Below are 55,577 nucleotides of genomic sequence, written 5' to 3'. Positions count from 1 at the left end.
CACCTCCATGCGCTCATGGCGGCAGCTGGAACCGGCACGTGCCGAACTTGCCCGCACCGCGCTCGTCCGGGTCGAGCGCGAAGTGCTCTCGAACGACGTGCGCGACATCGTCGACCGCACGCTGAAGGGCTGAGCGAAAGGGTGGCGTGTGCGCCACCCCGAGCCATGCCGAAGCGCGTGGCTTTCTATTCTTCGTCGGGATTGTCGATGTACCACTGCGCGTCGAGATCGGCGCTGTTCTGCAGGTCCTCATAGCAGAGCGTCATCTCGCGCGCTTCGGGATCCCAGAAGGCATTGGCCTCGCCGCATTCGCTCGCCGTCAGCCTTATGCCGTCCTTCAGCTTGTAGGTGCCGGAGAAGACCTCGGCCACCATCTCCATCAGACCGGCGCTGCGGATCATCTCGCGGAAATAGGCGAGCTTCGGGTCCTTCGTCTCGTCGTAGGTGATCGTGAATTTCGTCTGGTCGCCCTCGCCGGCCTCGTGCGGCTTCAGCACCGCACCCCAGCTCGCCGCCAGCGTCTGGTATTCGCCGGGGCATTCCTCGGCGCGATAGTCGGGATACTCCACCGAATCGGCAAATTCCCTGAAGCGCTTCTCGTTCTTGCCGAGCATCCAGCAGATCGTCGCGTAGGCGCGCTGCTCGTCGAGCCCGTGGGAATCCCAGGATGGCATGTCCTCGGGCTTGGCGTCGGGATCGGCCGAGAGGAACCAGATGTTCGCCCAGTCCTCCACCGCGACGTTCAGGTCCTCGTCGTCGGCCTCGAGCAACAGCAGCATGGCGAGCCCGTCGACGGCGTCCTCCTCACGGCCGAGCACCGGCAGCGAAAGTTCCGACACCAGCATGTGGCCGGCCTCGTGGAAGACCGTACCGATCGCGACGTTGAGGGTGAACTGGTCGGCCTCCTGCCGCTGCTCGTCGGTCAATTCGCCGTAGAGTTCCGGCGGCGTCGCCTCGACGGCCGCCGCAGGCGCGGCGAGCAGCAGCGCCGAGAGAAGTGTTCCGGAACAGGCGGCTGAAAGACCGCGCGGCCGTGAAAATGATGCCATTTGGAAAAGCCCCCGAGCCCCGCCGCCAGCCGGCGGCCGACATCCGTGCTACGGCAGCGGGCGACCTCTTTTCAATCGGAATCAAGCGTTTGGCGGACATGATCCAAAAAAAGCCGATTCCGATTAAGGGCTTAACATTTTGTTCACCATCCCCGTCTGGACAAGGCGAATCGCCAGTGATTCATTGAGTCAGATTCGGGCGGGCGGCGCTTCGAATCATACGAGGGATCAAGGTGGGACGATGGCGGACGTGCGGCGGGCTTCCGCGGCCGATGGGCGGCTGCGACTCAAATTTTCGGGATTTGGGGGTCGGATCGACGGGCTCGGACGGCGGCTGGCGATTGTCCTGACGGGGAGCGACGGCAATTCGCGGCAGGCGGAAACGCTGCTCAGGCGGGCCATTCCGGTTCTCATCATCGCCTTCCTCGCGGTCGTCGCGACGGCGCGCCTCAACGGCATTCTCGCCGAATATTCCCGGATGGAGGGCGCCTTCCGGCAGTCGGCGACGCTTTCGGCGGCAACCGCCGCCGCGGCCCTCGGACCCGACGGCACCGTCCTTGCGACCTCCGACCGGCTTGCCGCCGAGGCAGTCCTTGCCCGCTACCTGCCGCAGGACCGGCTGGCTTCCGGCTCCTTCCTGCTGTTGATCGACGGCGAAGGTCGCATCTTCGCGTCTTCGTCGGACGGGGCACGCTATGTCGGCATGGATATGGCCGGACTGCTGCCGCAGGCGGGCAGCATACGCTACGTCGCCGATCGCAGCGGCGCGCTCGAAGCCTTCATCGACGGCATCCGCCACTACGTGGTGCTGGTACCGGTCGGCGCCAAGGGCGCCTTCGTGCTGGCGGCACAGTCGCTGCAGCCGCTCGACACCTACTGGCGCAGCGAAGTCTCGCTCAGCGTCACGCTCTTCTCCGGCATCTCGCTGATCCTGCTCGTCATCCTCTATGCCTATTTCCAGCAGGTCAAACGGGCGCGCGAGGCCGACGACACCTTTCTCGAAACCAACCTGCGCGTCGAGGCGGCGCTGTCGCGCGGCCGCTGCGGCCTCTGGGATTTCGACCTTCAGAGCCGCAAGCTCTTCTGGTCGCGCTCGATGTACGAGATGCTCGGCCTGCCGCCGTCCGGCGCCGTGCTTGGCTTTGCCGATGCCGCCCGGCTGATGCATCCGGACGACGGCAATCTCTATGCGCTCGCCCGCGCGGTCGCCAAGGGCGACCCCCGGCAGATCGACCAGGTCTTCCGCATGCGCCATTCGAGCGGCCACTACGTCTGGATGCGGGCCCGCGCCCAGGTCATCCGCTCCTCGACCGGCTGCATGCACGTCATCGGCATCGCCATGGACGTCACCGAGCAGCACCGGCTCGCCCAGCGCTATGCCGAGGCCGACCAGCGGCTCGCCGACGCCATCGAATGTACCTCGGAGGCCTTTGTGCTCTGGGACAAGAACGACCGTCTCGTGATGTGCAACGCGCATTTCCAGCAGGTCTACGGCCTGCCGGACAGCGTGCTTGTTCCGGGCACCGAACGCGCCGTCGTGCAGGCGGCGGCCGCGCGGCCGATCATCCAGCGGCGCGTCGCCGATCCCGACCAGACCGGCACCTCGCGCACCACCGAGGTGCAGCTCGCCGACGAGCGCTGGCTGCAGATCAACGAACGGCGCACCCGCGACGGCGGCCTCGTCTCGGTCGGCACCGACATCACGCTTTTGAAGCGTCACCAGGAGCGCCTGCGCGAGCAGGAACGCCGGCTGATGGCGACCATCGGCGACCTCTCCTCCTCGCAACGCAAGCTCGAGCGGCAGAAGGCCGAGCTTTCGGTCGCCAACGCCAACTACCAGGCCGAGAAGGACCGCGCCGAGGCGGCCAACAAGGCGAAATCGGAGTTCCTCGCCAACATGAGCCACGAGCTCCGCACGCCGCTCAACGCCATCCTCGGCTTCTCCGAAATCCTGCTCACCGGCATGTTCGGGCCGATCGGCTCGCCGAAATACTCCGAATACGCCAAGGACATCCACGAGAGCGGCAAGCATCTCCTCAACGTCATCAACGACATCCTCGACATGTCGAAGATCGAGGCGGGCCAGATGCGCATCCGCTGCGAGACCATCGACCTCGCCCCCCTCATCGAGGAGAGCCTCCGCCTGACGGCAATCCCCGCCCAGCAGCGCAACATCCATGTCGAGCAGCGCGTCTCGACCGGCCTCACCGTGGAAGCGGACCGCCGCGCCATGAAGCAGATCCTGCTCAACATCCTGTCGAACGCGGTGAAGTTCACCAACAACGGCGGCAAGATTGCGCTCCGCGCCCGCAAGATCGACGGCGCCGTGATGCTCACCATCGCCGATACCGGCATCGGCATCCCGAAGACGGCGCTTTCCAAGATCGGCCAGCCCTTCGAGCAGGTGCAGAGCCAATATGCCAAGAGCAAGGGCGGCTCCGGCCTCGGGCTCGCGATCTCCCGCTCGCTCGTTTCGCTGCACGGCGGCCGGCTCGGCATCCGCTCCCGCGAAGGCTGCGGCACCGTCGTCTCGGTGAAGATCCCCGACTGCATCATGCGGCAGGCGACGCGCACGGCCTGACGATCGCGGCGATCAGCGCATCGGCGGCCCTCCCCGTCACGCCGTTGAAGACGCCGTGCGAGAACTCCGAAATCTGGCAGCAAATGCTGGCAAGCAATACCGGCGCGACGTTGGCGGCTTTGCGCCCGTGTCGGTCATCTGGAGCCAACCTTCAAACGCCCAAAAGCAGACGTCAAAGGGAATAGGCTCCCAGGATGAACTCGTTCTTCGTGGCTGCGGACACTCGTGGATTGCGCGAAGACACGTAGACGTTTCCTCGGCAATGCGAATGCGACGCGGCAAAACCAAATGCTCGACTAGACGTTCTACCCTACACCGGGCATTGTGCAATTGCGGTTATGTATTGATATGCGCTAAGGTTGTAGGCACTATTATTCGCAAGCGGGTGATTTTATGCAGTTTGAAGTGATCGGAATCGATTACGACAGCCGTATTCAGAACTTTATGGTAAGCGCTCGCGCAGACTATGAATGGTATCTCGAAAAGACCCAGGGCTCCGAAGAGAACCTCGCGATCCAGCGCGATATCATTCGTGGATCAAAACCCTACAAGAATCTTCGCGCGGACCTAAAGCTCGGGTGCATCCTACCCACGATTGTGCTCGCGGTCCGGGATATCGACCAGACCGTTTTGGAGAATTACAGCAAGGATGAGGGCTTCATTCAGGCGTCGCGAGCAGACCTCGACGTGTTACAGGGGGCAATCACCGAGAGCGTGCCAACTGACTTTGACATCATCGATGGCCTTCAGCGCACGAATGCGCTCCGCCAGACGCTCGACGATCTTGAGCAGGACGAGCGCGAGCCGTTCCTCCGGCGGTCCCTCAGACTCGAAATCTGGGTCAACATCGCCTTCTTTCCGCTAGCCTACCGCATGCTGTTGCTCAACGCGGGCCAGCGCCCGATGTCGATGAAGCATCAGATCGACATCCTGTCGGGGGGGCTTGCTAACGATATTAAGGATATCAACGGTATCGAGATCTTTCGCGTTAAAGACCACAAGCGTCGGGTCCGTCCGGGGCAGTTCCACCTCTCGACACTTGCGCAGGCTTTCCAGGCGTGGATGCAGCGGAGTCCGAACGTCGATCGAACCAACCTCGTGGTGGAGACGATGGTCGTCGATGAAGCTCTGGAATCGCTCGGTATCGATCTGACTTCTGAGGACGGCAATCAACGAGACGGTTTTCGGCAGTTCGTGGAATGGGTGATCACGCTCGACCAAGCCCTCGGAGAGGAACAGAACCGCTTCTTCGGCAATGACACCGTCGTGCTTGGCTTCGCTGCAGCGACCGGCTTCGCCCACAAGAATGACACACTGCAGGACCGTCTGCCGACGGCAATGGCCAAGCTGATCGAGGCAGCCCATGAAGATGCCGCCGAGGCTCTCGGCGTTGAAATCTTCGAACGGATACGTACGACGGTGGACACGAAGCGCAGCAACGTTGGCGAGTGGACCCGTGGACTCGTGTTCCGGGCCGTCCGTGAGTACATTATGCAGGAAGGAACCAGCAGCATGAGGGACTGCTGGACCCAGGCAGCAAGCATGGGTTAAGATATGCACCTTCGCGAAGCCTTGGGTAGCGCCCATGACATTGATCCGACACGCCCTATCGTCATCGGTTCCATGAAGCTTGGGGAAGAGGCTGCAGCCTTGGCGGCCGAGATCCTCTCCGGGACCGTAGACCTGCCTGTTGCCACCCTAGTGGACCGGGAGTTTCGGCGGCCGGTATACTGGTCTGTCGATCACGCCACCGAAGGTCATGCGGAGATCTTCGGCTTCCCGGTCGATTGGAAGGATGAGCTACCTACTGCCCTAGAGATGGCACTGGTAAGGGCAGTTGCCGTTCTCCCGCCAGACCAGCACCCTGCGATTCTCGCTGGAGGTGTCGAGATAATACTTGGTTCCGAAAACGCATGCGTAGATTTCCGAAAAGTCGCGTGCGCCGCGGAAAACCCGATGGTCGGTGAAACGACCGAATTCGATAGAGCCACCAGCGCTGCCATAGTAGCAGCAGGAGTTGGGCGAGGCCTGAAAGTCGCCATGGACTGCCTGCTGAACTCATACGCTACCTCTCCTCTGAAGTTCCGCTTCCTCGAACTCTACCGCGTGATGGAGGCCCTCTTCCTCGCGGATGTGAAAAGCAGGTTGATGGCGGGTTTCGACGCAGAGCCAACGTTGGCATTGAACGATGCGCTAGACGCGCTGCAGTCAGAGCTTAAGCAAATAACTACGCTTGCCGAACCGTACCAGGACCTGTTCGAAGAGTGCTGGGCCGTACTCGACGGCCTCAGGAACACTAATCGCTTTGTGGCAGCCCTCTTCAAGCGCCTTGAGAAGAAGAAGGTGAATGGCCATGGTAAGTGGCAGACTGGCGCCGCACTCATCTATCAGATCCGCTGTGCCGTTGTGCATGCAGGCGAAAAGGATATGATCTTCGAAAACTTTGCCGACGGCGATGCAGCGCTCAAAGCCGTCCTGCCCACCGTCGAGCGCACGGCGCTACGGATGCTAGGCATCACACTCGGCTGAGCGAAGAGCGCGTTTTCACAACATTTAACCCGCCCAAGAGCCGTAGGGTGAACGTGCGCCGCACCCGGCTAACGCCGTCAAACCGTCTCATATCCTGCAGGTGGTGCCTTCAGGTAGACTGTGTCGGCTTTTGTTGGCGGCTCTCCGGAGAGAAGCCAGTTCCCTCCCTACCCCATTCCGACCCTTCGTCGAACTGCAAAAAGACTGGCGTAAGCGTTCCTTGGTGGGCATTTGCTATAATTCCGGATAACGCTAACCTCCCCGAAATCCGAAGCAGCAAGGCGAGGTTCCGCGTGCGCTCCATCTTCCCGGCCGTCATCGCCCTCCTCTTCTCCGCCGGCCTGGCGAGCGCCGAAGGCCAGGTGATCGAGAAGGTCGAGACCTATGCCGTCAGCGGCCGCACAGGTCCGGAACTCTACGCCTCGATCGGCGCGCGCGGGCCGTTGCTCGCCGGCAAGGTCCGCTCGATCGCCCATACCAGCTTCCGGCTCACCTGGCAGCGCGACTACCAGCAGCGCGGCACGGCCTGCGTGCTCGCCTCGGCAAAACCGAAGCTCGTCATCACCACCGTGCTGCCGAAGGCGGTCCAGCCGCTCGACGAGCCGGTCCGCGGCAACTGGCAGCGCTTCGTCGAAGGCGTGACGGCGCACGAGAAGGTGCACGGCACCTTCATCCGGGAGCTGGTGAAGGAGATCGAGAAGGCGACCATCGGCCTTGCGGTCGAGAACGATCCCGGCTGCCGCAAAATTCGCGAGAAGATGCAGCCGATCCTCGGCGAGATCTCGCAGACCGAGCGCCGGAAAAGCCGCGATTTCGACGAGGTCGAGATGAATGACGGCGGCGCGGTGCACCAGCTTGTCCTGCAACTCGTCAACGGCGGATGACGGGGAACGTCCGTCTTTTTCGGACACGCCTAAAACAGCTTTGCATTTCTCCCGAATAACCGCCTAATATCAATGCGAAGTCCTGTCGTGGGTGCTGTTCCGGCACCCTTCCCGGAGCATGTCCGCTCATGACCGCCACGACCCTTGCCGCCGACCAGTTGCGCGCTGCCTGTGACCCGGCATCGCTGCCTTTCGAGACCACCGCCACGCTCGAGCCGCTCGACGCGCTGATCGGGCAGGACCGCGCCGTCGAGGCGATCCGGCTCGCCGCGCAGATGGAGCACCACCGCTTCAACCTCTATGTCCACGGGCCGGAGGGGAGCGGCAGGCACTCCACCGTGCTGAAGATCCTCGCCGAGGAAGCGGCCGGCCGGCCGGTGCCGGCCGACTGGGTCTATGTCCAGAATTTCGACGATCCCGACCGCCCGCTCGCCATCGAGCTGCCCCGCGGCGAAGGCCCGCGGCTGCGGGCGGCGATGACCGCATTGGTCGAGGACCTCGCCACCCAGATCCCCTCGCTCCTCGTCTCCGAAGAATACCAGAACCGCCGCATGGCGCTGGAACAGGAGTTCGGCGCGCGCCACGAGACCGCCTTCGAGGAATTGCGCAAGGCCGCCGAGAGCCGCAACGTCGCGATCCTGCGCACGCCGATGGGCTTCTCGCTCGCCGCCATGCATGGTGGCGAAATCCAGAAGGCCGAAGTGCTGGCTCGCCTGCCCGAGGAAGAGCGCAAGAAGCTGCAGGAGGATGTCGCCGCCACGGAAAAGGAACTCGAGGACTTCCTGATGTCGCTGCCCGAGCTCGAGCGGGAACAGCGCAGCGCCATCAGTCGTCTCAACGAGGAGATGGCGAAGGTGGCGGTCGACGCCGCGCTGACGCTGGCGATGCGCGGCTTCGAGACCATGCCGGCGCTGGCCGCGCATTTCAAGGCGCTGAGAGCCGACCTGATCGCGCATGCCGACCTCTTCCTGTCGCTCGAGCGCGGCAAGGCCAACGATCCCTTCCCGGCGGAGCTTGCGGCCCTTCGCGAAGACCCCCGCTTTCACCGCTATGCGGTCAACGTCATGGTCACGCAGGCCGGGGACGTCACCGCGGCGCCGGTGGTGGTGGAGACGCTGCCGACGCTCGCCAATCTCACCGGGCAGATCGACTACATTCCGATGCAGGGCGCCCTCGTCACCGATTTCACCCAGATCAAGCCGGGGGCGCTGCACCGGGCGAACGGCGGCTTTCTGGTGCTCGACGCGCGGCGCGTGCTCACCGAGCCCTTCGCCTGGGACGCGCTCAAGCGCTGCCTGGAGACGAAGGCCGTCCACGTCATCACCGCGGCGGAGCGGCTCGGCCTGATCGCCACGACGACGCTGGAGCCGGAACCCATTCCGCTCAAGGTGCGCGTCGTCCTGGTCGGCGACCGCCTGCTCCACCTGATCCTCTCCGAGTTCGACCCGGATTTCGGGCAGTATTTCCGCGTCGCCGCCGAGTTCGGCGACGACATGAACCGCAGTGCCGATTCCGTCGGCCTGTTTGCGCGGCTCGTCGCCACCGTCGTGGCGCGCGAGCGGTTGCGCCCGGTCTCGCGCGACGGGGTGGCGAGCCTCGTCGACGCCGCAACCCGTGCCGCCGCGGACCAGCAGAAGCTGTCGCTCCGGATGGGCGAGATCTGGGACATCCTGCGGGAGGCCGACCACAGGGCCGGAAAGGCCGGCTCCGCCGCCGTCACCGCCGAGCATGTCAGGGCGGCGATCGAGGCCGCCGAACGCCGCCGCAGCCTGACGCGGGACCGGCTGCGGGAAGCGACCGTGCGCGGCATCGTCCAGATCTCCACCCAGGGCAGTGTCATCGGCCAGGTGAACGGGCTCACCGTCAGCGAACTCGGCGAGGAACGCTTCGGCGCGCCGGTGCGCATCACCGCCCGCGTGCGCATGGGCACGGGCCGCGTCGTCGACATCGAGCGCGAGGCGCGGCTCGGCGGGCCGATCCACTCCAAGGCGGTCCTCATCCTTTCGAGCTTCCTTGCCACGCGCTACGTGCCGAACACGCCGCTCTCGCTCTGGGCGAGCCTCGTCTTCGAGCAGAGCTACGGCGGGGTCGAGGGCGACAGCGCTTCGCTCGCCGAACTCTGCGCGCTCTTGTCCGCGCTGGCCGACGTGCCGGTCTCGCAATCCTTCGCCGTCACCGGTTCGGTGAACCAGATGGGCGAGGTGCAGGCGATCGGCGGCATCAACGAGAAGATCGAAGGCTTCTTCAACCTCTGCCGCGAGGTCGGCCTCACCGGGCGACAGGGGGTAATCATCCCGCAATCGAATGTCACCCACCTGATGTTGCACACCGACGTCGTCGAGGCGGTGGCGGCCGGGCGCTTCCATATCCACGCGGTCGCCAGTGTCGACGAGGCGATCGAGCAGTTGACCGGCCTGCCGGCCGGCAAGCGGATGCTGAACGGAGAATTCGAGGACGGCTCGGTCAACGCCAATATCGAGGTACGGCTGCTCGACTTCGCCGACGCCCGCGCCTCGATGCTGCAGCTGCGCCTGCCCGAGCAGACGGAAGACCAGAACGAAGGGTGAGCGGCCTCACGCCCCCGTCGCGGGCACGGTCTCCGCGGCTTTCGGACGGCGCCTGAAGACGATGTCCTTCGCCGCGATCAGCGCGCCCGCGACGATCAGCGCGCAGGCGAGCGCCACCGACCAGTGGAACTCGCCGTAGCCGAAGGCGAGGAGCGCCAGCACCGAGAGCAGCGGCGCGGCATAGGAAAGCGCACCGAGCACCATGATGTCGCCGTGCTTGCAGCCCCAGTCCCAGACGTAGAAGCCGAGGCCGAGCGGCACCAGGCCGAGGATGGCGATCGCCGTCCAGGCGGAGGTGGTCTGCGGCCACACGGTCTCCTCGAGGCCGAGATGCAGGAGAAAGGTGACGACTGCCGTGATCAGGCAGTAGCCCGCCACCATGTCGACGGGGACGGCGCCGAAGCGGCGCGACAGCACCGAATAGCCCGACCAGACGAAGGCGCAGAAGAGCGCGATCAGGTGCCCCGGCATGAGGCCGCCGGCAAGGCCGACCTCGCCGCCCTTGGTGATGATGGCGACGGCGCCGGCAAGGCCGAGCAGCACGCCGATGATGTGATGGCGCCGCAGCCGCTCGCCCGGCAGGAAGGAGGCGAAGACGACGATCAGCAGCGGCCAGAGATAGGCGATCAGGCTGACCTCGATCGCCGGTGCCGACTGGATCGCGAAGAAATAGGCGCAGTGATAGATGCAGATGCCGGCGACCCCGACCGCCCAGACCTGCCACGGCTGCGCGAGCGCGCGGATCGCCTGCGGCCGGAACGGCCAGCTCACGACACCCACCATGCCGCCGAGGAAGAAGGCCATCGCCGCCAGCTGGAATGGCGGAACAGGCCCGGCCGCCTTCGAAAGCAGCGCCAGAAATGCCCAGGTCAGAATGGCGATGAAGCCGATGAAAGTCGCAACCGTCTTGTTCATGATGCACCGGTGGTTGAGGTCAACGCGTTTCTGCCACGGCGCGGCGGAAAATGATACCCGGGATGCAGCATTCGCCGTCGCAGACCGGCGAGTGCACCGGCCCTCCGGCCGAGCGCTCGGCCTATGTCCTTGTATTGCTTGCCACGGGCAAGCAGCTCGGCGACCGAGAGCGGGCGGGCCTCAGGCGTCCCGCAGATTTTCGCGCATCGCGGGCACCATTGCCACGGCTTTCGTACTGCGCTTGAGACATGCCGCAACGATCGCTACGATCGATGGCGCCGGAACTGCCGCGGCAACGTCGCGTCGGCTGCGTCACGACAAGGAGGCGCCAGTCATGTCCCCGCTTGACATCGACACCGACCGGACCATCGAGGAGATCACCCGATACCTTCAGGAGATCGTCCGGCGCGACCATTCGCGCGGCGTGATCCTCGGACTGAGCGGCGGACTGGACTCCTGCGTGCTCGCCGCGCTTGCGGTGCACGCCCTTGGCCCACAGGCCGTCTGCGTGATCTATATCGGCGACCGCGACAGCGATCCACGCATCGCAGATCACGCAAGGGAGGTGGCGCGGCGGCTCGGCCTGACCCTCGAGACCCTCGACATCAGCGGCGAAATGGCGAAGCGCGGCGTCTACGCGCCGGTCTTCATCAGGCTGCTCAGGCTCTCGCCGGTCGTCGCAGAGCTCAGTTCGGCCGCCTACAGGCTGGTCCACGGCGAACCGCCGTTCGTCTCCGCGCTCCGGGTCGGCGGCGGGGAAAAACTGACGCCGTGGCACAAGCAGCTCATGTACGGTCGGACCATGCGGCATGTCGACGAGGGATTCTCGCAGCGCCACATCTGCCGGCGCGCGATCGCCGAACGGCTCGCGCGGGAACGGAACCTGTCCCTCATCGGCGCGGCGAACCTCTCCGAATGCGAGACCGGCTGGTTCGTCAAGGGCGGCATCGACGATCTGCCGGTACAGCCGCTCTCCGGCCTCTACAAGACGCAGGTGCGCCAGCTCGCCGAGGCTCTCGATCTTCCCGAGGCCGTGCGCGCGCAGCTGCCCTCGCCCGACATGGCGAGAGGCGTGACCGACGAATTCGGCATCGGCCACCTCTACCGCGACGTCGACCTCGTCTTCGACGGCCACGACCGCGGACTGCCGGAAAGCGAGATCGCCAGAATGGGAGTGCCGGCGGACGAGATAGCCGCAATCCTCGAACTGCGCCGGCTTTCTGCCTGGAAGAGAACCTCGCCGCATGACGCTCCGCCCGTCAGCGGGAAGTTCGGATCGCCGATCCGGCGCTGAAGCAGCGCACTGCTTTCCGACGGCGAGCCTCTACCGAAAGACGCCCGGCAATTTCGCCGGTGCCTTGATCCTGAGCTGCTTGTTGACGTTGAAGCACCCGAAGACGACGGTGATCGCGTGCGGCGCAACGCCGAATTCGCCGGCAAGGAACCGCACCATGTGGTCCGTCGCCCGCCCGAACCGCGGCGCTTCCGTCACCGAGACCTGCAACTGCCGCCCCTTGGGCTTGCCGATCGCGTCGCGGCTGGCGGCCGGCTTGCCGAGAATGTTGACGACCAGCACGTCCTCCTCCCACCAGAAGAAGGAATCCCGGCCTTCAGCGCCGTCTTCGGCCGGTCGCTTCTTCGTCCTCTGCCGTTTCATGGTGGTTTCCATCTCCCCGGCGTCCGCGCACCGTCCCACCTGCCATAGGCCAGCGCGAGACGGTTGCGCAAGGAGAGACATCAAGGGACCGGCCAAGGAGCCAGCACCTCACCCCTTCACGACCGTCTGGAACACCTTCCGCACCGCCTTCGAGAGTCGCTTGATCTCGGCCTCCAGCGTCTTGATGTCCGGGCAGTCGCCGGCGCGGCAGACGAGGTCGATCAGTCCCGCCGGCACGGCATCGGGCTTGAACGGCCCGTCGATGCAGAGCCGCGTCACCTGCGAGATCTCGCTGTAGAGCCTGATCGCCTCGAGGCAGAGGTCGAGGTCGTTGACGTCCATCAGCGCGCCGCCGGCCGCCTTCAGCGCCTCCTCCGTGGTGAGGCCGTTCACCTTCACCGCGATGCCGCGCGCGGGCGCGACGAGCGTCAGGTATTGCGCGATGAACTCGATATCGATCAGCCCGCCGGGAATGAGCTTCAGGTCCCAGATGTCGCGCGGCGGCTTCTCCTCGTCAATCAGCTTGCGCATCTCGGCGACGTCGCGGGCGGTCTTCGCCTCCTCGCGCGGCCGCTCCAGCACCTCGGCGATGATCCGCTCGGCATCGGCGATCAGGTCCGCGTCGCCGCAGATCGGCCGTGCGCGGGTGAGCGCCATGTGCTCCCAGGTCCAGGCCTCCTCTTTCTGGTACTTCTCGAAGGCGCGCAGTCGCGTCGCCACCGGCCCCTTGTTGCCGGAAGGGCGAAGCCGCATGTCGACCTCGTAGAGCACGCCTTCCGCCGTCGGGGCCGAGAGCGCCGAGATCAGCCGCTGCGTGAGCCGGGTGAAATAGCGCACCGGGTCGAGCGGCTTCGGCCCGTCGGATTCGCCCGCTTCGTCGTCGTAGTCATAGAGCAGGATCAGGTCGATGTCGGAGCCCGCCGTCAGCTCGAAGCTGCCGAGCTTGCCCATGCCGGCTATCGCCACCCTGCCGCCTGGGAAGCGGCCGTGATGGGCCTCGATCTCGCGCAGCACCGCGGCGAGCGCGGCTTCCAGGATGAGCGCCGCGAGATCGGTGAAGGCGCGTCCCGCCTGCATGCCGCCGATCGTGCCGGTCAGAAGCCTAATGCCGATCAGGAAGCGGTGCTCGGCGGCGAAGATGCGCAGCCGGTCGAGCAGATCCTCGTAATGGCGGGCGCCGGCGAGAAAGCTTTCGAGACGGCCGGAGAGATAGTCGCGGGTCGGCAGTTGCACCATCAGCGACGGGTCGAGCATGCCGTCGAAGACATGCGGCCTGGAGGCGATGATGTCGGCGAGCCGCGGCGCCGAGGACATGATGTTGACGATGAGTTCGAGGAGCGCCGGGTTCTTGCCGAGCAGCGAGAAGAGCTGGATGCCCGCCGGAAGCCCGGAGAGGAAGTTGTCGAAACGCAGCAGCGCCTCGTCGGCGCGGCGGCTCTCGCCGAAGGTCTTCAGGAGCTGCGGCATCAGTTCCGTCAGCCGCTCGCGCGCCTCGACCGACTGCGTGGCGCGGTAGCGGCCGTAATGCCAGGTGCGGATGACGCGCGAAATGTCCTCCGGCCGCTCGAAGCCGAGCGCAACAAGCGTCTTCAGCGTGTCGGGGTCGTCGCGCTGGCCGGTGAAGACGAGGTTGCCGTGGGCGCCCGAGAGCTCTCCTTCGTGCTCGAAGAGCTTCGCATAGCGCCGCTCGACCGTCTTCAGCACGCTTTCGAGCCGCGCGGAGAAGCTCGCCGTATCGGCAAAGCCGGCCATCAGGGCGATGCGCCTCAGCTCCGCCTCCGTCTGCGGCAGCACGTGCGTCTGCTCGTCGTAGACCATCTGGATCCGGTGTTCGATATCGCGCAGGAACCAGTAGCACTCGGTGAGCTCTGTCCGGGTCGTGTCGTCGATCCAGCTGGCGTCGGTCAGCGCCTGCAGCGCCTCCTCGGTCGCCCGCACGCGCAGCTGCGGCATGCGGCCACCGGCGATCAGCTGCTGGGTTTGGGCGAAGAATTCGATTTCGCGGATGCCGCCGCGGCCGAGCTTGACGTTGTGGCCCTTGACGGCGATCGCGCCGAACCCCTTGTGGGCGTGGATCTGCCGCTTGATCGAGTGGATGTCGGCGATCGCCGCATAGTCGAGGTATTTCCGGTAGACGAAGGGCACCAGCTCGCGCAGGAACCCCTCGCCGGCCGCAAGATCGCCGCCGACCGGCCGCGCCTTGATGAAGGCGGCGCGCTCCCAGTTCTGGCCGCGCCCCTCGTAATAGAGGATCGCCGCCTCGACCGGCACGGCAAGCGGCGTCGAGCCGGGGTCGGGGCGCAGCCGGAGGTCGGTGCGGAAGACATAGCCGTCGGCGCTACGCTCCTGCATGATCCGCACCAGCCGGCGCATCATCCGCCCGAAGGTCTCGGTCGCGTCCTCGGGCGAGACGAGAATGCCGGCGAACGGCTCGAAGAAGACCACGAGGTCGATGTCGGAGGAATAGTTGAGCTCGCGGGCGCCGAGCTTGCCCATGCCGAGCACGATGAGGCCGCTGCCGACGGACGGCGCGTAACGGTCGGCGAGCTTCAGCTTGCCGGCATCCTCGCCGGCGAGGAGCAGGTGGTCGACGGCGGCGGCAACCGCCGCCTCCGCCATGGCGGTCAGCCAGCCCGTCGTCTGCCGTCCGTCGAAGAGGCGCGAAAGGTCCGCGAGCGCCACCAGGAAGGAGAGCTTGCGCTTGGCGATCCGGAGCCTGGACATCACCTCCGCCTCGGAGGGCGTCGCTCCGTCGCCATTGCCCCTCCAGGCGTTGCGGGCGTCCGCCACCAGCCCTTCGAGCAGCGGCTCCAACGGCTCGGAAACGGCGCTTGCGAGCAGCGCCGGCTTGAGCGTCGCGGTCTCGCGCAGATAGGGCGAGAGGCTGATCGCCGCCGTCACGAACGACTTGAGCGGCGTCTCCTCGGCCATCAGCGCGGCAATCGCCGGCTCCTGCCGGCCGATCTCCTTCAGCGCCGCAACGGCCGCCTTGAGTTCCGTCTGGTTGAGCGGGCGGATGACGTCCGGCGCGACCGCGCGGAGCCAGGTGTTCGTCTGATCAGCCATGGGGCCTCCTCCCTCGACCGCGGCGGTATCCGCGATTCTCGCCTTTGCCGGCGCAGATTAGAGGAGCGGAAGTGTAAAGGGAATCATATCCCTCGGGTCAGGCCTTCTGTCCGGGAAAGACCATGGTCGCGGTCAGGCCCGGCTGTTCCTTGCCCGGTTCGGTGTCTGAAAGCTCGAGCCGCCCGCCGTGAAGCGCCATGATCGCCTCGACCAGCGAGAGGCCGAGCCCGGTGCCGGGCTTCGAACGGCTTTCGTCGAGCCGCATGAAGCGTTTGACGACATCGGCGCGCTTTTCCGCGGGAACGCCCGGCCCGTGGTCGGAGACCGAGAGGCGCAGTTCGCCGCCGGTTTTCGCCACCGTGAGCGTGATCGTACCGTCGCCGTCGCTTTCCGCACCGTACTTGATCGCGTTGTCGACGAGGTTCGAGATCGCCTGGCCGATGAGCTCGCGGTTGCCGCGCACCGAAAGCCCCGGCGCGATCTCGGCCGCGAGCTTCTGCCCCGCCTCCTCTGCCACCGGCTCGTAGAGCTCGGCGGCATCGGCGGCGATCGCCGACAGGTCGACGTCGGAAAGCTCGGCAGCGATCGAACCCGCCTCGACACGGCTGATCATGAGAAGCGCATTGAACGTTCGGATCAGTTGGTCGGACTCGGCGATGATGCCCTCGAGCGCCGCCCGTCTTGCGCCGTCATTGTCCTCGGCCAGCGCATCCGTCGCCTTGTTGCGCAGGCGGGTCAGCGGCGTCTTCAGGTCATGGGCGATGTTGTCGGAAACCTGCCGCAGCCCCTCGTTCAGCCGCTCGATCCGCCCCAGCATGTCGTTCAGCGATTGCGACAGGCGGTCGAACTCGTCGCCCGAGCCGACGACCGGCAGGCGCTGGGAAAGGTCGCCCGCCATGATCTTGGTGCTCGCCGCCGACATCCGGTCGATCCGCTTCAGCGCATTGCGGCCGATCGCGAACCAGATGATCAGCGCGCCGAAGCCCATGATCGCCAGCGCCACCATCAGCGCCTTGCGGACGAGAAGGCGGAATTTCGCCGGCTCGCCGAGGTCGCGGCCAACGAGCACCCGCAGCCCGTTGTCGAGAATGAAGACATGGGCGGTGGCGATGTGCTTTTTGGCGTCGCCGGTCTCGGAATAGCGCTCGTAGAGGAAGGGGAAGTCAGTCCAGCCCTCCTTGTCGAAGATGCCCGGCTGCAGCGAGCCGACATTGCCGGCGAGGATTTCGCCGTTCGGCCCGGCGATGACGTAGAGGTTGGCGCCCGGCTGGCGGGCACGCCGCTCCATGATCTTCAGCATCTGGTTCATGCCGCCATTGCCGTAGGCACGCTCGATGTCGGCCACTTCCTGCTGCAGGCTGTCGCGGGTCTGCTGGTTGAGCAGCCGTTCGGAAAGCGCCGTCACGTAGAAGACGAGGAAGGCCGCGCAGAGCGCGAAGAGCACGATATAGAGCGCGGAAAGCCGGACTGCCGTCGACTTGAAGAGCACACCGATGCGCGACATGGACGGCGTTACCCTTCGTCCTTGATCATGTAGCCGGCGCCGCGCACCGTCTTCAGCAGCGGCTTGTCGAAGTCCTTCTCGATCTTCGAGCGCAGCCGCGACACATGCACGTCGATGACGTTGGTCTGCGGGTCGAAGTGATAGTCCCAGACGTTCTCGAGCAGCATGGTGCGCGTCACCACCTGCCCGGCGTTCTTCATCAGGTATTCGAGCAGGCGGAACTCGCGCGGCTGCAGCAGGAGTTCCTTGCCGCTGCGCCTCACCTCGTGGGAGAGCCGGTCGAGCTCCAGGTCGCCGACCCGGTAGACCATGTCCTGTTCCGGCTTGCCCTTGCGGCGGCCGAGCACCTCGACGCGGGCGAGAAGCTCGCTGAAGGCGTAGGGTTTCGGCAGATAGTCGTCGCCGCCGGCGCGAAGCCCCGTCACGCGGTCGTCCACCTGCCCGAGCGCGGAGAGGATCAGCACCGGCGTCTCGACGCCGCGCTTCCTCAGCTCGCTGATGACGGACAATCCGTCGCGGCGCGGCAGCATCCGGTCGACGACGAGCACATCGTAGCCGTTTTCGCTCGCCATGAAGAGGCCGCTCTCGCCGTCGCTCGCGTGGTCGGCCACGATGCCGGCCTCGCGAAAACCCTTGACCATGTAGGCCGCGGCCTCGAGGTCGTCTTCGATCACCAGTATTTTCATGCGCGGGACATTAGCGCCGGCCACGGCCTCCGCACAACCGGTTTCGCCGGTGCCCGGCGCTGTCTGCTGTGGGGAATTCATGCTGGTCTCCCTTCCCTGAATGGAAAGGGCGCCGCGCGGCCCGAAGCCGGTCCCGCGCGGCGCCCTGATGTCGGTCGTCTGCCGGATCAGCCCTGGTCGATCGGCAAAGCGACGAAGCGGCTGCCGTTCTGCGATTCGACCTGGAAGAGCGCCTTGGTGCGGCCGTCCTTCTTCGCCTGGTCGATCACCTTCATGACCTCGTCGGCGGTGGAGACGGCCTGGTTGTTGACCGAGACGATCTTTTCGCCGGCCTGCAGGCCCTTGTCGGCGGCATCCGAATCCGGATCGACGTCGACGATCGTCAGGCCCTTGCCGTCTTCGGCCGGTGCGACGCTGATGCCCATGTTGGCGAGCGCCTGTTCGGTCGAGGGCGTGGTCTTGTCCGGCGTCGCGTCGCCGGACGAGGCCTGCTGGTCCTTCGGCAGTTCGCCGAGTTCGACCTTCAGCGACATCGACTTGCCTTCGCGCCAGATCGAGACGTCGACGGTGGTTCCGGGGGCGAAGGCGGCGATGCGCTTGGCGAGGTCGCGCGGGTCCTTGACGGTTTCGCCGTTGACGGCCGTCACCACGTCACCCTGCTTGATGCCCGCCTTCTCACCCGGAGAACCGGCCTGCGGGGCGACGACGAGGGCGCCGCTCGCTTCCGAAAGGCCGAGCGAATCGGCGATATCCTTCGTCACCGGCTGGATCTGCACGCCGAGCCAGCCGCGCTCGACGGTGCCCGACTTGATGAGCTCGTCGACGACGCCCTTGGCGACGGAGGCCGGAATGGCGAAGGCGATGCCGACATTGCCGCCCGACGGCGAGAAGATCGCGGTGTTGATACCGACCACTTCGCCGCTCAGGTTGAAGTCCGGGCCGCCGGAATTGCCGCGGTTCACCGCCGCATCGATCTGGATGTAGTCGTCATAGGGACCGGAACCGATATCGCGGCCGCGGGCCGAGATGATGCCGGCCGTCACCGTGCCGCCGAGGCCGAAGGGGTTGCCGACGGCGACGACCCAGTCGCCGACGCGCATGTTCTCGTCAGCGGCGAACTGCACGTAGGTGAACTTCTGCTTGGGGTTCTCGACCTTCAGCACCGCGAGGTCGGTGCGGGCGTCGGTACCGACAAGCTTGGCGTCGAGTTCCGTGCCGTCGTTCATGACGACCGTGTAGGCGGCGCCGTCCTCGACGACATGGTTGTTGGTGACGATATAGCCGTCCTCGGAGATGAAGAAGCCGGAGCCCTGCGAGGTCGGACGAAGGCGGCCTTCACCGCGCGGGCGGTTCGGCTTCTGGCCGGGATGGCCATCCGGGCCGGGCATGCCGAATTCCTTGAAGAAGCGCTTGAGCGGGTGGTCGTCCGGGAGATCTTCGAAGCCGCGGCCGCCGAAGCCGAACTGGAAGTTGCTTTCGTCCTGCGCCGTCTGGACATTCGACTGTACGCGGACGGAGACGACGGCCGGGGAAACCGCCGAAACGACGTCGGCGAAACTCGGCACCTGCGGGGCTTCGACGCGGACGGCCTCGGCATAGGCCGGAACGATCATCGCCGGCACGGAGCCCGCAACGATCACTGCGGCAAGACCTGCCGCCGTCGAATTGCGGAGCATCGTCTTGAGCTTGGAGCGTCCATTGCTGTTGAACATGTGACCTACCTTTTCTCTTTTCATCTGACTGTCGGCCGGAAGTCCGGCGTGAAGCGGTGGATGAGGAGAGATATAGGTCGGCGCACGTTACTGCGAACTGTACGGCCGATGAAATCTTCGTAATCTTCGGGAAGGATCGGGACGATCCGTCGCCACGTCGCGCAACGGCGGCAAGTCGCCACCCGCGCGGCGACACTCCGAAATCGGAAAACTCTGGCGGAACAGGCACATGTGCGCTTCGCTCCGGCCGCGGCGGGCTGCCGAGGCTCAGTCCTCGATCAGCGCCTTCAGCCGCGCCTCTTCCTCGGGCGACAGCCTTTCCGGCGCCGGACGATGGCGGCCGCGCGAATAGACGAGCGCTGCGAACGCGCCGATCACCAGCAGCACGGCAGGCGCGCCCCAGAGAACATAGGTCTTGGCCGAGACGCGCGGCTTCAGGAGCACGAACTCGCCGTAGCGCGACACCACGTAGTCGATGACCTGTTCGTCCGTGTCGCCGCCGACGATGCGCTGGCGCACGATGAGCCGGAGGTCGCGGGCGAGATCGGCGTTCGAATCGTCGATCGACTGGTTCTGGCAGACGAGGCAACGCAATTGCGCCGAAAGATTGCGGGCGCGCTCTTCCAGCGCCGGATCGGCCAGCACCTCGTCCGGATTGACGGCGAAGGCGGGCAGCGGCGCGAAGAGAAGGAGAAGCAGAAGAAATAAACCAAAACCCCCTCTGGCCTGCCGGCCATCTCCCCCACAAGGGGGGAGAAGACGCGCGGCAATGCTCTGCGCCCACGTCAACAGCCAGCGGAGGCGGCAAAGCCCCTCCCCCCTGTGGGGAGGGGTTGGGGAGGGGTTTGTCAGCGTATGAACCGTTCCCGTCATTCCGCAGCCTCCAGCGCCACCTTGACCGGCTTCGTCCGGCGGGTCGGTGCGCCGACGCGCAGCCGCCGGTCGGAGAGCGAAACGAAGCCGCCCACCATCATGATGAGGGCACCGATCCAGATGCAGAGAATGAAGGGTTTCCACCAGACGCGCACGACGATGCCGCCCTCGGCCATCGGATCGCCGAGCGAGACGTAGAGCTGGCTGGTACCGAAGCTGCGGATGCCGGCCTCGGTGGTGGGCATCCGCCGCGCCGTGTAGAGCCGCTTCGAGGACCAAACCTCGCCCATCGCGACGCCGCCCTTGCCGAGCGTGAAATGTGCCCGGTCTTCGGTGAAGTTCGGGCCCTTCGCCGCCATCATCCGGTCGAAGGTGACGGTGTAGCCGCCCGCCTCCACCGTCATGCCGGGCTTCATCTCGCTGACCGTCTCCGTCTCGAAGGTCGTCACCGCGACGATGCCGAGCACCGTCACACCGAAGCCGAGATGGGCGAGCGCCGTGCCGAAGGCCGAGCGCGGCAGGCCCGCGAGGCGCCGGAAGGCAACCGACGCCGACACCTTGTTGAAGCCAGCGCGGTACCAGAGGTCGGCGAGCGCGCCGAAGACGATGAAGAAGCCGGCGGCGAGCCCGAAGACGGCGAGCACCGGGCCACCGTGCTGGACGTAGAAAAGGATGACGGCCGCGACGAGCGCGAGGCCCGCCGCCGCGTAGAGCCGCTGGAACGCACCGAGCAGGTCGCCGCGCTTCCAGGCGAGCATCGGCCCGAAGGGCATTGCGACGAGGAGCGGCGCCATCAGGAGACCGAAGGTCAGGTTGAAGAAGGGCGCGCCGACCGAGATCTTGTCGCCGGTCAGCGTTTCGAGGAGCAGCGGATAGAGCGTGCCGACGAGCACCGTCGCCGCGGACACGGTCAGGATCAGGTTGTTGAGGACGAGCGCTCCTTCCCGCGAGATCGGCGCGAAGAGCCCGCCCGATTTCAGCGCCGGCGCCCGCAAGGCAAAGAGCGTGAACGCCCCGCCGATAAAGACCGTCAGGATGCCGAGGATGAAGATGCCGCGGCTCGGATCGGTCGCGAACGCATGCACCGAGGTCAGCACCCCGGAACGCACGAGGAAGGTGCCGAGCAGCGACAGCGAGAAGGCGAGGATCGCAAGCAGCACGGTCCAGATCTTCAGCGCCTCGCGCTTTTCCATGACCAGCGCGGAATGCAGGAGTGCGGTGCCGGCGAGCCAGGGCATGAAGGAGGCGTTTTCGACCGGGTCCCAGAACCACCAACCGCCCCAGCCGAGCTCGTAATAGGCCCAGTAGGAGCCCATGGCGATGCCGGCGGTCAGGAAGGTCCAGGCGGCGAGCGTCCAGGGCCGCACCCAACGCGCCCAGGCGGCATCGATGCGCCCGTCGATGAGGGCGGCGATCGCGAAGGAGAAGCAGACGGAGAAGCCGACATAGCCGAGATAGAGGAGCGGCGGATGGATGGCGAGGCCGACGTCCTGCAGCACCGGGTTGAGGTCCTTTCCTTCCGCCGGTGCCGGCGCGAGGCGGATGAAGGGATTGGAGGTGAGCAGGATGAACAGGGTAAAGGCGGTGGCGATCCAGGCCTGCACGGCGAGCACGTTCGCCTTCAGTCTCTGCGGCAGGTTGGCACCGAAGAAGGCGACCATGGCGCTGAAGAAGCTGAGGATCAAAAGCCACAGCATCATCGAGCCCTCGTGGTTCCCCCAGACGGCCGAGAAGCGGTAGACGTCGGGAAGCAGCGAGTGCGAGTTCTGCCAGACGTTCTGCACCGAGAAGTCGGAGACCATGTAGGCGTAGCTCAGCGCCCCGAAGGAGAGCACGACGAGCCCGAACATCGCGAGCGTACCCGTCGTTGCGACGCCCATCAGCGCGGTATCGCCGCGCTTCGCGCCGATCACCGGCAGAACAGAGACGACGATCGCCGTCGCAAGCGCCAGCACCAGTGCGTAGTGCCCGAGTTCGATGATCATTTCACCGTCTCCTTGCCGCTCAGTTCGACGCCCTGCGCCTTCAGGCGGTCGGCGACGTCCTTCGGCATGTAGGTCTCGTCGTGCTTGGCGAGCACCGTGTCGGCGACGAAGACCGGATCGCCCGCGACGAAGGCACCTTCGGCGACCACGCCCTGCCCTTCGCGGAAGAGATCCGGCAGGATGCCGGTATAGGTGACGGGCACCGTGCCGATCGTGTCGGTGATGGTGAAGGTCACGGTCGACCCATCGCCGCGCTTGACCGACCCCGTCTCGACGAGGCCGCCGAGCCGGATGCGCGTTCCCGGCGGCACCTTGACGGTGGCGAGATCGCCCGGCACGTAGAAATAGGCGACCGACTGGCTGAAGGCGAACATCACCAGCAGCACGGCGGCGACGATGAAGCCCACGCCGCCGGCAATCACGGCCAGTCTCTTTTGTTTGCGGGTCATTTCAGTGCTTCCTCCACCGGCAGGCCGAGCTCGCGGGCCATCGCGATCAGTTGCTGGCCTTCCTGCCCCTCCGCGGGGAAGGCCGCGAGCGCGGATTTCAGCGCCGTGACGGCGTTCTCCGGCTCCTTCAGCATCGCGTAGGACCGGACAAGACGCATCCAGCCTTCGAAATTGTTCGGGTTTTCCTTGAGCTTGGCATCGAGCCCGGCGACCATGCCGCGGATCATCTCCATGCGGTCGCCCGTCGACATGCCTTGGGCTGCGGCGACGTCGGCCGCCGTCGGGTTGCCCGGCGCCTCGGGCTTCGCCTCGCCGCTGTTTGCCGCGATGTGCTCGTTGACCAGCGGCAGCCAGGGCGCGTCGGCCGGGGAAGCCTTCACGATCGCCTCGAAGGAGGCACGGGCCTCCTCGCGCTTGCCTTCCTGCTCGAGCGACAGCGCGATGTAGAAGGCGGCGCGCAGATTGGTGCTGCCGAGCCTCACCGCCTCCTCGAAGGCGGCGCGGGCGTCGGCCGTGACGATGCCGTCGTTTTCCGCCGTCATCGTCTCGCCCAGCCCGATCATCCGCTCCGGGCTCTGCCCAAGCAGGCGGATCGCGTTGCGGTAGGCGAGCTCGGCATCGCCGTAGCGCGACATCTTGAAGTAGATCGGTGCGAGCACGTCCCAGCCCGCACCATCGTCCGGGTTCTGGGCGAGGTGCCGTTCCACCTTGGCGACCAGCAGTTCGAGATTGTTGCCGGGGTTTGCGAGCCGTGCCGCGAGCGGCTCGGAAGGCATTCCGGGGCTGCCGGTCAGCGTGTAGAGCCCGAGCCCGATTGCCGGAAGGCAGACGATGATGAAGGCCTGCGCCAGCAGGTGCCGGCCGGATCTCGCTTCCTTGCCGGCCTTCGCCTCGGCCGACGCGGCGAGGAGGCGCCGGCCGATCTCGGCGCGGGCGTAATCCGCTTCCTCGCCGCCGATCAGCCCGAGCTTCTTGTCGCGTTCGAGTTCGCGCAGCTGGTCGCGGTAGACAGCGGCCTCCCCGACCGCGTCCTCGACAAGGACGGTACGGCCGCGAAAGAGCGGCCCGAGAAGGACGACGGCCGTGACGGCCGTCAGCAAGGCGGTGGCGATCCAGAACAACATGAGAACCCAATTACTGTATGCCGGGCGACAATCCAACCGGCAAACGGACGATGACGCACATTTGAGGCGTTTCGCCGCAACGCATGTCCTACGGGATCGGCGGCGCTCCAGCCTTGACTTATGTCAAGGGCGTCCAGGTGCCGTTCGGGTTACGGCAGGCCGCGCCGCGCACTTCCGTCTCGTTGCCCTTCACCTTCAGCTTGTGGGTGTACTGGCGACAGTTCTGCTGGCCGACCTGATAGGGGGCGGCGGCGATCACCTGGCCGGAAATGTCGTTGCCCTTCCAGGCCACCGGCTGGCCGCCGGGTGCAGCCTCCAGCGCACGGTATTCGGCTTCGAGGGCACGCTGCGTCTGGCTGTTCGACAGCTCGACGCCCGAACGGGCGACGATGCCACCCTGCAGTGCGGAGATATAGAGGGCCGATGCGGAGCCCTTGCCGCCCGTGGTTGCACAGGACGACAGTGCCACGGCGGCAAGCGTCGCCGTCACCGCGATACGAAAGCGCGTATTTCCCATGTCCCCGGCCCGACCTCTTTCGACCACCCTCAATATACTCTCTCTTAGCTGCGGCAGCCACGTGGCATCATTGTGACAGCCTTCTTTTTTCACGGAAATTCGCCTCACGCAATGTCCCTCGTGACGGCCGGAAGCACCAATCGCGCCCGCAATCCGCCACGCGCACCGCGCGAGAGTCCGAATGCCCCCTGATATTCGGAGGCGATCTCGTTGACGATCGAAAGCCCGAGCCCGGTGCCCGGCTTGCTCTCGTCCAGCCGCCGTCCGCGTTTCAGCGCCTCGACGATCTCGCCGGGTTCCAGTCCCGGTCCGTCGTCCTCGACGGTCACCTCGATCCAGTTGCGGCGCGTCACGCCCTCGCCGGGCTCGTGGCCCTCGGCCGGGCCGGCAGTGACGACCACGGTTGCGGCCGCGAAACGGGCGGCATTTTCCAGCAGGTTGCCGACCGTCTCCTCGACGTCCTGCTGCTCCATCGCGAGCACCAGCCCGGGCGCCAGCTTCAACTCGAAGCGGGTATCCGGGTTCAGCCGTCGCATCACGCGGATCAGCCGTTCGAGCGTCGGCTCGAATTCCGTGCGCGCCAGCACCGATTCGCGCTGGGCGGCAATCCGGGCGCGGTTGAGGTAGGTGGAAACCTGGCTCTGCATCGCCTCGGCCTGCGCGGTGACGACGCTCGCCTGCGATTTCGGCAGCGCCCGCGCCTCGTTGAGCAGCACGGCGATCGGCGTCTTCAGCGAATGGGCGAGATTGCCGACCTGCATGCGGGCGCGCTCGACGATACGCCGGTTGCTGTCGATCAGCGCGTTGATCTCGTTTGCGAGCGGCTGGATCTCGCGGGGAAAGACGCCCTCGATCCGTTCCGCCTCGCCGGCGCGAATCCGCTCCAGCGCCCGGCGGGCGCGCTCCAGCGGCTTAAGCCCGTAGAGAATGGCAAGACCGTTGACGATGAGGCCACCGAGGCCGATCAGGGCAAGACCGGTATAGAGCCTCGTGGTGAAGAAGCGGACATCCTCCTCGACGACGTCGAGGTTTCCCGAGACGCGAAAGCGCGCCGCCCGGCCGTTGGCGTCGAGCACCACTTCCGTCTCGGCGACCCTCAGATGGTTCCCGTAGGGGTCGGTCATCGGATAGAAGCGTTCGTAATGATCGTCGAAGGGGACGGTATTGATGTCCGGCACCGGCAGGTCGGTGAGGCCGAGCGAGGTCGAGGCGAGCGGTGCCGTGCTGAAATTGCCGAGCGGCTCGACCAGCCAGTACCAGCCGGTCTTCGGCTGAGAGAAACGCAGGTCGCCGAGTTCGGGACTGCCGGCGAGGCTGTCGCCGTCGCCGATCGAGACGGAATTGATGACGTTGTAGAGCTGGGCGCGCAGCAGGTTGTTGAAGCCGCGCTCGGTGCCCTGCCGGTAGAGCGCCGAGATCACCACCGCCATGGTCACGAGTGCGACCGCCGACCACGCCGTGGCCAGCAGCAACACCCTTACGGTCAGCGACCTAGCGCGCATCTTTTGGCGCTTGCATCCGGTAGCCGAGACCGCGCACCGTCTCGATCAGGTCGAGGCCGATCTTCTTGCGCAGACGCCCGACGAAGACCTCGATGGTATTGGAATCGCGATCGAAATCCTGATCGTAGAGATGCTCGACGAGTTCCGAGCGGGATACCACCTCGCCCATGTGGTGCATGAGGTAGGAAAGCAGCCGGTACTCGTGCGAGGTGAGCTTGAGTTGCGTGCCGGAGACGCTCGCCTTCGACGCCTTGGTGTCGAGGCGGACCGGGCCGCAGACGATCTCGGAAGAGGCGTGCCCCGCCGCGCGGCGGATGAGCGCGCGGATGCGCGCGAGCACCTCCTCCACGTGGAAGGGCTTGGCGACGTAGTCGTCGGCGCCGGCGTCGATGCCGGCCACCTTGTCGCTCCAGCGGTCGCGGGCCGTCAGGATCAGCACCGGCATCACGCGGCCTGCGGCACGCCACTTTTCCAGCACGGTCAGGCCGTCCATTTCCGGCAGGCCGATGTCGAGGATCACCGCGTCATAGGGTTCGGTGTCGCCGAGGAAGTGCCCCTCCTCGCCGTCCAACGCCTTGTCGACGACGTAGCCCGCCTCTTCCAGCGCTTCGACGAGCTGCCGATTGAGATTAACGTCGTCCTCGACGACCAGAATGCGCATGCTGCCAGTCCCTCTCCGTCTTGTCCGGCCGGCCGCGTCCCCCGCGCCCGGCTCAGGCCGTCGCCTGCCTCGTGCGCCTTACTGTGAAACCCGCATCGTGACCTTGCGCGGGCGTTCGTTGCCGCTGCCGGGGATCAGCACCGTCACCACGCATGTGCCGCCGGAACTGCGAACCGACAGCACCTGCCCGCCGAGTTCCGCCGCTGCCTGGGCCGCGGCCCCGTAGCAGTCGGTGCCACCACGGCTGCCGCCGTCGTTGCCGCCGTTACCGTTGCCCTGCGCCTGGGCGAGAACCACCGGCGCCGGGGCGGTCGCGACTGCCGCCTCCGGCGCGGGCATCGCCGCAAGGCCGGAGGCAAGGCTCGCTATGATCAGGAATGATGCCATGGACTACTACTTCCGAAAGATATTCGTTGTTGTGAAGTATTTACCCGACAGCATCTGAATGGCAAATGAATGCGGCGGACAACTTCCGTTTATCACCCGCCGATCACCTTCTTCGCCGAAAGCCTGCCGTAGATCGCCAGCAGCCCGCCGAAGGAGCCGACCAGCGAGACGATCGCGTCGGCGAGTTCGCCTTGTTCGGCAAGCCCCACATCCACGCCCTTGACGCGCAGCACCGAGGCGCCGATCGCGATCAGCGCGCCCCATACGGTCTTCGACTGATACCACGGCTTGTATTCGACAATCTCGGACATCGTCTTCTCTCCTTCTTCTAAGGTTTCGTTCAAAGCAAAAGGACGGCCTCCGCGGCGATGCCGTCGACCACGCGCCGGCCGAGCTGGCGCACCCTGACCGCCAGACTTTCGACCGGACCGCCGAAATCGGCGGCCTCGTCCGCGGCCGTGTAGGTGTGGCGCGGCGCCGCCGTCTCGACCGTGCGCCTCACCGCGCCGCCGGCGAGGATTTCCAGCCGGTAGCGCTCCTCCGCCTCGTCGAGCGGGATTTCCGCCGCTTCCCAGTCGTCGGCATCGATCCGCCCGCGGCGGACCCAGGTGATCTCGATGTTCCCTCCCACAAGCCTGCGGCCGGCGAGATGCACCGGCGCGAGCGGCGTCAGCGCCCTGCGTCCGCCGGCAAAGGAAAACGGCCCGGCCGGCGCCGCGGCCATGCCGACCGCCTCGGCAATATAGTTGAGCGGTCGCCCTGCCTCGTCGGAGGCAAGCCCGACCGGCGGCACCGCCGCGTCGAGCGCGACCACCCGTGCCCCCGCCGGCGCCCCTGCGACCATCGCATCCTCGCTGCCGCCGAGCCCGCGCAACAGCCGCGTCAGCCGCCAGCGGCCAGAGGCGATCTCTTCCGCGCCGGCAAAGGCGATCACTTCCCACACGCCGGACGCGGAGCGGACGGCGAGCCGGTTGGCGCCGTTCAGCACCGCAAGCGTCGAGGCCGAGGCGAAGCTTCCGTAGGCAAGGTCGAGGGTGATCGCGTGTGCGCCGTCGAAGCGGCCGGTGACGCCGGCCTCCAGGGCTTCGGCAAGCCGGCCGAGCGTCGCCGGACGGTCGAGCACCACCCGAAGGGCGTAGCCTTCGTTCTCCACCGAAGAGGAGATCGCAATCCGCCGCCACGGCCGCGCGAAGGCCGCGACACGGGCGAAATCCTCGTCGTGTCCCGCCGCGTAGCGCGGCGGGTCGAGGAATTCGACGGCGGGCGCGAAACCGTCGGATGCGGGATTGGAAACGTCGCGGCCGGGACCCGCGGCGACCGGCACGGAAAACCCGCCGTCGGCGAGCTCGCTCAGCGTCAGGCGCCGGGCCGGCCCGTCCTCGCATTCGGAGATCACGAACCGGCCGTCGGGTCCCTCCGCAAAGGCCAGCACATCCCCCGGCATGAAGGCGAGCGCGTTCGGGCCGAGCGCCGTTTCGAGCGACCGACGTTCGGCGCGGTGCTAGCGGAGCAGCGCCTCGGCGGCGGCAAGTGCGGTCTCCTCGGAAAGTGCGGCAGAAAGGTCGAGCGACAGCACCCGGCTGGTCGCCGCCGGCGCCCGTCGCGAGCGGGCGCTCGCCTCGGCGTAGTCGGCCGCCGCGTCGTAGAAGGTGAGGATCGCCTCGCCGGCGAAGTCGCTGTCATGGCCGCGGCGTTCGCGCCAGAGCGGCTCGTCATCGAGATCGGCAAGCACGTCCACGCGCACCGCCGGCAGGCTCGCCTCGTCGCGCGAGCGGAAGCGCAGCACGCCACCGTCCTCGATAACGTCGATGCGGAAGGCCTCGGCGAGCGGCTCGATCAGGCTGCGGGCAGACGCCACGTCCGCCTGCACATAGCCGCCGAGATCGCCCGCCACCGCCGAGACGTCGTAACCGGCAAGGCCGTGGTCCTCGCAGATCGCGCCGATCACGTCGGCGACCGTGCCTGCCCCGAGCCGGCCGTTCAGCCAATGCCCGGTGCGCCAGTTGCCGCCGTCCGACCAGAGTGCGAGATTGCCCGGAAAGGCCGGATAGGGCCGCGCGTCCCAGGCCCAGAGATAGATGCGGGCCGGATCGACCATCCCGGCCGGTACCGCGGCGTCTCCCCAGTGGTCGTAATGGGCGGAGAGGAACCGCCGCTGCACGGCGTCGGCGCGCAGTCCGCGGGAATGATGGGGCAACCCGCCCTCGGCCGATTTCGGATCGCCGAAGACGTTCGGCTGGTTGGCACCGCGATCGATCGCCGGGCAGCCGAGTTCGGTGAACCAGACCGGTTTTTCCCGCGGCGTCCAGGCGGTCGGCACGGATTTCTCCACTCCCGCCACCCGGTCGAAATGCCGGTTCGACCACCAGCCCTCGATGTCCTTCACCCGGAACACCCAGGACTTCGCCGCGGCCCCGTCGGTGATCGGCGTGCGGAGGCGCTCCGCCCGGTCCGCCGCACTCGCATAATACCAGTCGTAGCCCTCACCGCCGGTGATCTGCCGGGCCATCGCCGCCGTGTCCGCCGCCAGCCGGAAGCCGTCGGGGTTCTCTGCGGCCAGGTCCTCGTCCCGCCAGTCGGAGAGCGGCATGTAATTGTCGATCCCGACGGCGTCGATTGCCGGCGAGGCCCAGAGCGGGTCGAGATGGAAGAAATGATCGCCGGAACCGTCCGCCGGATGGTAGCCCGAATATTCGCTCCAGTCGGCACCGTAGGTGATCTTCGTCGCTGGCCCGAGGATCGCCCGGACATCGCCGGCAAGCGCCGCGAGCGCTTCCACGAAGGGAAAGGCGCCGGTTTCGTCGCGGACCGTCGTCAGCCCCTTCAGTTCCGATCCGATCAGGAAGGCGTCGACACCGCCCGCGGCCTTCGCGAGCAGCGCACAGTGCAGCACCATGCGGCGGTAGCCCTCGTCGGCGCCGTGCCAGGTGACGCTATCCCCGGAGACGGTGAAATCCGCCTCCGTCGCCGCGCCGCAGAAGGCCGCGATGGCCGTTCCTGCCGCCGCCGTCCGGTCGGTGGCCGGGGGACAGGTGATCCGTCCGCGCCAGGGATAGGCCGCCTGCTCCGCCCCGCCGTGCGGGTCCGGCAGGCCGTTGCCGGCCGGAATGTCCATCATCATCAGCGGATAGAGCGTCACCTTCAGCCCGCGCGCCGCAAGGTCGCGGATTGCCTCGACGACGCTCGCGTCGCTAGGCGTGCCGCCATAGGCCGGGCCGCCGTCGTGCAGCGAGACGACATGGGCCGCGCTGCGCCCGATGCCTGCGACCCGCCAGGGCCGGCTCTCGCCGCTTCGTGCGACGACTTCCACGCCCGGCACCACCCGGCAATCCCCGGCCCGGAGGTCCGTGCCGAACCAGGTGACGACCAGCGCCACGCTTTCGAGATTGGGACAGAGCGCCTGCAATTCGTCGATCGAGGCCTGCCAGTCGGTCTCCGCCGTCAGCGTGTTGCGGTTGAGGATGCGGGCGCTGCCCTCGCCCGTCGTCTCGCGAACGGCCACCCCCGCATAGCCGTGCTCGGTCGCGCCGGGGATCACGTTCACCGCGCGGATCTGCCTCTCCAGCGTGCCGACCGGCCGCATCACCTCGAACTGCAGGAGCGGAATGCGGTTGCCGAAATCGTCGAGCGGCAGCCGTTCGAAGACCACATAGGCGAGCCCGCGATAGGCCGGCGCCCTGCCCTCGCCCTGCTTCGCCTCGATCAGCGGATCGGCAAGCTGGGTCATGCTTCCCACATGGACGCGCATCTCGATCTCGCCGAGGTCGAGTTCCTGCCCGTCCGCCCATACCCGCCGGACACCGGCGACCGGCCCCTCGCAGAGCCCGACCGCGATATTGGCGAAATAGCGATAGGTCTTCACCCGCGTGCCGCCGGCCTTGCCGCCGGTCCGCTCAGTCGTCGCTTCCTCCTCGAAGCGGGTCGCCCAGATCAGCGTGCCGCCGATCCGCGTCGTACCGTAGACGCGCGGGATGGCCGTACCCTCGCTCGCGCCGGGGAGCCTTGCGGTCGAAAGCCGCGCACCGCTGACGGTGCTCGTCCCCGAAAGCAGCGCCCGGTCGAGCGCATTGCCGGCGAGCGCCCCGGCCGCCCGCCCGAGAACCGCCCCGAGCGGCCCGAAGATGCCGCCGACGGCGGCACCCGCCGCCTGGAACAGAAGCGTGGCCATGCCTCACCTTTCCGGAAAACGATAGATGCCAGCGATCCGCCGTGCCCATGCGGGCGCAAGCGGCGAGCGCACGACGCCCGCCTGCTCGTAGGCGTGGATGAACCGGCCCCCGGCCGCGAGAATGCCCGCGTGCTTTGCCGAAAACTGCGGCCGGAAGCGGAAGAGCAGGAGGTCACCCGGCACCGCGCTGCCCAGGTCCGCTACCCTCCGGAAATGCCGTTCCGCCGCCGCCGTCAGCCGGTCCTCGCCGCTCCGCTCCGCCCAGTCCGGCGCATAGGGCGGCGGCACTTCCGGCTCGCAGCCGTAGAGCTCGCGCCACACCCCGCGCACCAGCCCGAGGCAGTCGCAGCCGACACCGCGGAGCGACGCCTGATGGCGATAGGGCGTGCCGATCCAGCCCTCGGCGCAGGCGAGCGCCGCCTCGGTGATCGCAGACATCGAGCCTCTCCTTCGGTGCTAGTCGAACAGCGGCCCGCCGTCGTGCAGGCTCTCGCCGCTCACGTAGGAATAGGCGAAGTCGCTGCCCGGCATGTGCGGGAAGCCTTGAAAATTCAGTTGGTTGGAGAATTTTCCCCGACAGGTCGAAAAGGCTTTGTCGCAGCCGACCGAAACCATCACCGCCTCTCCCGCCGCGGGCAGCGCCTCGAGCGGCAGCCAGAGCGAAAGCGCCGTGCCGCCCGCCACCGCCCGGCTCTCCTCGACGAGCGCCGTCGTCCCGTCGGCGAGCGTCAGGCTGCCCAGCCGGAAATGCCCGTCGGCGAAGGCTTCGAGCCCGCTCACCAGCAGCCGGTCGCGGGCGGGCACCGCCGTCACTACCGCTTGCCCCCGCCGTCCGGGCGCCGAGAGATCGACGCCGCAGCGCCGGTCGCCAAGGGTCGCGTCGCAACGGCGGTTGTAGATCCGCCCCGTCTCCTGCGAGAGCCGGTGGGCGAAGCTCCGGAGTTCCGCAGTGAATGCGCCCGCCGCCCGCGAGACCTCGCCGATCTCCTGCACTTTCAGGAGCAGTGCCCCCTCCGGCGCCTGCCAGTTCACCTTGAAGACCTCGACCCGCGCGCCGTCATAGCGCCCGGCGGCGAGATCCGCCTCCGTCACCGCCTCGCTCGAAAAGCCGCCGGTCACCTCGCTCGCGGGTGCCGCCAGCCCCTTTTCCTCACGCATCTCGCTCGCCTCAAAGCCGCTCGCCGCCTGGTAGCGCGTGCCGCCGAAATCGAGCGCCTCGTCATGGTCGGTGAAGCCGAGCACCACCCCGTCGCGCCGCGTCACCCGCCAGCAATGGCAGAGCGTCGTCGCGTCACCCTCAAGATGCGCGGCAAGCGCCGGCGAAATCTCTCTCATGGCAGCACCTCAACCAGCGGGATCGCCGGAATGCGCCCGGCATTGAAGGCTTCGAGGTTCACCTCGATCCGGTCGATGTCGAAGCGCACCGGCACGTCGAATTCGAAGCCGGCCGTCACCCGCACACCGGTAGCCGGCGCGGCGTCGAACGTCACGATCCCGGTCGCCGCATCGCAGGCGACGCCCGCCCCCGCTTGCGCCCCGCCGATCCCGACGAGAACGGTGCCGGCGACCGGCTTTTCGATCCACCGCCGCCATTCCCCGCCCGCGTCGCCATAGGTCTTCCGAAGCGGGAACGTCCGCGTCTCGCCGTCCCCCGTGCCGATCTCCTGGTCAAAGGCGGTGATTGCCGCCCCCGGCGGGCCGGAGCGGTGGTCGAGCGGATCGCGGAAGCGGAAGCCGTAGAGCGCGCCGCTCCGCGCCTCGAAGAAGGCGAGCACCGCGTAGAGATCGCCGACCGAGCGGATGCCGGAGCCGGCGTCGTAGCGCCGTCGCGAATTGCGCCAGCGGGCGTTCCGTGCCTCGCGCCCATTGGAAAGGCTGGTGATGTCGACGCGCCTCTCCGGCCCGCCGCTCGTCGAGAGCGAGAGCCGCATCGGGAAGCGCACCTCGTGAAATCCGCCGGCCATCCTCTCCTCCCTGTCATATCATCGAGACTTGGTATCAGAGGTTCCGCCGGCCGCGCGCGACGCTGCGCGCCAGCATGGCGGTCACCTGCCCCTCGCTCTTGCGAAAACTCTCGGCATCGTTCGCCGTCACGTTGAAGACGATCTGCGTCGTGCCGCCGCCACCCGAGACACCGAGCGTGCCGTCGGGCCCGCGCTTCAGCGGCAGTACCGCCTCCGTGCCCGCCTCGCCCATCAGCCCGAGGTCGCCGCCCATCGGAAAATAGGTCGGCGCCGAGACGACCCCGCCTGCGGCAAAGGGCGTCACCCGCCCCGGCACGCCGCCGTCGGCGAAGGCGAAGAGCGAACCGAGCCCGTCTGCGAGCCCCGCCGTCAGCGACGAGACGAGCGTGTCGAGCGGCTTCAGCCCCGCCGACAGCGCCACACCCGCCAGCCGTTCGCCGACGGCCTTGAGCGTATCCTCGAGCCCCTTGCCGCCGAGTGTGGCGCTCTTCAGCGCCCCCGTCAGTGCCGCGCCGAACCCCTGCGAGCGTCGCTCCAGATCGTCTAGCACGCCGATTGCCGCCGACGCATCGAGCGCCAGCCCGAAGGTCACCGTCTCGTCCTCGTTCATCGCTTCTTCTCCTCATCGGGAAAACGGCGCATCAGCGCCTCGAACCCGGCGCGTGCGAGCAGGGGTACGGCCGGCGCGAAGGCGCCGGTCATCGCTGCGAACTCGCGGGGCGAGAGCCGCCAGAAATCGTCGGGATCGAGCCGCAGGAGGCCGAGGCCGGTATGCATCGCCGCCCGCCAAGGAAAGGCGGCCGTCGGACCGTTATTCGTCCCCTCGCCTGCGGCTCTCAGCGCTCCGGGCGTGTGCCCTCCTCGTCGAGGAAGGTCGCCGTCAGCAGGTCTCGGACGAGCGCTGCCGTCGCACCGACGCCGCCGTCGATCGCCATCTCGGCCACCTCCTCGTCGGAGAAGCGGTTGCCGCCGCCGCGAAGCCCGGCGCCGATGATGCGGATCAGGTCGTCCGCCTTCAGTTTCCCCTCGGAAAACCGTCCGGCGAGATCCGCGAGGCTCTCGGCCCTGAAGGCCGTCTCGAGTTCCGCCAGCGCCCCGAGCGTCAGGCAGAGAATGCGCCTCTCGCCGTCGATCACCGCCTCGACCTCGCCGCGCCGGCGGTTCGCCCGCCGGACCGTCACGCCCGCACCCATCAGAACGCCCCGAAAGCGAGCGGACCCGCCGATTCGAGCGCCAGGTCGAAGGTCAGCTCCCCGTCATGGGCGCCGGCATATTCGAGCGCGGTGATCTGGAAGGGTCCGGAAACCGTCCCGAAATCGGGGATCACCACCTGCCAGGCGAGGATCGTCCCGTCGAAGAAGGCCGCCCGCACCAGCGCGTCAGAAGTCTGGTCCTTGAAGAGGCCACTGCCGGAGAGCGAGGCGCGCTGCACGCCCGCACCCCCGAGCAGCTCGCGCCAGCGCCCGGCGCTCTCGGCATCCGTCACGTCGACCGTCTCGGCGTTGAAGGCGAGCTTCTTCGACCGCAACCCCGCGACCGTCGCATACCCGCTGCCGTCATGGACCTTCAACAGCAGGTCCTTGCCCTTCTGTGCCACCATGGCCTCGTTCCTTTCGGTTGTTGGATTGTCGCGGGGGGCGCCGCGGGTTGCCCCCCTCTCCCCCGGTGGGAGAGGAAGCGATTTCGGCATCTTAGCTTCAGCTAAGTGCCAGAAATCGCCGGTGAGGGGGATATGAGGCGACCGCCCCCTCACTTGGAATTTCTAACGCTTAGCTTTCAGCTAAGATGTTGAAATTCCATTCTCCCCCACCAAGGGGGGAGAAAGAACCTCGTCCGCCGTCATGCCGGGCCCGACCCGGCATCCAGCCGCGCGATGTCCATCGCGCGGGGAGAGTCTTTCGATTTCAGCGGACATGTATTCTTTCGGCTCGCCGACGCTCGCCGGCTGGATGCCGGATCATCCTCGGGTTTAACCCGAGGACGGGCATGACGGAGGCGATGCATGTCCACCCGATCTCCCCCCTTGTGGGGGAGATGTCACGAAGTGACAGAGGGGGTGAACCCCCAGTCTCGGCGCGTGCAGTGATACCCCCTCTGCCCTGCCGGGCATCTCCCCCACAAGGGGGGAGATCGGCAAGCGGGCACGGCCCCGGCGTTCCCAACACGGGTCACGCCCCTTCACCCCTCAACAATTGCATCTTCCGCTTGCACCGCCCGTCCTCTATGGTCGCGGCAGTCTTCCCGCCCGCCGGTTCCCCATGTCCCTTTCCGCCTCGCTCCGTTCGCCCCGCACCGGGCTCGTCGCCCTGCTGTCGGTCACCCAGATCGTCGGCTGGGGGACGAGTTTCGAAATGCCGGGCGTGCTCGGACGGCCGATCGCCGCGGGCCTCGGCCTTGCGAACGAGGTCGTCTTCCTCGGCCTCACCGTGATGATGCTGACCATGGCCGCCGCCGGCCCCTGGACGGGCCGGCTCATCGAGCGCCATGGCGCGGCGCGCGTCCTTGCCGCCGGCTCCGCACTCCTCGGGCTCGGCCTTCTCGGCCTCAGCCTCTGCCAGGGTGTCACCGCCTATTTCGCCGCCTGGCTGGTGCTCGGTCTCGGCGGTGCCTTCGGCCTTTCGGTGCCGACCTATGCCGCCGTCGTCGAACGGGAGGGCGCAAACGCCAAGCGCAGCATCGCCGTGCTGATGATCTTCACCGGCCTCTCGTCCGCCGTCTGCTGGCCGCTCCTCGGCCTCCTCGAACAGCAATACGGCTGGCGGCTCACCCTGCAACTCGCCGCCGCCTTCCATCTTCTCGTCTGCCTGCCGGCGCATCTCTTCCTGCTGCCGCGGCCAGCCGCCCGCAGCGCCGCAGAGGCCGCCGCCGCGCGGGCCGAACCGCTGCCGCTCGGAGAGCGCGAGGCGCGGCTCGCCTTCCTGCTGATTGCGCTTGCAATCACCCTCGTCACCCTCGTCAGCTTCGGTGTGTCGCCGTCGCTGATCCGGATGCTCGAACTCTCCGGCGCCTCGCCGTTGCTCGCTTTGCAGCTCGGGTCGCTCCGCTCGGTCTTCGGCATCACCGCGCGGACCGTCGATCTCCTGCTCGGGCGGCGCAGCTCGCCGCTCACCACCTTCTTCGCCGGCCTCGGCCTGATTGCCGTGTCCATGGTTGTCCTGCTTCTCTACGGCGGTGCGGGTCCGGCGATCGTCTTCGTCGTCCTCTACGGCTTCGGCACCGGCGTCGTCACCGTCGCCCGGGCGCTGATGCCGCTCGTCTTCTTCTCGCCGGACCGCTTCGCCCGCCAGTCGGCCCGGCTGTCCCTGCCGCAGAACCTCGCGAGCGCCGCCGCCCCGGTGCTGATGACCGCCGTCCTCGACCGGCAGGGGCTCACCGCCGTGCTTTTTCTGTGCCTCGGGCTTTCCGTCGCCGCGCTTGCCGCGCTCCTGCTGCTCGCCCGCATCGCCCGCCGGGCACGTCAGGCAAGGTGAGGGACGTACCCCTCCCAACCGCCGTCATGCCGGGCCCGACCCGGCATCCAGTCGCGCGATGTCCATCGCGCGGGGAGACTCTTTCGATTTCAGCGGACAAGTATTCTTTCGGCTCGCCGACGCACGCCGGCTGGATGCCGGATCAAGTCCGGCATGACGGTGGTGATGTACGATCCGCCCGACCTCCTCACGGCCCCTCACCCCGACCGCCTCCCCGCAAGCGGGGCGAGGGAACGGTCGCGGCGGTGCCACGAGTCCCTTCTCCCCGCCCGCGGGGAGAAGGTGGCGGCAGCCGGATGAGGGGCAATCCTGTCAGTCCCCCCTCACTCCAGCACCGCGCGAAACCGCATCTCCACCACGTAGAGCCGCGTCGCCGCCGCCCGCCGGCTTGTCGTGCGGCGATGGGCGAGCGAGACGAGCCGGACACCCGCGAGCACAAGGTCGGCATCGTCGAGCAGTTCCCGCACGCGACCCGCGATCTCCTCCGCCTCGCGGCGGCCGGTCGCCGACCAGGCCTCGAAGTCGAGGAGGCATTCGAGCCCGTCCTCGCTCGCCGTGCCGTAGGCGCGCGTCTCGACCGCACCCGTCGCCAGACAGGGCAGCGTGCCCGCATCTCGTCGCCGGTCGACGATGCCGTCCGGCCCGAGAAGGGCGGCAAGCGCCGCGTCGCCCGAAAGCCGCGCATGCACCACCTGCAAAAGCTCATTGACCGGCGCCATCGCCGCCCTCCCCGTCCTTTTGGGCGTCGGCCGTCTCCCGCGCCTTCGCCGTGCGCGCGGCAATCGCCGCCGCAAGCGCCCGCGTCAGCGCCTCCCTGAAATCCCGGTAGGTCGTCTGCAATGCGAACTTCATCGCCCCTCCTCCCGGCAGCGGCAGAGGAGATAGCGGCCGCTCTCGTCCGGATCGTGCGCCGTCTCCACGACAAAGACCCGCCCGCCCTTGACGAGCCGCATGCCGGACGAAACGTCGCCGCGGTGGCGCATCCAGATCGCGTGGGTGATCGTCACCCGGCCGCCGCCCGCCTCCTCACCCGCGAGCGCCGTGACCGGCTCGATCCGCGCCCAGAGGCTCGCGACCGCGCTCCAGGTGCGGTTCGCGCCGCCCTGCCCGTCGGGACTTTCCAAGGGCGCCTCCAGCGTCAGCCGCGCCGTCAGCCCGCCGGGGTCGAAGGCCGCCGTCGCCATCAGAGCCTCCGCCGGGCAAACGGCGCCACCAGCCGGTCGTAACCGGCCGGGATCGCCGCCGGCTGGTCGGCCGGGGCGACGGCGCCGCGATAGCAAAACATCAGCGCCACATGCATCAGCATGGCGCGCTTCAGCGTGTCCGGCACGTCCGCCCCAGTATCGCCGAAGCCGGCGCGAAAATCGATCTCGATGCCGTTGAGCGCCCGGCCGGGCGCCGGCGGATCGCGCAGCCAGAGCCGCGCCGGCCGGCTCTCGCCGTCGAGCAGGTGGTCTTGAAGCGATACGTGAAGCGGGTTTCCGTCGCCGTCATAGACGGTCACGCTTTCAATGGCTTGCACCGGCCCCCTGTCAATCTGAATCACGCCGCCCGCCGGCCACGCGTCGCAGTAGAGCCGGTGCGTCTGCGTGATCAGCATCAGGCCGGTCTGGCGTTCCAGATGCTCGCGCGCCACCGTCACGAGGCCGGCAAGCAGGCCGTCCTCCCCGGCGTCATCGAGGCGCAGATGCGCCTTCACCTCGGCAAGCGTCAGCGGCTCCGCCGCCGGCGGAGTGATCAGGGCATAGGTCATGGGAGCTCCCTTCGAGAGCGAGTAGCGAATAGCGAATAGGGAATAGGCAGTAGGCAGTGGGCAGTGGCAAAACGCGTCCGTCCGATCTCCCCCCTTGTGGGGGAGATGTCGGCGCAGCCGACAGAGGGGGTGCCCCCAATCTCGGCGCTTCGTTGGCGCACCCCCTCTGCCCTGCCGGGCATCTCCCCCACAAGGGGGGAGATCGACCCGCGGCCGGCGCACTGCCCGCTGCCCGCTGCCCACCGCCCACTGCCTACTGCCGCGTCCGGACTACCCGAACTTCACCAGCTTGATGGCCTCGAAATTCTGCACCCCGCCGCCGACGCGCTTGGTGGTGTAGAAGAGCACGTAGGGTTTGGCGGAATAGGGATCGCGCAGGATACGCACCCCGGTGCGGTCGACGACGAGATAGCCGGCGCGGAAGTCACCGAAGGCGATCGACAGCGCGTCCGCCGCGATATCCGGCATGTCCTCGGCCTCCGTTACCGGAAAGCCCATCAGCGCCGCCGCCTGGCCGGCCGCCGCCGGCGGCTGCCAGAGATAGTTGCCGTCGGCGTCCTTGAACTTGCGGATCTCGCCCTGGGTGCGGCGGTTCATCACGAAATGGGCGTTCTGCCGGTGGCCGGCCTTCAGCGCGTAGATCGCCGAAATCAGCACGTCGGAGGCGCCGCTCGCGGCAAAGCCGCCCGCCACCCCGGTTCCGACATGGCCGATGCTGCCCCAGGCCCAGTTCGCCTCAGCGACCGTGCCGTAGCTCAAGAACCCCTTCGGCCGGTTCACCCCGTCGCCGGAAACGAAGGCCGCGCCCTCCTGCTCGGCAAAGGCCACGTCCACCTCGCCGGAGATCCACGCCTCGATGTCGACCGCCGCGTCGTCGAGCAGCGCTTGCGTCGCCGCCGGCATGGCATAGAGCTCCATGGTCGGGAAGGTGAGCTCGGCAAGCTCCGGGGTCGCCGTCTGCGGCCTTACTGCCGTCTCCGCCACCCAGCCAGAGGCCATGCCCGCCGGCGCGAACGGCTTCTTCAGCACCGCGCCGGAGACCTGCCGCACGGTCGCAAGCGCCCGGATCGGCGAGACGGAGGCAAGCCGGCGGCCGATCTCGGTATCGGTTTCCGGCGGCACCAGATAGCCGCCGTCGCCGGGGACGCCGGCCGAAAGCGCCTTGGCCCCCAGCTCGCGCAGCCCCGTCTCGTCGCCGCGGCGGATATAGCTCTCGAAGGCTGCCTTCAGCTCGGCCGCTTCCGCGCCGGCCATCCCGCCGGCCGCACCGCCGCCCGTCCGTTCGAGCGGCGGGCGCAGTTTCTTGATGATGAGCTGGTCGAGAAGCCGCCCCTGCTCGTCCATCGCCCGGTTGATGCGCTCCACCTTGTCGCGGGTGACCGTGTCGGCGGTGAGCTTGCGCTCGACCTCCGAAAGTCGCTGGTCGTTCGCCTCGCGGAAGGCCTCGAAGGCCTGCATGAAATCCTCGAAGGCCGCCGAGACCGTGTCCGGCACCGCCTTCACCTCCGGGGCCGCACGCCCCGGCACGCCGCCCTTTTCCGCCGCACCCGTCCCGTTCGCCTGGTTCTCGTTCATCGCCTCTCATCCTTCGTTGACGTTGCTGGATCTGAAATTGCCGGCCGCCATCCGCCGGGCCGCCCGCCGCATCAGGCGGACGAGTTCGGTCTCCCGGTCGCGGAAGAACCGCGCATTCTTGACGTTCGAAACCCGCGCCGAGGGCTGCATCGGAAAGGTCACGACGGAGATTTCCCAGAGATCGGCCTCGAGGATGCGGCGAATACCGCTTGCCCGGTCGCTCTTCGCCCGCACGGTGCGAAAGCCGATCGACAGCCCGTCGAGCGCGCCGCTCTTCAAGAGCGCATGCACCTCGCGGGCGCGCGCCACGCCCTTGGCAAGCTCACCCTCGACATAGAGGCCGCGGCCGTCCTCGCGGATCACCCGCCAGGCGCCGATCGGCTCGGCCGGATCGTGCTGGTAGAGCATCCGCACGCCGCCCGGTCCCCGCGCCGCCAGCGAATGGCCGAATGCGCCCGGCATCACCACGTCGCGACCGAGGTCCACCTCGCCGAACACGCTGGCATAGCCGGAAAAGACGCCGTCGCCGGTCACGCCGGCCAGCGTCAGGCTCGCGAATTTCTGGGTGAGCGACACCGGGTCACGATAGGCCGGGCCGCGACTGGCCTGCCCGCGATAGGCACGCATCGGCATTCTCCTTCGATCGATGGAATGAGTGTGGACGGTCGACCGTGACCGGCGTCCGCGCTACCCGCTCGGGCGGCCGCCGCGGTCGAGGAAGCGGACCAGCAGGCCGAGGCTCCACCACGCGAGAAGGCTCGCGGCGGTTGCGCCGGCGAGCACGATGTCCTCCGGCGAAAGCCTCGCCAGCAGGTCGAGTTTCTGGGCGAGCCAGAGCCCCGCCGGATCGCCGAAGATCAGCCCGCAGGCGAGCCCGGTGAGAAAACGTCCGGCCGCTTCCTGCCTGCCCTTCGGCAGCATGTAGACGAGCGAGATCGCCGACCCGGCGAGGGCGCCGAGCACCTTCGCGGTGAACTGCGCGCCGTCCTGGCTCCAGTCGGTCATTTTATTAACCTCTTCTAATTAAACTGGGATCTGCGTCGCCTCGGTCCCCTGCAGGCGCGAAAGCGCTCCTCGTGCGCCGCATGAAGAGCGCGCGAATTGCCGAACCGGATGAATCCCTTGGCGGGCGTTCCTGCGATTTCGATTCCGCTTCTTCAGAGACCGATTCAAGCTCTTCGCGGATCGCTTGAGGACGCTCCCGGACCGCCTCAGTCCGTCCCCGGTCCGTAGCCGACAGCCGCCCGCTTCTCCGCGTCGGAGAGGAAGTCCGCACCGCCGAGCCGCGCCCAGAGCGCGTCCCGTTCGGCGGCGAGGCCGGCCACCTGGTCGAGGTCGGGGGCAAGCGTCAGCGCCTCGCCGAAGAGGCCGGAGAGGAAGCCGGAAAAGCTCTTCGCCGTGCGGTTGACGAGCGGCAGCACGGTCAGCCGGAAGAAGGCGCGGTTCGCCTCCTGGTAGTTGGCATAGGTATTGTCGCCGGGAATGCCGAGCAGCATCGGCGGCACGCCGAAGGCGAGCGCCACGTCGCGCGCCGCGCCGTTCCGCGCCTCGACGAAATCCATGTCACGGGGCGAGAGCCCCATCGATTTCCAGTCGAGCCCGCCTTCGAGCAGCAGCGGCCGCCCCGCCCGCATCGGCCCGGAATAGCCCTCGTCCAGCTCCCGCTTCAGCCGCTCGTACTGGTCCGGCGCGAGATTGCCGCCCTCCTTCGGCTGGTAGACGAGCGCGCCGGAGGGCCGGGCGGAATTGTCGAGCAGCGCCTTGTTCCAGCGCGCCGCGGCATTGTGCAGATCGAGCGCCACCTGCGCTGCGGCAAGCGGCGGAAAGCCGAGATGATCATCGAGCGGATGGAAGAGTTTGAGGTGCAGAAGCGCGCCCTCGCCTTCCGCCGCGATCCGCCGCACCTGGGCACCGGCGCGGTATTCATAGGCCTCCGGCCAGCCGTCGCGGCCCGCCACCACGCTCACCCTGTCAGGCCGGAGCAGGTGCAGTTCCGCCGCCCGCCCGCCAATGACCAGCGGCTCGACGAAGGCATTGCCGGAAAGCAGGAGGTGGCCGTAGAGCGCCTCCAGAAAATCCGCCCCGCCGGTGCGCCCGTTCGGCCGCGCCATCAGCGTCAGCGCCGGATGCTCGCCGACCTCGCTCTCGCCATCATAGAGCAGCCACGGCACGGCGGCGGCGGCTTCCGAAATCAGCCGCACCGTGCGGTGGGCAACCGGGTTCCTCATGAAGCCCTCGCGGGCGAGCGTGCCGTAGGAGCGCCCGCTCCACTGCGCCCGCCCCTCGCCGGCGACCAGCGCCAGCCCGCCGACAGCCTTCCGTTCGGCCACGGCTCCCTCACCCGCCGCGGCTCCCCACGGCAGTCGAAACGGCAATCTCATCGGATTTTTCCTGTTGTTTGGTGCGGACGATGGGCGTTTCTCCCCCTCGGTGGGGGAGAATGGAATTTCAACACCTTAGCTGAAAGCTAAGTGTTAGAAATTCCAAGTGAGGGGGTCGGTGTCGAGCCGCCGCATGTCCCCCCTTGTAAGCAGAAGAACGCCGGCAGGGCAGAGGGGGGTATCACTGCGGAAACAGAGACTGGAGTTCCCCCCTTTTCACTTCGTGACATCTCCCCCACAAGTGGGGAGATCGGGCGGACGCGATGTCCCGCGCGACCGACCCTGGTGCGTGGATCCTCGGGTCAAGCCCGAGGATGACGGAGTGTGTGGAGGACCCGTGCCCAAAGAGAGATTGCGACATGGCGAAGCGGTCGAGGAGACCGGTGCGGCACACATGGCCGGCGTCGGAATTCGTGGAGGCGTATCAACGAGACCCCCCTTGCGACATATGAAGGTCGTCATCCTCGGGCTTGACCCGAGGATCCACGGGCCTCGCCGCATCGCTCGACTTTGGCCCCTCATCCGCCTGCCGGCACCTTCTCCCCGCGTGCGGGGAGAAGGGACAAGCGGCACCGCATCGGCCGTTCCCTCTCCCCGTCTTTACGGGGGTCCGAAGGACGGGCAGAGACACGCGGCTCTGCCCCGGCAGGTCAGGGTGAGGGGCAATCGTAAGGGAGGCGTGGCGCCCCCCTACCCCCGCGGCGCGGTGATCGCTGCCGCCGTATCGTAATCCGCGGCAAAGCGCCGGCCGCGCAGCGGCCGCACCCTCTCGATCGAGGTCTGGTAGAGCGGATGCGCGTGATAGGCGGCGAGTGCGGCCTCGTCCTCGAACTCGCCGTAGACCACGACGTCGATGCCGTCGTCGAAGCGGTCGGCCTTCATGTTGGTCGCGATCTCCAGACGCTTCGCCGCGGGAATGCCGGTCAGGATCGACAGGCCGTCGAGCACGGCGTCGAGGTCTTCGTGCTTCGGCACGGTGAAGAGGACGATATGGCGGATCACGGGCCTTCGCTCCGGCTTGGTTGACGGCGGGCGCCTCTCTATTCGGGCAGCCGCCGGATAGCATGGCCGCCCGCCCCGCTCAATCGCCTTCCATCGACGTTCTCGATCGGGGCGTCACCCGAGCGCCTTCCTAAAGGCGCGGCCGTAGCCGGCGACGAGCGCCGCCCGGTCGAGGCCGTTGACGATGCGCCGGGCGCCGGTCCAGTCCTCTCTGGTCGCCGAAAAGACGTCGGCGAGCGACACGCCGGTGAAGAGCCCGCGCACCATGCCGGTCACCAGCACGGTCGCCGCGACCTCCATCTCCATCGCCCGGGCCGGGTCGCTCACGAGGTCGATGCCGAGCGCCTCGGAGAGCCGCCGGTAGTTCTTCCTATGGGTGATCTGCACGAAGCCGCGGCCGAGGAAGCTCCGCCCCTTCCCGTCGCGGCGCCAGTACGGTCGGGCGACCTGCGGCAGCCGGCCTGCGGCATAGGCGCGGTCGAGGATCGCGATCGCCCTGTCGTCGGTCGAGGCGAGCGTCTCGCGCACCGGCCGCATGGTCCGCGCCGTCTCGTGGAAGGCGGTCGCCAGCATGTAGGCGAGATGGCGCGGATCGCCCTGCGGCGCCGTCTTCATCCATGCGCCGCGGATCGCCGCAATCCCCCGCACCTGCCCGTCGGTCAGGCGCCCGCCGAAGGGATCGGCCCGGATCGCCCGGTAGAAGTCACGCTCGTCGGCCGCCATCGATTCGCTCTCCCTGCCTTGCCCCGCTCCCGCGCACGGCGCCGCCGACCCACCCCTTTCCAGGGGTGCGACAGGTCCTGCGACAACGGAGCCGTGAAAAACCGCGAAACTCTAATCGTTTTAAAGAAATTCAATCGTTTAGAGCGCCCGAAGGGAGTATTTACAAAGGTTTAACACTGTGAAAATTGGACCCGTCCCTGTCGGACGCACCCGTTCATTGAGGAGAGATCCGGATGCAAGTGAAGCCCACTCAGCCCCAGACCCCTGCCCAGATCCAGGCCCAGTCGATCCCGGCCCATGTTCTCGAACGCATGGAAAACGAATGGCGCCAGATGCGCCAGGGCGCCGGCCAGCCGTCCTCCAAATAATCTAGATGCCCCTGACGCGCGGCTCGCCCGCGCGCTCCAGCATCAGCGCCGTCAGCGCCCAGACCAGCGCGTCCAGCCGGTCGGGCGAGCGGCCTGAGGAAAGCCCGTCGGGGCCGAAATCGCACATCTGGTCTTCGAGCGCGGCAAAGCGGCCGGCATGCACCACCCGGCCCTGCTCGTAGAGGGCCGCCACCGGCTCGGCCCTCAGATATTTCCCGCGCGTCGCGCGCACCAGCGTCAGCGGCAGGCCGGCATCGATGCTGCGCAGCACCGCCGCCACCATCTCGCCGCCCTGGTTCGCCTCCGCCACCACCCGGTCCGCCTCGAAGCGCCGGTAGGCGCGCACCACCGCCTGCGCCCATTGCGCCGGGCTTGCCGCCTCCACCGAACAATCGGCGAGCACCGCGGCGCGGCCGTTCTCCTCGAGCCCGGCCACCACGATGCCGCAGCAGCTTTCGCGCCCGGTGCCCGACGGCGGATCGACCGCCACGACGATGCGCCGCAGCGGCCCCGTCAGCTTCACCGTCAGCGCCTCGATCCGCTCGCGTTTCCACAGCGCGTCCTCGCGGTCCTCGATCAGCTCGCCGTCGAGTTCCTGCCGGCCGAGCCGCGTGCCGCCGTAGCGGTCCTGAAGCGCTGCGATGAAGCCGGGCGCGAGGTTCTTCGCATTGTCGGCCGTCGAAAGCCGGCTCACCCGCGTCCCCTTGCCGGCGATTAGCCGTTTCAGGAGCGGCAGCGGCCGCGGCGTCGTGGTCACCAGCTCCCGCGGTGCGGCGCCGAGCCTCAGCGCAAACTGCAGCATGTCGTAGGTCTCGTCGGGGTATTTCCATTTCGCCAGCTCGTCGCACCAGGCGAAGTGGAACTGCGGCCCGCGCAGGCTCTCCGGGTCCTCGGAGGAGAAGAATTGCGCAATCGCCCCGTTCGGCCAGAGGAGCCGGCGGCGCGAGATTTCCACCTCCGGCCGCATCCGCCGGGCGATCCGCCAGATGCCGGAGGCACCGTCGACCATCACTTCGCGGGCGTCGCCGAGCGTTTCGGCGACGAGCGCGATGCGCAGATCGCTGTGCGGGCCGGAGCTGAGCGCCAGCGCATGCACCCATTCCGCGCCGGTGCGGGTCTTGCCCGAACCGCGTCCGCCGATCACCAGCCAGGAGCGCCAGTCGCCGTCCGGCGGCTTTTGCTCCGGCCGGCCGGTGAATTCCCAGCTCCGTCCGATCCGTCTCAGCACCGCCGGATCGCAGAGCGCCAGCCGCGCGAGCACGGCGCCGACATCCGGATCGGCGACGATGCCTTCCGCGGGCCGAGGTTCCTGCGCCTGCAGCGGAAGACTTGCTGCGATGGCGCCGGCGAGACTCCCCACCGACGCGACGCTTCGCGCCCTCAGGGCCTCTATGCCGTCGAACCCCTTGCAGTTCTCGTCAAGCGCCGTCGTCAGGCCTTTTCCAGCCTTCTTCACCACGCGCCTGTCATCCGCTTTCTGCGCCCGGCGGGCTTTCCGGTTCACCGGGATCGCCGGGACTGTCCCGGGCAGCAACAGCAGCGCCGTCGCGGGCTGCGGTCCAGCTCTGAAGGAGCCGTCTTGCGCGGGCATCGGCCTGTGCGTCGATAATCGCCCGAAGTTCCGCCCGGATTGCCGCATCGCCACCCTCTTCCTCGGCCAGGAGTTCCGCCGCCTCGCGGTCGCGGACGATCTGCCGCTGCAGGCCGTCGATCTTTTCGAGCGTCCGGACGAGCAGCGCCATGGCATCGGTCGCCGCCTTCGCATCGGCCCGCGCGGCCTTCGCCGCCGCCTCGTCCTCGCCGGCGATCAACGCCTCGGCCGAGGCCCGCAGCCTTCGGAAAAGCTCGAACTGGTCGCGCATCTCCGCCGTCAGGTCATTGAGGAGCATCTGGAATTCGTCGACCGGCGACGGCCGCTCGGCCGACTTCAATTCCAGGAACAGCCGGCCGATCGCCCGGCGCACCCGCGGCGGTGCCTCCCGGCCCGCGACCTCCGCCACAGGCTCCGCGCCCGCCTCTCCTGACGGCCAGAGGCCGAAGACCGAAATGTCGAATTCGGCGGGATCGTCCATCGCCTGATCTCCCTGCCGGCCGCTCTCCCGCGCCGACGAAAAAAGGCCCGGGGGAACCCCGAGCCTCGAATGATTGACAGTGCCTGGCGGTACCGCGGTTCGATCTCCCCCCTTGTGGGGGTTGAGGAGCGGCCGGCGAAGCCGGGCAATCGATCCAGTGAATCGATTGCAGCGACGAACGCCGGCAGGGCAGAGGGGGGTATCACCGAGAGCGACGAGATTGGGGTCACCCCCTCTGTCGGCTCCGCCGACATCTCCCCCACAAGGGGGGAGACCGGGCAGCGCATCCATCGCCTCCGTCTTGCCGGGCCTGACCCGGCATCCAGCCACGACGCGTCCGCACCGTGAAAAACTCTTTTGCGATCAATGACTTGAACGCACTCGCATTACGCCAGCGCGGTACCGCGGTTCGATCTCCCCCCTTGTGGGGGAGATGCCCGGCAGGGCAGAGGGGGGGTATCACCGCAGGTCCCAAGATCGGAGGTCCGCCCCCCTCTGTCGGCTCCGCCGACATCTCCCCCACAAGGGGGAGACCGGGCAGCGCATCCATCGCCTCCGTCATGCCGGGCCTGACCCGGCATCCAGCCACGGCGCGTCCGCGCCGTGAAAGACTCTTTTGCGATCAAGGACTTGATCGCACCGGATCCCGGATCATCCTCGGGTTCAACCCGAGGACGGGGATGACGGCGACCTTTTGCGCCAAGGGCACCACCGGGCCACCCCGGCCGCACCTCTTCGACCATGACAAAAGACTAGCAAACGACCGTCACGTCGTCAAGGATTATTTTCCTATCCATTGTCCCGCCTCCCACTCTCCCCTATCCTCGCGCGGGGAGGAAGGAGACCGTCATGACCGAGGACGAGGTTGCCGCTCTTGCGCTGTCGCTGCCCGAGGCGGAGGAGAGCGCCCATTTCGGCAAACGCGATTTTCGCTTGCGCAACAAAGTCTTCGCCACCCTGCCGCGGCCGGGCGAGGTGGTGCTGAAGCTTACCCCCGACCGGCAGGCGCTCGCCGTCGCGGCAGCACCCGGCCTGCTTTCGCCGGTTCCCGGCGCCTGGGGTCTCAAGGGCTGGACGGTGCTGCACTACGCGAGCGCCGAGCCGGCGGATGTCGCAGATCTCCTCAGCAAGGCGTGGGAGACGGTCGCGCCGAAGCGCCCGCGGGGCTGAGGACGCCCCTCGCCTACCCCTCGCCGCCGGCGATGGGCAGCACGCCGTCGAGGTCGTCGGTTTCGAGTTCCACCACCCAGTAATCGGGGTCGAAGCGGCCCTCGCGCGCAAGCAGCGCGTCGACCTCGCCCGCCTCGACGCGCATCAGCCGCACCTCGAAGCCGCGGTCGTCGCGCCCCTCCTCGGCCATCAGGCTCTGCGGCGCCGGGCCATAGAGCGTTTCGAGCCCGTCGCGAAAGCGCTGGCGCACGTAGATCGCGCCCGCCTCCTCCGCGCCCTTGCGGGCGACGGCGGCAAACCCGCCGGACGAAAACACGCGGCGGACGAGCGCGGAGACGAAGATGTCGGAACGAAGACGCATCCGCGCGTCATAGGGCAAGCGGGGAGAGAAGGGAATGGGGGAGAGGAGGTGGCTGCGTGCGTCAAACCATGCTCCGGAAACTTGGTGAAGAATGCTCGGACCAACACGAGCGGAGCGTGACACACAGAGCTCTACCCTTGACTGCAATCTTGCGTTGCGCAACCATCTCAAACATTGGCCACGCAGCCACCGGTTTGAATGTTTCGGAAACTTATCTCATATGAACGGCCACCGAATGCGACTATATTTCAGTTGCACTGCCGCATCGAAACGGCGTAAAATTTCGGCGAGAAGACATGTCGCGCGGAGATAGGCTTGTCGAGGACTTCAAGGCGTGCCGAGGACCGTTTCCTTACAGGGAGCTTGTACGGATGCTCGCAAATCTCGGCTTCGAGGAAAAAGACGCTGGCGGAGGATCGAGACGGAAGTTCGTCCATTCCTCCACGAAACAGATCATCCGCCTGCATGAACCCCACCCCGGAAACGAGATAAAACCGTATATGGTCAGGCAGATACGCGAGCAGCTGATCGAGCAGGATTTGATATGAAAACAATCATTTACAAGGGCTATCAGGCGTCCGTCGAGTTCGATGACGGCTCGCTCTTCGTCAAGGTGCTTCATATCGACGACGTGCTGGTCGCCGAATGCGACCGCGCGAGCGAAGCCGAGGCGGTCGCCCGTGACCTCATCGACGCCTACCTCGCGGACTGCGAGGAAGAAGGCCGCGAACCGGCGAAGCCCTACAAGGGCAGCTTCAATGTGCGGATCTCGCCCGATCTGCACAAGCGTGCCGCGATGAACGCCGCAGCAGAGGGGCTATCTCTCAACGGCTGGATCGGCCACGCGATCGAGGAAAAGCTCGCGCGCGCCGGGCGACCTCATCGCGCCGAAGCCAGTCCCTCAGACAAACGGCAGGCAATTCGGGCCTGACCCCTCACACCCTGACCGCCAGCCTCAACCCGCCCCAGTGGCGGCCGGAGACCATGATCGGGGCGGAGATGTCCTTCATCACGACGAAATTGCCGCCGCCCATGTCGCGGCGGTAGGTCTGGACGAGGAAGGGGGCCGTCGAGCGGCCGGCGGCAAGGCCGACGCGATCGGCGAAGATGCGGCGGTTGCGGCAGTTGGCGGTGTTCCACACCGCATCGCCCGGCCGCTGCGGCTCGGAGAACTTGCGGTTGTGGGTCGGCAGGTAGCCGTTGACGTCGACGGCGGCGCAGAAGCCGACGCGGTCGCTCAAGGAGAGCACCGGCTCGAGGATCGGCGGCAGCACCCTGTCGGTGAATTCGGTGAAGCGGGCCATCATCTGCACCGGGTCGGTGCCGGGGATCGGCCGGTACTGGCGGTCGAAGAGCGCGTCGATCGCGATGCGGCCGGTGCGCACGCCCTCCTCGAAGGCCGCCGAGATGCCTTCGGCCACCCCGCGGGCGGTGCGGATCCAGGCGCTGTCGACGGTCTCGATGCCGGCGCTCGCGGTGAGCTGGATCAGCGTCTCGGAAAGGTTCACCACCTTGTCGACGCGGGCGGCGGCGGCCTGCAGCGCGCCGTCGGAGCTTCTGACCTCGCCCGCCATCTCGCCGAGCGTGACGACGAAGGCGGAGCACTGGCCGTTCACCGTCTCGGTGGTCTTCGCCATCACCGACGCACTGTCGAGGATGCGGGTGATCACGCCTTCCATGGTGCCGAAGGACTGGTTCATCGCCTGCGAGGTCTCGCGCACGTCGAGCGCGCTCTCGCTGGCGCCCTTGCCGGCGGTGGCGAGCTTCTCGATCTTGCTGCGGATGTCGTCGAGGATCGCCTGGATCGAGGCGGTCGCCTGCGAGGTCTGCAGCGCCAGCGCGCGGATTTCCGAGGCGACGACGGCAAAGCCCTTGCCGGCCTCGCCGGCGCGCGCCGCCTCGATCGCGGCGTTGAGCGCGAGCAGGTTCGTCTGGCGGGCGATGGTGCCGATCTCGGTCGCCACCTTGTCGACGTCCGAGAGCGAGCGCGAGAAGGTGCCGATCTCGCTGCTGATCTCCATCGAGGCGTTGACCATCTGGTCGATCTTGCCGACCGCGCCGGTCATGCGGCCTGCCGAGTCCGACAGCATCCGGCGGGCCTCGCCGGCGGTGGCGTCGGTTTCGCCGAGCGCGGAGGCGACCGCATTGTTGGTTTCCGCGATCGAAAGGGCGGTGCGGGTGATCTCGTCGAAGGTCACGGCATGGCGCTTCGACATCGCCGCGACGTCGGTGATCGCGCCGGCGATGTCGACGAGGTCGATGCCGAGCTCGGAGGCCTCGCGGGCCATTTCGGAGACGATCCGCTTGAGGACGGCGGCGTCCGCCGCAGCCTCCTCGCGCACATCATGCTCTTCACTCACGGCGAGCGCATTCGACACGGTCATTGAAAACCCCTCCCAAGATTCGGAGGATCATCGCAGATCGTGGTTAAGGCTTTGCAAATATTCGCATATAGACGAAAGTCTAAGATCAGGCACAATCAGAGCGCGCCGATGTCCTTGAGCTTCTTCAGCACCGCCGGGTTCGGCTCGCCGGTTTCCGGCAGGCGGTAGTGGCGCTCGAAGTGGCGGATCGCCGCCCGCGTCTCCTCACCTGCGACGCCGTCGACCTTGACGTCGCTGTAGGCGATGTTGCTCAGCCCCTGCTGGATCGCCATCACCAGGTTCGGGTCGGCGCCGCCGGCGATTGCCTGCGGGATGTCCTTTGCCGGCCGCAGCACCGCCTCGACGGCGCGCTCCTCCGTCTGCGCCTTGCGGCGCTTTTCCGATACGGTGGTGACGGTGCGCTCGGCGCTGCGGATTGCGGCGGCGACCGGGTCCTCGCCGGCTGCGGGCGAGATGTCGCCGGCCGGGCGCTGGGCCGGACGAACGGCGACGGCGCCGCTTTCGACGGTGAGGGCTGCGAGAAGTTCCGGGCTCGGACGCCCGTCCGCCGGCATGGCGACGGATTTCTGGAAGGCGGCGATCGCGGCTTCCGTGCGCGGGCCGGTCACGCCGTCGACGGTGCCGTCGTAGAAGCCGCGGCGGGCGAGCGCCTCCTGCACGGAACGCACGAGGCCGGTATCGGCCGCAGCATCAACGGGGGGAACGGCGGCGGTCGTCTCGTTCACCGCGGGCGCAGACGTGGCGGCCTCGGCCGGGGCCGCGGCATCGCCCTCCTGCGGCTCCTCGGCCCGCTCGATGCGGAAGGTCGTGACCCGCGCGGGATCTTCCATCAGCGGATTGCGGGTGAGCCCGGCGAGCGCGTTGAAATCGGCCCTGTCGCGGGTGCGCCAGAAGGGCGAGGGATGGACGCCCGGCTGATACCACAGCGCGTTGGCGGCGATCATGCCGAACACGACGCAAAAGGCCGCCGCCCCGCCGACACCAACGGGATGGCGAGCCGCGAAACCGGCGAGCGCGCCGGCAGCCCGCGAGGCGAAGCCCGGCGCGCGGCGCGCGGGCTTCCTCTCAGGCGATTTTCGCTTTCGCTTCGTCATGCACCCATTCGTCCTTCGTTCGCGCGGCCACGGCATCCTCCGCCTTCAGCCGCGGCGGGAAGTCCACCCTGTTGTCTGCGCCGGCCGTATCGCCGACAGCGATGATACCGGAGCCGTCCGCCGGCAGCGTAACCGCCACCACGGTGCCCTCGCCCGGCCGGCTCGTCATTTCGAAACGGCCGCCATGCAGCGCCGTCAGGCCCTTCACCAGCGACAGCCCGAGCCCCGAACCCTCGTAGCGGCGGTTGAGCTCGCCGTGGATCTGGGTGAACGGCTTGCCGATCAGCGACAGCTTTTCCGGCGCGATGCCGATGCCGGTATCGCTGACGACGATCTTCAGTTCGCCGCCCTCGATGCCCGCGTCGATCGTGACCGCGCCGCCGGCTTCGGTGAACTTGATGGCATTGCCGACCAGATTGATCAAGACCTGGCGCACCGCGCGCTCGTCGGCGACGACCTCGCCGAGGCCGCGGCCGAGCCGGCTCGTCAGCGTCACGCCGCGGGTCTTTGCCTGCAGCGACAGCATGTTTTCGCAATGGCTGATCGTCTCGGCAATCGCGAAGGGTTCGAGCGTCAGTTCGTAGCGGCCGGCCTCGATCTTCGACATGTCGAGCATGGCGTTGACGACCGAAAGCAGGTGGGCGCCCGACTGGTGGATGAGGCCGACATATTCGCGCTGGCGGTCGTTCTGGAGCTTGCCGAAATACTCGCCCGCGAGGATGTCGGAGAAACCGAGGATGGCGTTGAGCGGCGTCCTGAGTTCGTGGCTGACGGCGGCGAGGAAGCGCGATTTCGTCTCGTGCGCGTCGGCCGCCTCGCCGGCCATGCGGCGGGCCTCGTCGCGGATGCGCATCTCGCCGGCGATGTCGAGGATCTGGGCGTGGACGGCGGAAAGCGCACCGTCGGCGCCGCGCACCGCGGTCATGTCCATGCGGACGTTCATGAATTGCGACTGTTCGAGCCCGAGCATCGGCCGGTCGAGGCGAAGATCGATCGCCACCGCATCGACGCCGGCGCGCAGGTCCGCGAGCGCCTCGACGAAGCCGAGCCGGTCGGAGACATGGACATGCTCGACGAAGGGGCGGTCGATCGGATCGCGGAGGAAAGAGAAGAACACCTCGCGGTCGCGGCCGCCGGCGGCGCGCACCAGGCCCTTGGCATCGAGCCGGAGGAGAAGGCCGGGGCAGGCATCGGCGGAGAAGCCGTCCTCGGCGGACGCTTCGGCCGTCTCGCCCGGACGGGCGGGCACGCGGGCGAAGGCAAAGGCGACGACGCTTGCAAGAAGGAAGAGCGAGAGGACCAGCGCGAAGCCGAGCGGCAGCGCGACGGCCGGGCCGGCGACGAAGAGGAGTGCGGCGGGAACAACCGGAACGAGCGGCAGGAAGGCCTGCATCACGCGGCGCAGCAGCACCACGTCGGCCGCTGCAACGGACCGTCCGGCGCCGGTACGCGCAAGGCAGGCATGCGCCGCGTCATGCAGCACCGCCACCGTCATGTCAGCCATTTTACTCAATACCAGCACGCCAAATTTCCGCGAACGCTTGCACTCTCGAACCACCCCGACCATAGGCGCCGCGCGCTTAAGGAAAAGATAAAGCAAGGGGGTGCAAGGCCCCTCGCAAGGCCCGGTTTGCGCCATTCCGAAACACCGGGCCCAAGCTTTCGCATTCATGGTTAACGGGGCGTAAGCGACGGAAATTACGGCATTTTCTGGGCCGCGTTAACTTTTGACCGAAGGCCGCGCGGCAAATCGCCGGGATTTCGGGGAACCACCCCCTGTTTATGCTTAACGGCGATTGCTAAAACTTGATGCAAATGGTGCGTGAGGGCCGGATCGTTAGAATTTTAGTCAATTTCGCCGAAAACCTGAGCGAGTTTTGCAAAGCGAAATTACCACCCCGCGAATAGGCTCCCCTCACACGCCGGGAAGGACCCGGCAGCCGGTACGGACCGGTGATGCTCGGACGGGTAAAACGCAATGTGGTTTCTGATCAAAGGAACGTTCTGGTTTTCGATGGTGCTGGTGCTGCTCTCGTATTTCGGCACCCGGCCGGAGGCGCAGGATGCCGGCGCGTCGCTCGACGTCGCCGACGCGATCTCGGCGGCCACCGACGCCTATGCCTATGTGAGCGAGATCTGCAGCGTGAAGCCGGATGTCTGCGTCAAGGGTGCGGAAACCTTCGCCGCCCTCGGCGAACGGGCCCGTGAAGGCGCCCTCGTCGCCTACCAGCTTCTCGACCGCCAGTTCGGCGACGAGGCCAAGAGCGAGGACGCCGCAACCGCCGACGCCATCTCGGACGTCATCGTGACCGGCACCGTCAACACGTCTGAAGGCGCCGTACCGACGCCGCGGCCGAAGCCTGCCACCTGATTTTGAAAGCTCGCCCGGCGCGGTTGCCGCCCCGGGCCCCATGACTGCCATACTGCCATACTGTCGACTTGTGCCCCTTTCGGCCGACGCGGTGCCCTTCAAAAGGTGCCGCGTTTTTCTTTTCCCGCAGCGCAACAGTTCAATTCACCGCCGAGATCGCCTATATCGGTAGGAGACAACGCACGGAGCCGGGAATGACCACCCTGCAGGACATGATCGACGATTTCGCCTTCCTCGACGACTGGGAGGACCGCTATCGTTACGTCATCGAGCTCGGCAAGGCCCTGCCCGACCTGCCGGAGGCGGAAAAGACCGCCGAACGCAAGGTGAAGGGCTGCGCGAGCCAGGTTTGGCTGGTGACCAGGGTCGGCGAAGGCGACGACCCGGTGATCGCGTTCTCCGGCGATTCGGACGCCCATATCGTGCGCGGGCTGGTGGCGATCGTGCTCGCCGCCTATTCCGGCAAGCGCGCCTCCGAGATCGTCAAGTTCGACGCGATCGACCTCTTCGGCAAGATCGGCCTCATCGAGCACCTCTCCGCCCAGCGGGCGAACGGGCTGCGCTCGATGATCCAGCGCATCCGCGAGGAAGCCGCCCAGGCGCTGGTGGAAGGCGCACCCGGACGCTGATCGCTTGGCCCTGCCGCCGCTCGTCTGCTTCGGCGCGGTGCTGCTTGTCCCTTCTCCCCGCGAGCGGGGAGAAGGTGCCGGCAGGCGGATGAGGGGGGATCACTGCCAACACCGAGACTGAGGATTCACCCCCCTCTGCCCTGCCGGGCATCTCCCCCACAAGGGCAGGGCAATTGCATAGGAATTTTGAGCAGCGCACGAAGCGAAGGGAGAGGTGGGCGTGAAGGGCGAAGGTAAGGGGCGCGCCCCTCCCAACCACCGTCATGCCGGGCTCGACCCGGCATCCAGTCGCGCGATGTCGATCGCGCGGGGAGACGTCTTCGCCTTCCTCGAAATACAATCTTTCGGCTCGCCGACGCTCGCCGGCTGGATGCCGGATCATCCTCGGGTTTAACCCGAGGACGGGCATGACGGAGACGATGGATATCCGCCCACTCCCTCTTGCGGGGGAGATCGGCAAGCGGCACCGCGCCGGCCGTTTCCGCACGAAGCGAAGGGAGAGGTGGGCGTGAAGGGCGAAGGTAAGGGGCGCGCCCCTCCCAACCACCGTCATGCCGGGCTCGACCCGGCATCCAGTCGCGCGATGTCGATCGCGCGGGGAGACGTCTTCGCCTTCCTCGAAATACAATCTTTCGGCTCGCCGACGCTCGCCGGCTGGATGCCGGATCAAGTCCGGCATGACGGAGGCGATGCGTGTCCTCCCGGTCTCCCCCCTTGAGGGGGGTGAGGAGCGGTCGGCGAAGCCGGGCAATCGATCCGGTGAATCGATTGCAGCGACGAACGCCGGCAGGGCAGAGGGGGGTGAAGGCCTCGCTCAGCCACAGCCGCACCCCGAACAGAACCGCTCCTCAGCCGATCTCGGGACGATAGTCCTCCGCGCCCCAGTGGCGGGTGTGCCGTCCCGCAGCCGCCGGCGGGGCGTAATGGCGGGCGAGCGCCATCAGCGCGGCGCGCAGCATCAGCTTTGCCGAGCGCACCGGCCATTGCCGTTCGCGCTCCACCGTTTCCAGCCCCTTCATGAAGCAGCAGACGTCGAGCGCGACGCCCGCGAGTTCCGGCCCCATGGCCTCGACCGCCGCCGTCACCCGGCGCCTTGCGGCAAGGGCGCTGTCGCCGAGCTCCGCAGCACCGCCGGCCGCCCCCTTGACCCGGCTCGAAAGCCGCGGCTCCCACGAGGAGGTGATGCGCGGCTGCAGGCCGGCGCGGAGGAAATCGGCGGCGAGCCGCTCGCCCGCCTCGATCGCCTGCTTATCGAGGAAGGGCCTGCCGTCCCGACCCTTCAGGCGGGCGAGCGGGCCGAGCGGCGATTCGGCGAGGTTGCGCCTGACGCTCGCCGGCCGCCCCGCCTCCCCCTCCCCGCCCGGCAGCGCGCAGACTTCGATCTCGCGGTGCTGGTCGGCAAAGCCGCCGGCCTCGGGATCGGTGAGTGCGCGGCGGAGGAAGG

General features: G+C 67.4%; 55 protein-coding genes and 1 pseudogene (1 of these 56 running past the window's edge). 15 read left to right on the top strand and 41 right to left on the bottom strand.

Annotated features, from left to right (window positions below):
- Window positions 1–133, top strand: the end of a protein-coding gene (gene pepN / locus EUU22_RS01445) for an aminopeptidase N (RefSeq protein ID WP_129330345.1). 2,513 nt of this gene lie to the left of the window's left edge; the window shows 133 of its 2,646 coding nt (coding positions 2,514–2,646); its start codon lies beyond the left edge, outside the window; it ends in the stop codon at window positions 131–133.
- A gap of 52 nt (window positions 134–185) precedes the next feature.
- Here the strand turns inward: pepN and EUU22_RS01440 are convergent, their stop codons facing one another.
- Window positions 186–1,049, bottom strand: a complete 864-nt coding sequence (locus EUU22_RS01440) for a DUF4344 domain-containing metallopeptidase (RefSeq protein ID WP_129330344.1) — start codon at window positions 1,047–1,049, stop codon at window positions 186–188.
- A 241-nt stretch (window positions 1,050–1,290) separates the two neighbouring features.
- Between EUU22_RS01440 and EUU22_RS01435 the strand changes: the two genes are divergently transcribed.
- The 5 genes from EUU22_RS01435 to EUU22_RS01415 all read left to right on the top strand — a co-directional run bounded on the left by EUU22_RS01435 (window position 1,291) and on the right by EUU22_RS01415 (window position 9,610).
- On the top strand, window positions 1,291–3,630 hold the full coding sequence (locus tag EUU22_RS01435; RefSeq protein WP_129330343.1) for a PAS domain-containing sensor histidine kinase: 2,340 nt from the start codon (window positions 1,291–1,293) through the stop codon (window positions 3,628–3,630).
- A 393-nt stretch (window positions 3,631–4,023) separates the two neighbouring features.
- Window positions 4,024–5,181, top strand: a complete 1,158-nt coding sequence (locus EUU22_RS01430) for a hypothetical protein (protein WP_129330342.1) — start codon at window positions 4,024–4,026, stop codon at window positions 5,179–5,181.
- Between the two features lie 3 nt (window positions 5,182–5,184).
- On the top strand, window positions 5,185–6,159 hold the full coding sequence (locus tag EUU22_RS01425) for a hypothetical protein (protein WP_165351033.1): 975 nt from the start codon (window positions 5,185–5,187) through the stop codon (window positions 6,157–6,159).
- A 293-nt stretch (window positions 6,160–6,452) separates the two neighbouring features.
- Window positions 6,453–7,043 (top strand): DUF922 domain-containing Zn-dependent protease, encoded by a 591-nt coding sequence (locus EUU22_RS01420; RefSeq protein ID WP_129330340.1) that lies wholly within the window; start codon window positions 6,453–6,455, stop codon window positions 7,041–7,043.
- Window positions 7,044–7,171: 128 nt separating this feature from the next.
- Window positions 7,172–9,610, top strand: coding sequence for a Lon protease family protein (locus EUU22_RS01415; protein ID WP_129330339.1), 2,439 nt, complete (start codon window positions 7,172–7,174; stop codon window positions 9,608–9,610).
- Between the two features lie 6 nt (window positions 9,611–9,616).
- Here EUU22_RS01415 and yddG read toward each other — a convergent pair whose 3' ends face one another.
- On the bottom strand, window positions 9,617–10,525 hold the full coding sequence (yddG, locus tag EUU22_RS01410; RefSeq protein WP_129330338.1) for an aromatic amino acid exporter YddG: 909 nt from the start codon (window positions 10,523–10,525) through the stop codon (window positions 9,617–9,619).
- A 334-nt stretch (window positions 10,526–10,859) separates the two neighbouring features.
- On the opposite strand from yddG, the gene EUU22_RS01405 reads away from it, so the two are divergent.
- Window positions 10,860–11,819 carry an asparagine synthase-related protein gene (locus EUU22_RS01405; protein ID WP_129330337.1) on the top strand — a complete coding sequence of 320 codons (960 nt, stop codon included), beginning with the start codon at window positions 10,860–10,862 and terminating at the stop codon, window positions 11,817–11,819.
- Window positions 11,820–11,849: 30 nt separating this feature from the next.
- Here the strand turns inward: EUU22_RS01405 and EUU22_RS01400 are convergent, their stop codons facing one another.
- The 22 genes and pseudogenes from EUU22_RS01400 to EUU22_RS01295 form a co-directional block, all read right to left on the bottom strand.
- On the bottom strand, window positions 11,850–12,182 hold the full coding sequence (locus EUU22_RS01400) for a DUF167 domain-containing protein (protein WP_129330336.1): 333 nt from the start codon (window positions 12,180–12,182) through the stop codon (window positions 11,850–11,852).
- A 108-nt stretch (window positions 12,183–12,290) separates the two neighbouring features.
- A complete protein-coding gene (locus EUU22_RS01395) occupies window positions 12,291–15,248 on the bottom strand; it encodes a bifunctional [glutamine synthetase] adenylyltransferase/[glutamine synthetase]-adenylyl-L-tyrosine phosphorylase (RefSeq protein ID WP_129330335.1) in 2,958 nt (985 codons plus the stop codon).
- Window positions 15,249–15,345: 97 nt separating this feature from the next.
- Window positions 15,346–16,752: a sensor histidine kinase gene (locus EUU22_RS01390; RefSeq protein WP_129330334.1), complete on the bottom strand. Its 1,407-nt coding sequence runs from the start codon at window positions 16,750–16,752 to the stop codon at window positions 15,346–15,348.
- An 8-nt stretch (window positions 16,753–16,760) separates the two neighbouring features.
- Window positions 16,761–17,519, bottom strand: a complete 759-nt coding sequence (locus tag EUU22_RS01385; protein ID WP_129330333.1) for a response regulator transcription factor — start codon at window positions 17,517–17,519, stop codon at window positions 16,761–16,763.
- 86 nt (window positions 17,520–17,605) lie between these two features.
- Window positions 17,606–19,174 (bottom strand): Do family serine endopeptidase, encoded by a 1,569-nt coding sequence (locus tag EUU22_RS01380; RefSeq protein ID WP_165351032.1) that lies wholly within the window; start codon window positions 19,172–19,174, stop codon window positions 17,606–17,608.
- Window positions 19,175–19,417: 243 nt separating this feature from the next.
- On the bottom strand, window positions 19,418–19,849 hold the full coding sequence (locus EUU22_RS01375; protein WP_245484877.1) for a cytochrome c-type biogenesis protein: 432 nt from the start codon (window positions 19,847–19,849) through the stop codon (window positions 19,418–19,420).
- Between the two features lie 170 nt (window positions 19,850–20,019).
- Entirely contained in the window at window positions 20,020–22,008 is a 1,989-nt protein-coding gene (locus EUU22_RS01370; protein ID WP_129330331.1) for a heme lyase CcmF/NrfE family subunit, read from the bottom strand.
- The gene (gene ccmE / locus EUU22_RS01365; RefSeq protein WP_129330330.1) at window positions 22,005–22,457 is read right to left on the bottom strand and encodes a cytochrome c maturation protein CcmE; all 453 of its coding nucleotides are present in this window, start codon (window positions 22,455–22,457) and stop codon (window positions 22,005–22,007) included. Before ccmE ends, EUU22_RS01370 begins: the two co-directional genes overlap by 4 nt.
- The gene (gene ccmI, locus EUU22_RS01360; RefSeq protein ID WP_129330329.1) at window positions 22,454–23,581 is read right to left on the bottom strand and encodes a c-type cytochrome biogenesis protein CcmI; all 1,128 of its coding nucleotides are present in this window, start codon (window positions 23,579–23,581) and stop codon (window positions 22,454–22,456) included. The genes ccmE and ccmI overlap by 4 nt, the downstream gene beginning before the upstream one ends.
- 118 nt (window positions 23,582–23,699) lie before the next feature.
- Window positions 23,700–24,098, bottom strand: a complete 399-nt coding sequence (locus EUU22_RS01355) for an RT0821/Lpp0805 family surface protein (RefSeq protein WP_129330328.1) — start codon at window positions 24,096–24,098, stop codon at window positions 23,700–23,702.
- 104 nt (window positions 24,099–24,202) lie between these two features.
- Window positions 24,203–25,600: a sensor histidine kinase gene (locus EUU22_RS01350; protein WP_129330327.1), complete on the bottom strand. Its 1,398-nt coding sequence runs from the start codon at window positions 25,598–25,600 to the stop codon at window positions 24,203–24,205.
- Window positions 25,590–26,261 (bottom strand): response regulator transcription factor, encoded by a 672-nt coding sequence (locus tag EUU22_RS01345; protein WP_129330326.1) that lies wholly within the window; start codon window positions 26,259–26,261, stop codon window positions 25,590–25,592. Before EUU22_RS01345 ends, EUU22_RS01350 begins: the two co-directional genes overlap by 11 nt.
- Window positions 26,262–26,339: 78 nt before the next feature.
- The gene (locus EUU22_RS01340) at window positions 26,340–26,648 is read right to left on the bottom strand and encodes a hypothetical protein (protein ID WP_129330325.1); all 309 of its coding nucleotides are present in this window, start codon (window positions 26,646–26,648) and stop codon (window positions 26,340–26,342) included.
- Window positions 26,649–26,740: 92 nt separating this feature from the next.
- Complete coding sequence (locus EUU22_RS01335) at window positions 26,741–26,959, bottom strand: hypothetical protein (RefSeq protein WP_342635395.1); 219 nt, start codon at window positions 26,957–26,959, stop codon at window positions 26,741–26,743.
- A gap of 29 nt (window positions 26,960–26,988) precedes the next feature.
- A pseudogene (locus EUU22_RS01330) lies at window positions 26,989–30,816 on the bottom strand (baseplate multidomain protein megatron).
- Window positions 30,817–30,819: 3 nt separating this feature from the next.
- Complete coding sequence (locus EUU22_RS01325) at window positions 30,820–31,254, bottom strand: NlpC/P60 family protein (protein WP_129330324.1); 435 nt, start codon at window positions 31,252–31,254, stop codon at window positions 30,820–30,822.
- An 18-nt stretch (window positions 31,255–31,272) separates the two neighbouring features.
- Window positions 31,273–32,151, bottom strand: a complete 879-nt coding sequence (locus tag EUU22_RS01320) for a phage/gene transfer agent baseplate hub protein (protein ID WP_129330323.1) — start codon at window positions 32,149–32,151, stop codon at window positions 31,273–31,275.
- On the bottom strand, window positions 32,148–32,780 hold the full coding sequence (locus EUU22_RS01315; RefSeq protein ID WP_129330322.1) for a DUF2460 domain-containing protein: 633 nt from the start codon (window positions 32,778–32,780) through the stop codon (window positions 32,148–32,150). The genes EUU22_RS01320 and EUU22_RS01315 overlap by 4 nt, the downstream gene beginning before the upstream one ends.
- 34 nt (window positions 32,781–32,814) lie before the next feature.
- Entirely contained in the window at window positions 32,815–33,390 is a 576-nt protein-coding gene (locus tag EUU22_RS01310; RefSeq protein WP_129330321.1) for a phage tail tape measure protein, read from the bottom strand.
- Window positions 33,387–33,620 (bottom strand): rcc01693 family protein, encoded by a 234-nt coding sequence (locus tag EUU22_RS01305; protein ID WP_280956454.1) that lies wholly within the window; start codon window positions 33,618–33,620, stop codon window positions 33,387–33,389. Before EUU22_RS01305 ends, EUU22_RS01310 begins: the two co-directional genes overlap by 4 nt.
- Entirely contained in the window at window positions 33,617–33,973 is a 357-nt protein-coding gene (locus EUU22_RS01300; RefSeq protein WP_129330319.1) for a gene transfer agent family protein, read from the bottom strand. Before EUU22_RS01300 ends, EUU22_RS01305 begins: the two co-directional genes overlap by 4 nt.
- Window positions 33,973–34,380, bottom strand: coding sequence for a phage major tail protein, TP901-1 family (locus EUU22_RS01295; RefSeq protein ID WP_129330318.1), 408 nt, complete (start codon window positions 34,378–34,380; stop codon window positions 33,973–33,975). Before EUU22_RS01295 ends, EUU22_RS01300 begins: the two co-directional genes overlap by 1 nt.
- A gap of 658 nt (window positions 34,381–35,038) precedes the next feature.
- Here EUU22_RS01295 and EUU22_RS01290 point away from each other — a divergent pair.
- Entirely contained in the window at window positions 35,039–36,250 is a 1,212-nt protein-coding gene (locus EUU22_RS01290) for an MFS transporter (protein ID WP_129330317.1), read from the top strand.
- Between the two features lie 323 nt (window positions 36,251–36,573).
- Here EUU22_RS01290 and EUU22_RS01285 read toward each other — a convergent pair whose 3' ends face one another.
- From EUU22_RS01285 to EUU22_RS01245, 10 genes are all read right to left on the bottom strand, one after another.
- On the bottom strand, window positions 36,574–36,969 hold the full coding sequence (locus EUU22_RS01285) for a DUF3168 domain-containing protein (RefSeq protein ID WP_129330316.1): 396 nt from the start codon (window positions 36,967–36,969) through the stop codon (window positions 36,574–36,576).
- On the bottom strand, window positions 36,953–37,102 hold the full coding sequence (locus EUU22_RS25115) for a hypothetical protein (RefSeq protein ID WP_165351031.1): 150 nt from the start codon (window positions 37,100–37,102) through the stop codon (window positions 36,953–36,955). Before EUU22_RS25115 ends, EUU22_RS01285 begins: the two co-directional genes overlap by 17 nt.
- A complete protein-coding gene (locus EUU22_RS01280; RefSeq protein WP_129330315.1) occupies window positions 37,099–37,434 on the bottom strand; it encodes a phage head closure protein in 336 nt (111 codons plus the stop codon). The genes EUU22_RS25115 and EUU22_RS01280 overlap by 4 nt, the downstream gene beginning before the upstream one ends.
- A complete protein-coding gene (locus EUU22_RS01275) occupies window positions 37,434–38,003 on the bottom strand; it encodes a head-tail connector protein (protein ID WP_129330314.1) in 570 nt (189 codons plus the stop codon). The genes EUU22_RS01280 and EUU22_RS01275 overlap by 1 nt, the downstream gene beginning before the upstream one ends.
- 270 nt (window positions 38,004–38,273) lie before the next feature.
- Window positions 38,274–39,578 (bottom strand): phage major capsid protein, encoded by a 1,305-nt coding sequence (locus EUU22_RS01270; protein ID WP_129330313.1) that lies wholly within the window; start codon window positions 39,576–39,578, stop codon window positions 38,274–38,276.
- A gap of 6 nt (window positions 39,579–39,584) precedes the next feature.
- Window positions 39,585–40,205: an HK97 family phage prohead protease gene (locus EUU22_RS01265; protein ID WP_129330312.1), complete on the bottom strand. Its 621-nt coding sequence runs from the start codon at window positions 40,203–40,205 to the stop codon at window positions 39,585–39,587.
- 60 nt (window positions 40,206–40,265) lie between these two features.
- The gene (locus EUU22_RS01260; RefSeq protein ID WP_129330311.1) at window positions 40,266–40,583 is read right to left on the bottom strand and encodes a DUF6107 family protein; all 318 of its coding nucleotides are present in this window, start codon (window positions 40,581–40,583) and stop codon (window positions 40,266–40,268) included.
- A gap of 206 nt (window positions 40,584–40,789) precedes the next feature.
- Window positions 40,790–41,959, bottom strand: coding sequence for a phage portal protein (locus tag EUU22_RS01255; protein WP_129330310.1), 1,170 nt, complete (start codon window positions 41,957–41,959; stop codon window positions 40,790–40,792).
- 690 nt (window positions 41,960–42,649) lie between these two features.
- Window positions 42,650–42,961 carry a Dabb family protein gene (locus EUU22_RS01250; protein WP_129330309.1) on the bottom strand — a complete coding sequence of 104 codons (312 nt, stop codon included), beginning with the start codon at window positions 42,959–42,961 and terminating at the stop codon, window positions 42,650–42,652.
- A 114-nt stretch (window positions 42,962–43,075) separates the two neighbouring features.
- Window positions 43,076–43,684 carry a hypothetical protein gene (locus EUU22_RS01245; protein WP_129330308.1) on the bottom strand — a complete coding sequence of 203 codons (609 nt, stop codon included), beginning with the start codon at window positions 43,682–43,684 and terminating at the stop codon, window positions 43,076–43,078.
- A gap of 233 nt (window positions 43,685–43,917) precedes the next feature.
- Here EUU22_RS01245 and EUU22_RS25940 point away from each other — a divergent pair, with 233 nt between their 5' ends.
- Window positions 43,918–44,052, top strand: a complete 135-nt coding sequence (locus tag EUU22_RS25940) for a hypothetical protein (protein WP_280527677.1) — start codon at window positions 43,918–43,920, stop codon at window positions 44,050–44,052.
- 1 nt (window position 44,053) lies between these two features.
- On the opposite strand, the gene EUU22_RS01240 is transcribed toward EUU22_RS25940, so the two are convergent.
- A complete protein-coding gene (locus tag EUU22_RS01240; RefSeq protein ID WP_245484876.1) occupies window positions 44,054–45,280 on the bottom strand; it encodes a DNA-packaging protein in 1,227 nt (408 codons plus the stop codon).
- A gap of 238 nt (window positions 45,281–45,518) precedes the next feature.
- On the bottom strand, window positions 45,519–46,124 hold the full coding sequence (locus EUU22_RS25770) for a hypothetical protein (protein WP_245484875.1): 606 nt from the start codon (window positions 46,122–46,124) through the stop codon (window positions 45,519–45,521).
- A gap of 849 nt (window positions 46,125–46,973) precedes the next feature.
- Here EUU22_RS25770 and EUU22_RS01230 point away from each other — a divergent pair.
- Window positions 46,974–47,294 carry an MmcQ/YjbR family DNA-binding protein gene (locus tag EUU22_RS01230; RefSeq protein WP_129330306.1) on the top strand — a complete coding sequence of 107 codons (321 nt, stop codon included), beginning with the start codon at window positions 46,974–46,976 and terminating at the stop codon, window positions 47,292–47,294.
- A gap of 13 nt (window positions 47,295–47,307) precedes the next feature.
- On the opposite strand, the gene EUU22_RS01225 is transcribed toward EUU22_RS01230, so the two are convergent.
- On the bottom strand, window positions 47,308–47,655 hold the full coding sequence (locus EUU22_RS01225; protein ID WP_129330305.1) for a DUF1491 family protein: 348 nt from the start codon (window positions 47,653–47,655) through the stop codon (window positions 47,308–47,310).
- Between the two features lie 296 nt (window positions 47,656–47,951).
- On the opposite strand from EUU22_RS01225, the gene EUU22_RS01220 reads away from it, so the two are divergent.
- Together EUU22_RS01220 and EUU22_RS01215 are read left to right on the top strand one after the other, a co-directional pair.
- Complete coding sequence (locus EUU22_RS01220) at window positions 47,952–48,203, top strand: type II toxin-antitoxin system HicA family toxin (protein ID WP_129330304.1); 252 nt, start codon at window positions 47,952–47,954, stop codon at window positions 48,201–48,203.
- The gene (locus EUU22_RS01215; protein ID WP_129330303.1) at window positions 48,200–48,586 is read left to right on the top strand and encodes a type II toxin-antitoxin system HicB family antitoxin; all 387 of its coding nucleotides are present in this window, start codon (window positions 48,200–48,202) and stop codon (window positions 48,584–48,586) included. Before EUU22_RS01220 ends, EUU22_RS01215 begins: the two co-directional genes overlap by 4 nt.
- Window positions 48,587–48,590: 4 nt before the next feature.
- On the opposite strand, the gene EUU22_RS01210 is transcribed toward EUU22_RS01215, so the two are convergent.
- The 3 genes from EUU22_RS01210 to EUU22_RS01200 all read right to left on the bottom strand — a co-directional run bounded on the left by EUU22_RS01210 (window position 48,591) and on the right by EUU22_RS01200 (window position 52,637).
- A complete protein-coding gene (locus EUU22_RS01210; protein WP_129330302.1) occupies window positions 48,591–50,039 on the bottom strand; it encodes a methyl-accepting chemotaxis protein in 1,449 nt (482 codons plus the stop codon).
- 95 nt (window positions 50,040–50,134) lie between these two features.
- Entirely contained in the window at window positions 50,135–51,133 is a 999-nt protein-coding gene (locus EUU22_RS01205; protein ID WP_129330301.1) for a peptidoglycan-binding domain-containing protein, read from the bottom strand.
- Window positions 51,105–52,637, bottom strand: a complete 1,533-nt coding sequence (locus EUU22_RS01200) for a sensor histidine kinase (protein WP_129330300.1) — start codon at window positions 52,635–52,637, stop codon at window positions 51,105–51,107. Before EUU22_RS01200 ends, EUU22_RS01205 begins: the two co-directional genes overlap by 29 nt.
- A 474-nt stretch (window positions 52,638–53,111) precedes the next feature.
- On the opposite strand from EUU22_RS01200, the gene EUU22_RS01195 reads away from it, so the two are divergent.
- From EUU22_RS01195 to EUU22_RS25110, 3 genes are all read left to right on the top strand, one after another.
- A complete protein-coding gene (locus EUU22_RS01195; RefSeq protein ID WP_129330299.1) occupies window positions 53,112–53,504 on the top strand; it encodes a DUF5330 domain-containing protein in 393 nt (130 codons plus the stop codon).
- A gap of 194 nt (window positions 53,505–53,698) precedes the next feature.
- Entirely contained in the window at window positions 53,699–54,133 is a 435-nt protein-coding gene (locus tag EUU22_RS01190; protein ID WP_129330298.1) for a SufE family protein, read from the top strand.
- Window positions 54,134–54,353: 220 nt separating this feature from the next.
- Window positions 54,354–54,527, top strand: a complete 174-nt coding sequence (locus EUU22_RS25110) for a hypothetical protein (RefSeq protein WP_165351030.1) — start codon at window positions 54,354–54,356, stop codon at window positions 54,525–54,527.
- A gap of 454 nt (window positions 54,528–54,981) precedes the next feature.
- On the opposite strand, the gene EUU22_RS01185 is transcribed toward EUU22_RS25110, so the two are convergent.
- The coding region (locus EUU22_RS01185) for a DUF6456 domain-containing protein (protein WP_245484874.1) at window positions 54,982–55,577 on the bottom strand (596 nt) is incomplete at its 5' end.

Origin of the sequence: Ciceribacter ferrooxidans, from assembly GCF_004137355.1 — a bacterium.
In the GTDB taxonomy this organism is placed as follows: Bacteria; Pseudomonadota; Alphaproteobacteria; order Rhizobiales; family Rhizobiaceae; genus Allorhizobium; species Allorhizobium ferrooxidans.
This window is presented reverse-complemented; position numbering and strand designations above follow the sequence as displayed.

Bases quoted from the DNA above. Each gene is read 5' to 3' on its own strand.
- EUU22_RS01440 (WP_129330344.1), bottom strand. From the start codon at position 1,049: ATGGCATCATTTTCACGGCCGCGCGGTCTTTCAGCCGCCTGTTCCGGA.
- EUU22_RS01435 (WP_129330343.1), top strand. From the start codon at position 1,291: ATGGCGGACGTGCGGCGGGCTTCCGCGGCCGATGGGCGGCTGCGACTC.
- EUU22_RS01430 (WP_129330342.1), top strand. From the start codon at position 4,024: ATGCAGTTTGAAGTGATCGGAATCGATTACGACAGCCGTATTCAGAAC.
- EUU22_RS01425 (WP_165351033.1), top strand. From the start codon at position 5,185: ATGCACCTTCGCGAAGCCTTGGGTAGCGCCCATGACATTGATCCGACA.
- EUU22_RS01415 (WP_129330339.1), top strand. From the start codon at position 7,172: ATGACCGCCACGACCCTTGCCGCCGACCAGTTGCGCGCTGCCTGTGAC.
- yddG (WP_129330338.1), bottom strand. From the start codon at position 10,525: ATGAACAAGACGGTTGCGACTTTCATCGGCTTCATCGCCATTCTGACC.
- EUU22_RS01405 (WP_129330337.1), top strand. From the start codon at position 10,860: ATGTCCCCGCTTGACATCGACACCGACCGGACCATCGAGGAGATCACC.
- EUU22_RS01400 (WP_129330336.1), bottom strand. From the start codon at position 12,182: ATGAAACGGCAGAGGACGAAGAAGCGACCGGCCGAAGACGGCGCTGAA.
- EUU22_RS01395 (WP_129330335.1), bottom strand. From the start codon at position 15,248: ATGGCTGATCAGACGAACACCTGGCTCCGCGCGGTCGCGCCGGACGTC.
- EUU22_RS01390 (WP_129330334.1), bottom strand. From the start codon at position 16,752: ATGTCGCGCATCGGTGTGCTCTTCAAGTCGACGGCAGTCCGGCTTTCC.
- EUU22_RS01385 (WP_129330333.1), bottom strand. From the start codon at position 17,519: ATGAATTCCCCACAGCAGACAGCGCCGGGCACCGGCGAAACCGGTTGT.
- EUU22_RS01380 (WP_165351032.1), bottom strand. From the start codon at position 19,174: ATGAAAAGAGAAAAGGTAGGTCACATGTTCAACAGCAATGGACGCTCC.
- EUU22_RS01370 (WP_129330331.1), bottom strand. From the start codon at position 22,008: ATGATCATCGAACTCGGGCACTACGCACTGGTGCTGGCGCTTGCGACG.
- ccmE (WP_129330330.1), bottom strand. From the start codon at position 22,457: ATGACCCGCAAACAAAAGAGACTGGCCGTGATTGCCGGCGGCGTGGGC.
- ccmI (WP_129330329.1), bottom strand. From the start codon at position 23,581: ATGTTGTTCTGGATCGCCACCGCCTTGCTGACGGCCGTCACGGCCGTC.
- EUU22_RS01355 (WP_129330328.1), bottom strand. From the start codon at position 24,098: ATGGGAAATACGCGCTTTCGTATCGCGGTGACGGCGACGCTTGCCGCC.
- EUU22_RS01350 (WP_129330327.1), bottom strand. From the start codon at position 25,600: ATGCGCGCTAGGTCGCTGACCGTAAGGGTGTTGCTGCTGGCCACGGCG.
- EUU22_RS01345 (WP_129330326.1), bottom strand. From the start codon at position 26,261: ATGCGCATTCTGGTCGTCGAGGACGACGTTAATCTCAATCGGCAGCTC.
- EUU22_RS01340 (WP_129330325.1), bottom strand. From the start codon at position 26,648: ATGGCATCATTCCTGATCATAGCGAGCCTTGCCTCCGGCCTTGCGGCG.
- EUU22_RS01335 (WP_342635395.1), bottom strand. From the start codon at position 26,959: ATGTCCGAGATTGTCGAATACAAGCCGTGGTATCAGTCGAAGACCGTA.
- EUU22_RS01325 (WP_129330324.1), bottom strand. From the start codon at position 31,254: ATGTCTGCGATCACCGAGGCGGCGCTCGCCTGCGCCGAGGGCTGGATC.
- EUU22_RS01320 (WP_129330323.1), bottom strand. From the start codon at position 32,151: ATGAGAGAGATTTCGCCGGCGCTTGCCGCGCATCTTGAGGGTGACGCG.
- EUU22_RS01315 (WP_129330322.1), bottom strand. From the start codon at position 32,780: ATGGCCGGCGGATTTCACGAGGTGCGCTTCCCGATGCGGCTCTCGCTC.
- EUU22_RS01310 (WP_129330321.1), bottom strand. From the start codon at position 33,390: ATGAACGAGGACGAGACGGTGACCTTCGGGCTGGCGCTCGATGCGTCG.
- EUU22_RS01300 (WP_129330319.1), bottom strand. From the start codon at position 33,973: ATGGGTGCGGGCGTGACGGTCCGGCGGGCGAACCGCCGGCGCGGCGAG.
- EUU22_RS01295 (WP_129330318.1), bottom strand. From the start codon at position 34,380: ATGGTGGCACAGAAGGGCAAGGACCTGCTGTTGAAGGTCCATGACGGC.
- EUU22_RS01290 (WP_129330317.1), top strand. From the start codon at position 35,039: ATGTCCCTTTCCGCCTCGCTCCGTTCGCCCCGCACCGGGCTCGTCGCC.
- EUU22_RS01285 (WP_129330316.1), bottom strand. From the start codon at position 36,969: ATGGCGCCGGTCAATGAGCTTTTGCAGGTGGTGCATGCGCGGCTTTCG.
- EUU22_RS25115 (WP_165351031.1), bottom strand. From the start codon at position 37,102: ATGAAGTTCGCATTGCAGACGACCTACCGGGATTTCAGGGAGGCGCTG.
- EUU22_RS01280 (WP_129330315.1), bottom strand. From the start codon at position 37,434: ATGGCGACGGCGGCCTTCGACCCCGGCGGGCTGACGGCGCGGCTGACG.
- EUU22_RS01275 (WP_129330314.1), bottom strand. From the start codon at position 38,003: ATGACCTATGCCCTGATCACTCCGCCGGCGGCGGAGCCGCTGACGCTT.
- EUU22_RS01270 (WP_129330313.1), bottom strand. From the start codon at position 39,578: ATGAACGAGAACCAGGCGAACGGGACGGGTGCGGCGGAAAAGGGCGGC.
- EUU22_RS01265 (WP_129330312.1), bottom strand. From the start codon at position 40,205: ATGCGTGCCTATCGCGGGCAGGCCAGTCGCGGCCCGGCCTATCGTGAC.
- EUU22_RS01260 (WP_129330311.1), bottom strand. From the start codon at position 40,583: ATGACCGACTGGAGCCAGGACGGCGCGCAGTTCACCGCGAAGGTGCTC.
- EUU22_RS01255 (WP_129330310.1), bottom strand. From the start codon at position 41,959: ATGAGATTGCCGTTTCGACTGCCGTGGGGAGCCGCGGCGGGTGAGGGA.
- EUU22_RS01245 (WP_129330308.1), bottom strand. From the start codon at position 43,684: ATGGCGGCCGACGAGCGTGACTTCTACCGGGCGATCCGGGCCGATCCC.
- EUU22_RS25940 (WP_280527677.1), top strand. From the start codon at position 43,918: ATGCAAGTGAAGCCCACTCAGCCCCAGACCCCTGCCCAGATCCAGGCC.
- EUU22_RS25770 (WP_245484875.1), bottom strand. From the start codon at position 46,124: ATGGACGATCCCGCCGAATTCGACATTTCGGTCTTCGGCCTCTGGCCG.
- EUU22_RS01230 (WP_129330306.1), top strand. From the start codon at position 46,974: ATGACCGAGGACGAGGTTGCCGCTCTTGCGCTGTCGCTGCCCGAGGCG.
- EUU22_RS01225 (WP_129330305.1), bottom strand. From the start codon at position 47,655: ATGCGTCTTCGTTCCGACATCTTCGTCTCCGCGCTCGTCCGCCGCGTG.
- EUU22_RS01220 (WP_129330304.1), top strand. From the start codon at position 47,952: ATGTCGCGCGGAGATAGGCTTGTCGAGGACTTCAAGGCGTGCCGAGGA.
- EUU22_RS01215 (WP_129330303.1), top strand. From the start codon at position 48,200: ATGAAAACAATCATTTACAAGGGCTATCAGGCGTCCGTCGAGTTCGAT.
- EUU22_RS01210 (WP_129330302.1), bottom strand. From the start codon at position 50,039: ATGACCGTGTCGAATGCGCTCGCCGTGAGTGAAGAGCATGATGTGCGC.
- EUU22_RS01205 (WP_129330301.1), bottom strand. From the start codon at position 51,133: ATGACGAAGCGAAAGCGAAAATCGCCTGAGAGGAAGCCCGCGCGCCGC.
- EUU22_RS01200 (WP_129330300.1), bottom strand. From the start codon at position 52,637: ATGGCTGACATGACGGTGGCGGTGCTGCATGACGCGGCGCATGCCTGC.
- EUU22_RS01195 (WP_129330299.1), top strand. From the start codon at position 53,112: ATGTGGTTTCTGATCAAAGGAACGTTCTGGTTTTCGATGGTGCTGGTG.
- EUU22_RS01190 (WP_129330298.1), top strand. From the start codon at position 53,699: ATGACCACCCTGCAGGACATGATCGACGATTTCGCCTTCCTCGACGAC.